Source organism: Bacillus sp. SD127, from assembly GCF_058566445.1.
In genome coordinates, this window is the sequence record NZ_CP191226.1 from 4,100,001 (window position 1) to 4,155,741 (window position 55,741).

The window sequence follows — 55,741 nt, forward strand, 5'->3', positions numbered from 1 at the left end:
CAGGTCATAAGGGGCATGATGATTTGACGTCATCCCCACCTTCCTCCGGTTTGTCACCGGCAGTCACCTTAGAGTGCCCAACTGAATGCTGGCAACTAAGATCAAGGGTTGCGCTCGTTGCGGGACTTAACCCAACATCTCACGACACGAGCTGACGACAACCATGCACCACCTGTCACTCTGCCCCCGAAGGGGACGTCCTATCTCTAGGATTGTCAGAGGATGTCAAGACCTGGTAAGGTTCTTCGCGTTGCTTCGAATTAAACCACATGCTCCACCGCTTGTGCGGGCCCCCGTCAATTCCTTTGAGTTTCAGTCTTGCGACCGTACTCCCCAGGCGGAGTGCTTAATGCGTTAGCTGCAGCACTAAGGGGCGGAAACCCCCTAACACTTAGCACTCATCGTTTACGGCGTGGACTACCAGGGTATCTAATCCTGTTCGCTCCCCACGCTTTCGCTCCTCAGCGTCAGTTACAGACCAGAGAGTCGCCTTCGCCACTGGTGTTCCTCCACATCTCTACGCATTTCACCGCTACACGTGGAATTCCACTCTCCTCTTCTGCACTCAAGTTCCCCAGTTTCCAATGACCCTCCCCGGTTGAGCCGGGGGCTTTCACATCAGACTTAAGGAACCGCCTGCGAGCCCTTTACGCCCAATAATTCCGGACAACGCTTGCCACCTACGTATTACCGCGGCTGCTGGCACGTAGTTAGCCGTGGCTTTCTGGTTAAGTACCGTCAAGGTACCGCCCTATTCGAACGGTACTTGTTCTTCCCTAACAACAGAGCTTTACGATCCGAAAACCTTCATCACTCACGCGGCGTTGCTCCGTCAGACTTTCGTCCATTGCGGAAGATTCCCTACTGCTGCCTCCCGTAGGAGTCTGGGCCGTGTCTCAGTCCCAGTGTGGCCGATCACCCTCTCAGGTCGGCTACGCATCGTTGCCTTGGTGAGCCATTACCTCACCAACTAGCTAATGCGCCGCGGGTCCATCTGTAAGTGGTAGCCGAAGCCACCTTTTATGTTTGAACCATGCGGTTCAAACAAGCATCCGGTATTAGCCCCGGTTTCCCGGAGTTATCCCAGTCTTACAGGCAGGTTACCCACGTGTTACTCACCCGTCCGCCGCTAACATCAGGGAGCAAGCTCCCATCTGTCCGCTCGACTTGCATGTATTAGGCACGCCGCCAGCGTTCGTCCTGAGCCAGGATCAAACTCTCCGATAAAGTAGTTTGACTGACTACGCACATTGCTGTGCGATTTATATTAAAACTTGAATTAACAGGTACGTTTTGTCTTGTTTAGTTTTCAAAGATCATTTTGTTACCGCTTTGTTAAAGCAACTTTATTAGTATACAATGTCGCTTTTTCAAAGTCAACAACATTTTTTAAATCTTTTTTTGGTGGAGCCTAGCGGGATCGAACCGCTGACCTCCTGCGTGCAAAGCAGGCGCTCTCCCAGCTGAGCTAAGGCCCCGTAAAAATGGTCGGGAAGACAGGATTCGAACCTGCGACCCCATGGTCCCAAACCATGTGCTCTACCAAGCTGAGCTACTTCCCGATTTCCCATATTGATAAAATATATGGCGCGCCCGAGAGGAGTCGAACCCCTAACCTTTTGATCCGTAGTCAAACGCTCTATCCAATTGAGCTACGGGCGCATTTTCACTTGTATCAACATCCCGTTGGGATGAAAAAATGGAGCGGAAGACGGGATTCGAACCCGCGACCCCCACCTTGGCAAGGTGGTGTTCTACCACTGAACTACTTCCGCATATCGCAATAAAAAAAGCTTTCTCCTTTTTGAGAAACCTTGGTAAGAGTAATGCATTTAAATAAAGCTTCCAAGCGGGCTCGAACCGCTGACCTCTTCCTTACCATGGAAGTGCTCTACCTGCTGAGCTATGGAAGCAATGGCTCCGCAGGTAGGATTCGAACCTACGACCGATCGGTTAACAGCCGATAGCTCTACCACTGAGCTACTGCGGAATGATATAAGCTTCATAAACAAACATGGTAGAAATAGATAAAACTGCTTGGCGGCGTCCTACTCTCACAGGGGGAAACCCCCGACTACCATCGGCGCTGAAGAGCTTAACTTCCGTGTTCGGCATGGGAACGGGTGTGACCTCTTCGCTATCGCCACCAAACAATTGAGAGTGTTCTCTCAAAACTAGATAACAGGTGTGACATCATTAGAAATTAGGTTAAGTCCTCGATCGATTAGTATCTGTCAGCTCCATGTGTCGCCACACTTCCACCTCAGACCTATCAACCTGATCATCTTTCAGGGATCTTACTTCCTTGCGGAATGGGAAATCTCATCTTGAGGGGGGCTTCATGCTTAGATGCTTTCAGCACTTATCCCGTCCGCACATAGCTACCCAGCGATGCCCTTGGCAGAACAACTGGTACACCAGCGGTGCGTCCATCCCGGTCCTCTCGTACTAAGGACAGCTCCTCTCAAATTTCCTGCGCCCGCGACGGATAGGGACCGAACTGTCTCACGACGTTCTGAACCCAGCTCGCGTACCGCTTTAATGGGCGAACAGCCCAACCCTTGGGACCGACTACAGCCCCAGGATGCGATGAGCCGACATCGAGGTGCCAAACCTCCCCGTCGATGTGGACTCTTGGGGGAGATAAGCCTGTTATCCCCGGGGTAGCTTTTATCCGTTGAGCGATGGCCCTTCCATGCGGAACCACCGGATCACTAAGCCCGACTTTCGTCCCTGCTCGACTTGTAGGTCTCGCAGTCAAGCTCCCTTGTGCCTTTACACTCTGCGAATGATTTCCAACCATTCTGAGGGAACCTTTGGGCGCCTCCGTTACCTTTTAGGAGGCGACCGCCCCAGTCAAACTGCCCACCTGACACTGTCTCCCCGCCCGATAAGGGCGGCGGGTTAGAAGGTCAATACAGCCAGGGTAGTATCCCACCGATGCCTCCACCGAAGCTGGCGCTCCGGTTTCCAAGGCTCCTACCTATCCTGTACAAGCTGTACCAACATTCAATATCAGGCTGCAGTAAAGCTCCACGGGGTCTTTCCGTCCTGTCGCGGGTAACCTGCATCTTCACAGGTACTATAATTTCACCGAGTCTCTCGTTGAGACAGTGCCCAGATCGTTGCGCCTTTCGTGCGGGTCGGAACTTACCCGACAAGGAATTTCGCTACCTTAGGACCGTTATAGTTACGGCCGCCGTTTACTGGGGCTTCAATTCGCACCTTCGCTTACGCTAAGCGCTCCTCTTAACCTTCCAGCACCGGGCAGGCGTCAGCCCCTATACTTCGCCTTACGGCTTCGCAGAGACCTGTGTTTTTGCTAAACAGTCGCCTGGGCCTATTCACTGCGGCTCTCTCGGGCTTGCACCCTAACAGAGCACCCCTTCTCCCGAAGTTACGGGGTCATTTTGCCGAGTTCCTTAACGAGAGTTCTCTCGATCACCTTAGGATTCTCTCCTCGCCTACCTGTGTCGGTTTGCGGTACGGGCACCTCTCACCTCGCTAGAGGCTTTTCTTGGCAGTGTGGAATCAGGAACTTCGCTACTAAATTTCGCTCGCCATCACAGCTCAGCCTTATGGGAAACGGATTTGCCTATTTCCCAGCCTAACTGCTTGGACGCGGATATCCAATACCGCGCTTACCCTATCCTCCTGCGTCCCCCCATTGCTCAAATGGTGAGGAGGTGGTACAGGAATATCAACCTGTTGTCCATCGCCTACGCCTTTCGGCCTCGGCTTAGGTCCCGACTAACCCTGAGCGGACGAGCCTTCCTCAGGAAACCTTAGGCATTCGGTGGAGGGGATTCTCACCCCTCTTTCGCTACTCATACCGGCATTCTCACTTCTAAGCGCTCCACCAGTCCTTCCGGTCTGGCTTCACAGCCCTTAGAACGCTCTCCTACCACTGTTCGAAGAACAGTCCGCAGCTTCGGTGATACGTTTAGCCCCGGTACATTTTCGGCGCAGAGTCACTCGACCAGTGAGCTATTACGCACTCTTTAAATGGTGGCTGCTTCTAAGCCAACATCCTGGTTGTCTAAGCAACTCCACATCCTTTTCCACTTAACGTATACTTTGGGACCTTAGCTGGCGGTCTGGGCTGTTTCCCTTTCGACTACGGATCTTATCACTCGCAGTCTGACTCCCAAGGATAAGTCATTGGCATTCGGAGTTTGACTGAATTCGGTAACCCGGTAGGGGCCCCTAGTCCAATCAGTGCTCTACCTCCAAGACTCTTACCTTGAGGCTAGCCCTAAAGCTATTTCGGAGAGAACCAGCTATCTCCAGGTTCGATTGGCATTTCACCCCTACCCACACCTCATCCCCGCACTTTTCAACGTGCGTGGGTTCGGGCCTCCATTCAGTGTTACCTGAACTTCACCCTGGACATGGGTAGATCACCTGGTTTCGGGTCTACGACCACGTACTCATGCGCCCTATTCAGACTCGCTTTCGCTGCGGCTCCGCATCTTCTGCTTAACCTTGCACGGGATCGTAACTCGCCGGTTCATTCTACAAAAGGCACGCCATCACCCATTAACGGGCTCTGACTACTTGTAGGCACACGGTTTCAGGATCTCTTTCACTCCCCTTCCGGGGTGCTTTTCACCTTTCCCTCACGGTACTGGTTCACTATCGGTCACTAGGGAGTATTTAGCCTTGGGAGATGGTCCTCCCGGATTCCGACGGAATTTCACGTGTTCCGCCGTACTCAGGATCCACTCTGGAGAGAACGAAGTTTTGACTACAGGGCTGTTACCTCCTATGGCGGGCCTTTCCAGACCTCTTCATCTACCTCGTTCCTTTGTAACTCCGTATAGAGTGTCCTACAACCCCAAGAGGCAAGCCTCTTGGTTTGGGCTAATCCCGTTTCGCTCGCCGCTACTCAGGGAATCGCATTTGCTTTCTCTTCCTCCGGGTACTTAGATGTTTCAGTTCCCCGGGTCTGCCTTCTCATATCCTATGAATTCAGATATGGATACCACTCCATTACGAGTGGTGGGTTTCCCCATTCGGAAATCTCCGGATCAAAGCTTGCTTACAGCTCCCCGAAGCATATCGGTGTTCGTCCCGTCCTTCATCGGCTCCTAGTGCCAAGGCATCCACCGTGCGCCCTTTCTAACTTAACCGTTAAAAAGAATCACTATGTGATATCTTGTGTTACTAATTGAATGTGATGTCTACTGTTATCTAGTTTTCAAAGAACACGTTTCGAAGGAATGATCCTTCAAAACTAAACAAGACAGGGAACGTTCTGTTTATAAGACCCAAGGTCTTATATTCCGTAAATATCCTTAGAAAGGAGGTGATCCAGCCGCACCTTCCGATACGGCTACCTTGTTACGACTTCACCCCAATCATCTGTCCCACCTTCGGCGGCTGGCTCCATAAAGGTTACCTCACCGACTTCGGGTGTTACAAACTCTCGTGGTGTGACGGGCGGTGTGTACAAGGCCCGGGAACGTATTCACCGCGGCATGCTGATCCGCGATTACTAGCGATTCCAGCTTCACGCAGTCGAGTTGCAGACTGCGATCCGAACTGAGAACAGATTTGTGGGATTGGCTTAACCTCGCGGTTTCGCTGCCCTTTGTTCTGTCCATTGTAGCACGTGTGTAGCCCAGGTCATAAGGGGCATGATGATTTGACGTCATCCCCACCTTCCTCCGGTTTGTCACCGGCAGTCACCTTAGAGTGCCCAACTGAATGCTGGCAACTAAGATCAAGGGTTGCGCTCGTTGCGGGACTTAACCCAACATCTCACGACACGAGCTGACGACAACCATGCACCACCTGTCACTCTGCCCCCGAAGGGGACGTCCTATCTCTAGGATTGTCAGAGGATGTCAAGACCTGGTAAGGTTCTTCGCGTTGCTTCGAATTAAACCACATGCTCCACCGCTTGTGCGGGCCCCCGTCAATTCCTTTGAGTTTCAGTCTTGCGACCGTACTCCCCAGGCGGAGTGCTTAATGCGTTAGCTGCAGCACTAAGGGGCGGAAACCCCCTAACACTTAGCACTCATCGTTTACGGCGTGGACTACCAGGGTATCTAATCCTGTTCGCTCCCCACGCTTTCGCTCCTCAGCGTCAGTTACAGACCAGAGAGTCGCCTTCGCCACTGGTGTTCCTCCACATCTCTACGCATTTCACCGCTACACGTGGAATTCCACTCTCCTCTTCTGCACTCAAGTTCCCCAGTTTCCAATGACCCTCCCCGGTTGAGCCGGGGGCTTTCACATCAGACTTAAGGAACCGCCTGCGAGCCCTTTACGCCCAATAATTCCGGACAACGCTTGCCACCTACGTATTACCGCGGCTGCTGGCACGTAGTTAGCCGTGGCTTTCTGGTTAGGTACCGTCAAGGTACCGTCCTATTCGAACGGTACTTGTTCTTCCCTAACAACAGAGCTTTACGATCCGAAAACCTTCATCACTCACGCGGCGTTGCTCCGTCAGACTTTCGTCCATTGCGGAAGATTCCCTACTGCTGCCTCCCGTAGGAGTCTGGGCCGTGTCTCAGTCCCAGTGTGGCCGATCACCCTCTCAGGTCGGCTACGCATCGTTGCCTTGGTGAGCCATTACCTCACCAACTAGCTAATGCGCCGCGGGTCCATCTGTAAGTGGTAGCCGAAGCCACCTTTTATGTTTGAACCATGCGGTTCAAACAAGCATCCGGTATTAGCCCCGGTTTCCCGGAGTTATCCCAGTCTTACAGGCAGGTTACCCACGTGTTACTCACCCGTCCGCCGCTAACATCAGGGAGCAAGCTCCCATCTGTCCGCTCGACTTGCATGTATTAGGCACGCCGCCAGCGTTCGTCCTGAGCCAGGATCAAACTCTCCGATAAAGTAGTTTGACTGACTACGCACATCGCTGTGCGATTTATATTAAAACTTGAATTAACAGGTACGTTTTGTCTTGTTTAGTTTTCAAAGATCATTTATGCCGCTTAACGAAGCAGCTTTATTACTATAACATCCAGCTTCTTTTAAGTCAACACCTTTTTAAAAGGTTAATGAAGCTTTTATTTGTTGTCAGCTGTTCATCAGCGACGAATAATAATATAACACGGATATTATCAAATGGTCAATAACTAATTTAATCTGTTTTAAAGAGACTTTTTATCAGTTATATTCGTTTGGCCAGGCACATAAGATGTAACACAAGAAAGATGGACAAGATAAGGAGGCATCATCAGTGAATCACTTCTATGTGTGGCACATAAAACGCGTTAAACAATTTATCATTATACTTATCGCCGCATTTGCTGCAGCCAGCTTTTTTTATATCCAAAGAGCTGTCCCGCTCCCTGTGTTTTCGACTGACAGCGGACCGAAAGCCATTTATAAAGGAGAAACAGATTCAAAAGACATTGCTCTTACCTTTGATATCAGCTGGGGCGATGAGAAAGCCGAGCCTATTCTTAATACCCTGAAAACCAACGGCATCAAAAACGCGACGTTTTTTCTTTCCGCTTCTTGGGCCGAGCGCCACCCGGACACGGTGGCTCGCATTGTAAAGGACGGCCATCAAATAGGAAGTATGGGTTATGCTTATAAAAACTATGCCAATCTAGAGGATAGTGAAATAAAAAAGGACATTAACCGTGCGCGGACTGCCTTTGAAAAATTAGGAATCAAAGACATACGGCTCCTAAGACCTCCTACCGGTCAGTTCAATAAAAATGTCCTATCAATCGCAAAGCAGTATAACTATACAGTCGTTCACTATAGTGTGAACTCCCATGACTGGACGAATCCAGGCGTTGAAAAAATCGTCGATAATGTAAACCGTCAAGTTTCAGGAGGAGACATTATTCTTTTACACGCCTCAGACTCAGCTAAACAAACAGAAGAGGCCCTGCCTGAGATTATCCATCATATGAGAGAAAAAGGTTTAAAAAATGTCAATGTGGGAGATCTCATTGCAAACACAGATGCTAAATCCGCCGAAGTAAAATAAATTATTTCGCTGCAAACTTCGGCAGCATCAGCAATTGAAAAGCATTACACGCCATTAACGGAAAGAGCATTAAGTAAAGCCAGTCCTCATCATTTACTCTGAGCGCAGGAAACCATTCCAATGCAGTGATCACAACCATTAAAAATAAAGATGACACAAACGTTTTCTTTGAGGACTGCTTTTGTTTTATATAAGCGGTAAGCAAACCGAAGATCAATAAAAATAACGGCAGCCAAGCATAGCCAGCCATTGACTCTCCTCTATCTCCGAAAAATAAAAACCGCACGTACATTAAATCAAAAGCGACAAACAGGATGAAAAACAGCTGCAATAAATTCCATAATGATGAAGATCTTAATATTTCGAGTGCAAACCGGTGAACTGTTAAAAACACGAAAAAACCCATTTGACTGATGACACTAAAAATCATGCCGACACCGATAAACCAAAATAAAACAGAGAAAATCTGGCCCGCTTCAAAATTCAGAAACAGCTCCTTATATCCCCCCCATTTTAAAGCAAAACCCACAACACTTGTGACAACCGCTCCGACAGCTAAAATAGAAAAGAAAAAACGAACTAAGCCACGGCTTTTCATTTCTTTATTCAACCCCTCAAAAATCGCAGATCGCGATATTTTGTTATGTATAATTCCAACCGGATGAATCATATTAAAAGTAAGATAAGTATGTGAAAGGAGCTTAAGCATGTCAAAAGCCAAAACGCTATTGATGGGCTGTTTTTTGATATTATCTGTAACAGCTTGCGCTCCAAAAGACCAAGCAGCGGATATGGATTATGATCAGACCAAAAAAATGGTTGTTGATATATTAAAAACAGATGATGGAAAGAAAGCAATTAAGGAATTATTAAACGATGATGCGATGAATGAAGCACTGGTGATTGATCAGGATGCCATTAAAGGAACAATAGAAAAAACACTCACCTCTAAAAAAGGTGCGGATTTTTGGAAAAACATCTTTGAAGACACTGAATTTGCGGAAAGCTTTGCTAAAACCCTTCAAACAGAGCATGAAAAAGTAATTAAAAAGCTGATGAAGGATCCGGATTACCAGAAAATGCTGATGAGTGTTATGCAGGACCCGGGAATGAATAAAAAATACAGCGAACTGGCAAAAAGCCAAGAATTCCGCAGTTATTTAGAACAAGTAATTACCGAGACACTTTCTAGTCCGCTTTACAAAAAACAGTTCGAAGATGAGCTGAAAAAAGCAGCAGCAGAAACCGCTAAAGAAGGTGAGTAAAGGGAAGCCGGGATCAAAAAATCCCGGTTCGCCTTTTTATATTTGCACTTCCATTTTTTCAACGACTTTTTTTGCAATGTCATGATATATTTCACCGATTGAATGGCTTTCGTCATAAACAGACGGAGCAAATTGGTCTTTATCCCAATCAGGCTGTTTTAACGGTATTCTGCCGAGCAAAGGCACTTTAAGCTCCTCAGCAAGTTTATCTCCGCCGCCTTTGCCAAAGACATATTCTCTTTCCCCGGTCTTTGCACTTTCATAATAAGCCATGTTCTCTATGACGCCAACGACCTCATGATCTGTTTTAATAGCCATAGACCCTGCTCTGGCCGCAACAAAGGCTGCAGTCGGGTGCGGCGTTGATACGATAATTTCTTTACTGCTCGGAAGCATCGTATGTACATCAAGTGCGACGTCCCCTGTTCCAGGCGGAAGATCGAGAACGATATAGTCTACTTCTCCCCATTCTACTTCGTGGAAAAAGTTGTTGAGCATCTTGCCCAGCATTGGCCCTCTCCAGACGACAGGAGCATTTTCTTCAACGAAGAAACCCATCGACATGACCTTTACACCGAAGCGTTCAACAGGAAGCAGTTTGTCTCCTTCAATTGTTGGACGCACTGTAATGCCCATCATATCCGGCACACTAAAGCCGTAGATATCCGCGTCAATTAAACCGACCTTTTTCCCAAGCCGAGCCAGAGAAATAGCAAGGTTCACTGACACAGTTGATTTGCCTACTCCGCCTTTTCCGCTCGCTACAGCAAGGAAAACCGGCGGGTTATCCATATTTAACAATGTTTTGTTCTCTGTTGACGGCGCCCGAAATTTCGCAACTGTTTCTTCAGGCAGCTCTTCAAATCGAAGGCCTACCGTCTCAGCGCCTGCCCCTTTTAAGACATTTACGATTTCTTGCTGAACCTGCATTTGTTCTGCTGTTCCGGTTTTTGCAAGAGCCACTTTTACACTGACATGCCGTTTTTCAGGCTTTATTTTTACTTCCTTAACGGCATCCAATTCTCCCAGAGGTCTTTGAAGAAAAGGTTCGCGCATTTCACCGACTAGTTTTCTTACTTCATCTTCTCTTATCATCGAACCTCACCCTTTTGTGTATTCGTTTACAAACATTATTATATCATACATAAACAGCAGGTGTCTTTTGCTTAGAACCATGAGAAAACCCTCCTTTACTCCGGAGGGTCGCCTTTTTCTGTAATGTATCTCAATATTCCTTTATATATGGAAGATGCCACTTTGTCCTGATATTTCGGTTTCCCCAGCATCTTTGCTTCTCCAGGATTGGATAAAAAACCGACTTCCACAAGCGCACCTGGTTTTGTGACGTTTTGCATTAAGTAAATACCATGAATTCTCTTTGCTTTTCGGGTTGTATTCTCCAGGTTTGTTCTCAACTCATCCTGAATGTATTTTGCAATTTTCTCGTTTTCCTCGTATTTTCCGTAATAAAAGCTTTGGGCTCCGCTCCATTTTTGTGACGGGATCGCATTAAGATGAATGCTAAGGTAGAGCTCAGCCTCTGAATTGTTAATTAAGTTCACTCGCTGTCTTAAGTCTTCCGCTTTTCGTTTACTATAGCCTCTTGTCCCTTCAGGAGCTAGATCGGTGTCACTTTCTCTAGTCATAATCACTAAGGCCCCTTGTTCCTGAAGATAATCCCTGACTCTGAAAGCCACTTCCAGAGTTATATCCTTCTCTAACAGCTTGCCGCCCACTGCCCCTCCATCAGGCCCGCCATGACCTGGATCAAGATAAATAATTTTCCCGCTCAAAGGCAGACTCCACGGATTCCAAGAATCGTTATTGCTGAATTGATACTTGAATAGAAACAGTAATACGATGAAGCCTAGCATAAAACTGAGCCATTTAAGCTTTTTCCTCATCCCTTCCCCTCCCGCTTGTCCGTTATTACATAAGTATGGGACAGGGTCGGGAAATATGATTAACGCATGCGAAGCTTACATTGTTTTTCTCTTTGGACAAACCCTTCTGTCCACCAGTCTTTGATGAATTTTCGTGCAGCTTCATAAACTGTGTTTTTATCAAACGTTGCGTATTGCTCATGTGTCCAATGATAAAGGTATTCAAAAAACTCCATACGAAGCTCTTCTTCTTCCCTTGCAGAGCGGGCACTAACACTTTGCATAGATTCTCCATAATACCCGAAAACCCCGAAACGCCCGCCTAACAAATAAGCTTCTATCGCAAAATCAATACAGCCTTCACTAATAACGTCCCTTTCATCCTGCAAAAATGGAAATAATGGAGTAAGACATGCCTTTACAGACTGAATGATTTGTCTAAGTGAGAGTTCTTTGAGCAAGTTTTTTTCTAATTCAAAATCCTTTTGGCGTTTCACATCCATAAAAGACAGTACCTCTGCCATACAAATTCACTCTCCTTTTACCGATTATTTTGAGGTTTGGGAGGTGAAACCATGCCCAAATTCGGTTGGAAATTCGCCCAAATGAAGGTGTCGATAACTTGAACATATTAAAAAGAGTGTAAAAAAAGCAGCTTTCCGCGGGGTGGGGAACGTATGTTTGTTCACAAAAGCAGAGGCAGCACAATAATAAAAGGCAGCTCCCTCTAATAGGTCGCTGCCTTCATACTTTAATGCTTCTTGTTGCAGAATATGTATTAATGTATTGATCCAATACAAAACCGCCTTTATCTTCATAAAAACCAGTGACAATAAAACCGGCATCGAGCTGTCCCTTAATTTGGTCTTCTAAGGAATGCCCGAATTCCAGAGCTTCATTATTTTCAATCAGGTTTTTCACCTTATGTTTTGGAAGATCTTCTGAGTCGGCGTATGGAATAGAGTGCTTTACTTTTAAAACGCCCTGCTCTTCTAATTCAATGTCAAACAGAAAAACAACTGGATTAACAAATCCTGAAATTAAAACGCCATTTCTTTTCAGCACGCGGTGCGCCTCTTTCCAAACCGGCAGGATATCTTCAACAAAAACATTGGCAACTGGATGTACGATGAAATCAAATGATTCATCTTCAAATTGACTGAGATCATCCATACTTCCTTTCACGGTGCGTATGGTCAAGCCGTCGCGATCAGCAACCATTCTGTCCTGTCCCAGCTGCTGTTCTGAGTTATCTAAGACGGTGACATCCGCTCCGGCTGCCGCTAAAACCGGGGCCTGCTGTCCGCCTCCTGAAGCCAAACAAAGCACCTTCAAGCCTTTTACAGGAGGAAACCAATCCTTTGGCACATTTTTAATAGGTGTTAACCTTATATCCCAATTCCCTTTTTTCGCTTGTTCAATGACATGCCGCTCTACAGCAACAGTCCATTCATTGCCTGTCTCTACTTTTTGATCCCAGGCTTTGCTATTATGATCTACTAACGCATTCATGAATCGTTCTCCTTACTTTAATGTTTAGAGTATAACAAATATTTCTAGATTGATACCGCTTTCCCTTTGCATATTCGGAAAAAAATTCATAAAACCGCAATAAATTAACAAAGGAGATATGTGATTTTATTGCTAGTGATTATAATATCACTTTTTCAAATCAAATTAATGACAAAGCACTTGATGCCGGCATTACGCTTTTCATTGCCCTATGGCATTTGAACACTTATGTAAGACTCACTTCAGCACTAGACGTTTCTTTCTGCGATGCGAATTGGTATTTGAACGGTTCCGTGTTTCCAAAAACGAGTTGAAAATCCTTCAATTTGTGATAACAAACCATTTTAGCGAATAAATGCGTATGCCATTTGCAAAGGACGTTTGAATGGAGCACGCAGATGCGCTCTATTTATCTAGATGCAGATACACCAGTCATAGAATAGCATGCGCTTGAATTTACAGGGGCTCAAGATAGATCATTGAAGCATTGAATTGAAAGGTGACATATTTTGTGCTGGAGCGGAGGTTAAACTATTCGAAACCTTGTGAGAAAGACCGGCATTTAAAGACGATCGTTTTATAAAGCAAAAAAAGGATGCCTGTTTAATCGCTTCTGCTTTAATTCTTAAAAGAAAATAAAAAAAGCCCCCAACCCATGGTTGAGAGCTTTGAAACGTAAAATTAACGTTTTGAGAACTGAGGTGCACGACGAGCGCCTTTAAGACCGTATTTTTTACGTTCTTTCATACGAGCGTCACGAGTCAGAAGACCTGCACGTTTAAGTGTTGCACGGTATTCTGGATCTGCTTCAAGCAAAGCACGAGCGATACCATGACGGATTGCTCCAGCTTGACCAGATAAGCCGCCTCCATGTACGTTTACTAAAACATCATAAGTGCCAGCTGTTTCAGTCAAAGTTAATGGTTGTTTGATATCTTCGATTAGAGCTGGAGATGGGATGTGCTCGCTGATTTCACGATTATTAACGACGATACGACCTTCTCCTGGAACTAAGCGCACACGCGCTACAGAGCTTTTACGACGGCCAGTACCGTAATATTGAACCTGTGCCAAATTGGTAACCTCCTTTTTAATTAACCGCGAAGTTCGTAAACTTCAGGTTTTTGTGCTTCATGTGGATGCTCAGAACCACGGTATACGTTCAATTTTTTGAACATTTGACGACCTAGAGAACCTTTTGGAAGCATGCCTTTGATAGCAAGCTCAAGCATTTTCTCAGGGTAGTTTGTACGCATTTCAAGAGCAGTTCTTGATTTTAATCCGCCTGGATGTTGAGTGTGACGGTAGTAGATTTTGTCAGTTAACTTTTTACCAGTTAACTCGATTTTTTCAGCGTTGATGATGATCACATGATCTCCAGTATCAACGTGTGGTGTGTAAGTTGGTTTGTGTTTTCCGCGAAGGATAGCTGCAACTTCTGAAGAAAGACGACCTAAAGTCTTGCCAGCAGCATCAACAACTAACCACTTGCGTTCAATAGTACTTGCGTTAGCCATAGGTGTTGTACGCATTGAATTTCCCTCCTAAATGATCTGTCATTTTCAATAAACTTCGATTACGTTCTATTTCACAACACAATAAGTTCCGGGGCTTATCGTGGGGTTGAAATACATACCATATGATATCTTATAACTTTATGCAGACTCTGTCAAGAAAATATTATACACCTGGTTTAGTTGTCATAGTAAACGTTCCATAAGTACAGTCCGTGTCCCGGTGCTGTGCGCCCTGCTGCTTCGCGGTCCTTCGCTTCCAGCATGGATTTCACATCATCAGGAGAAATTTTTCCAATACCTGCATCCAGCAAAGTACCTGCAATAATTCTGACCATATTATATAGGAAACCGCTGCCTGTGATCCGCATTTGCAGGCCGTCATCAGTCTCAGTCCAATCGAGTTCGTAAATCGTTCTCACTTTGTCCTGCACTTCCGTTTTAGCCGCACAAAAGCTTGTAAAATCATGTGTTCCTACAAGATGCTTTGCCGCTTCTCTCATGTTCTGCACATTGAGGCGATATGAAAAATGGTAAGCGTAATGCCGTTTAAATACGTCCGGGTGTTTCTCCGTGTATACAAAGTAGCGATATTCCTTTTTAACTGCGCTAAATCGTGCATGGAACCCATCATCCGCAATTTCTGCCGTTTTGACTGCAATATCATCCGGAAGCAGTGCATTTAAAGCATATGGCCATCTCTCAGCCGGAATAGAGAGCGGTGTATCAAAATGAATCACCTGTCCGGCTGCATGAACCCCGCTGTCCGTCCTTCCAGAGGAAACGACCGGGATTCTGTCTTTTGACTTATGCAGGACAGCCAGCGCCTTCTCCAGCTCATCCTGAACCGTTCTTTTACCCGGCTGTACTTGATATCCTTTAAACAAATGTCCGTCATAAGAAATCGTGCATTTCAGTCTCATAAAGCACCTCTAAGCCCTTAAGAAAAATAACAGAGCAGCCAATATGAACAAGCTGACGATGACAGAAGTATCCTTTGCCGTCCATACAAGCTTTCTGTATTTAGTGCGTCCCTCTCCGCCTTGATAGCCTCTTGCTTCCATTGCAACCGCAAGCTCTTCAGCACGCTTAAACGCACTGACAAAGAGTGGGACTAGCAGCGGCACAATTGCCTTCACTCTGTCTTTAAGCGGTCCGCTTGTAAAATCAACGCCTCTCGCCATCTGAGCCTTCATAATCTTATCTGTCTCCTCCATCAAGGTTGGGATAAACCGTAAAGAGATCGACATCATAAGAGCCAGCTCATGAACAGGAAGCTTCAATTTTTTAAATGGGTTGAGCAGCTGTTCCATCCCATCGGTAATCTCAATAGGTGTTGTTGTCAGCGTTAATAGAGTTGTCATTAAAATCAGATAGACGAACCTAAGGGAAATGAAGATCCCTTGTACCAAACCGCCCTCATAGATCTTGAAAAAGCCAAGTTCAAAAATGATCGGCCCTTCATGTGTCATGATAATATGAAGCAGGAACGTAAAAAGAACAATCCAAATGATCGGCTTTAGCCCTTTCATCAAAAAGGAAAAAGGAACTCTTGTTAAGGAAACAACGCCTGCTGTAAATAAACCAACCACCGCATATGTCTGCACATTATTGGCCAGGAAAACGATACAGACAAACAAAAAGATCGTAACCAATTTTGTTCTTGGATCAAGCCGGTGCACAAGCGAAGAACCCGGCACATACTTGCCGATAATCATGCTGTCCATCATAAGGTTTTTCCCCCCTGAAAAAGAGCACGGATTTCAGCAGCGGCATCTTCTATTGTGAGCAGAGGTTCTTTAAATTTGATACCAAGTGCGGCTTCCAGCTGTCTTTGGAATTTAATCGTTTCCGGAAGGTCCAGCCCCCAGCCGGCCATTTCTTCCCCTTTTAAGAACAAGTCTCGCGGACTGCCTGATGCCTGGATAGTTCCTTTATGCATCACGATCATTTCATCAGCATAGGCAGCCGCATCCTCCATGCTGTGGGTGACAAGAATTGTCGTCAGGTTTCCCCGTTGGTGGAGCTCATAAAACATGTCCATGATCTCTTTTCGCCCTCTTGGATCCAGCCCTGCTGTCGGCTCATCGAGAACAAGCACTTCAGGATCCATCGCAAGCACCCCGGCAATTGCAACCCTGCGCATTTGTCCTCCGCTTAATTCAAAAGGTGATCTGTCCAGAAGCTCTTCAGATAAACCTACAAGCTTCAGCATCTCTCTCGCTTTTTGTTCAGCGTCTTCCTTTTTCACACCAAAGTTCATCGGTCCAAATGAAATATCTTTAAGAACTGTTTCTTCGAATAATTGATGTTCGGGGAATTGGAAAACGATTCCGACTTTTTTTCGGAGGGATTTAAGCTCTTTATTCTTTTTTCCTGCCTGTATAACAGTACTGCCTAATGAAATATGCCCCTTTGTAGGCTTCAGGAGACCATTCAGGTGCTGAAGAAGAGTGGACTTACCGGAGCCTGTATGCCCTATTACGGCCACATAGCTGCCTTCCTTAATCGATGCATTGATATCATACAGGGCAAGGCGCTCAAACGGCGTCTTTATCTGATAGCGATGCTCTACATCTTTGATTGTAATGTCCATAGCTCGTTCACCAGCCCTTCCTGAGTCAAATGATTTTCTTCCAAAGCCAGTCCATTTTCTCTTAAGAGCTGGCTGAGCTGGAATGAGAAGGGTAAATCAAGCCCGATTCGAACAAGTTCCTTATTCAATTTAAAAATTTCTTCAGGCGTACCCTCGGCATATTTCTTACCGCCATTCATGACAATGATTCTGTCAGCTTTTGCTGCCTCATTCAGATCATGTGTAATCGAGATGACAGTTGCCATGCCTTGCTCTTTTAAATGTCTTACCGTTTCAAGCACTTCTTCTCGCCCGATCGGGTCAAGCATGGATGTTGCTTCATCTAAGATAATAATATCAGGACGTGCGGCAATAATCCCTGCTATCGCAACTCTCTGCTTTTGGCCTCCGGAGAGATGGTGCGGCTCTTGATCAAGAAAATCCTGCATGTTGACCTGTTTGACAGCCCAATCTACTCTCTCAATCATTTCTTCCCGCGGTACACCATTGTTTTCTAAACCAAAAGCCACATCATCGCGAACTGTCGTTCCGACAAATTGGTTATCCGGATTTTGAAAGACCATTCCAATCTTCTTACGCACTTCCCACACTGACTCCTCTGTCAGTTGAATTCCAGCAACCTTTATGTCGCCTGATTCAGGAAGGATTAAACCATTCAATGCCCGGGCCAGTGTTGATTTCCCTGAACCGTTATGACCTACAATTGCAAGCCATTCACCCTCATACACCTGCAGGGAGACGCCATCTAGTGCTCGTCTTTCTGCGTCTTTCCGATATCGAAAAACGATATCCTCTACCGATATCAACTGATTTTGATTCACGGACAACCGGCCTCCTCTCAGCTCATACTCTGCTTGTCTCTCTATTGAAAAAGTTGCAGTATCTAAAAAAAGGGCATAGATCCAGTTAGAAACTGTCCCGCCCTTCTTTAGATACACAAAAATATGTGATTAAACCAATTCGATAATTGCCATTGGTGCTCCGTCACCACGGCGAGGACCAAGCTTCATAATACGTGTGTATCCACCTTGGCGCTCCTCGTAACGAGTTGCAATGTCAGAGAATAATTTTTGAAGTGCATCTTGGTTATTTTCTTCGTTAGCAACCTCGTTGCGGATGTATGCAGCAGCTTGACGGCGAGCGTGAAGATCACCGCGTTTGCCAAGCGTGATCATTTTTTCAACTACAGAGCGAAGTTCTTTCGCACGTGTTTCAGTTGTTTCGATTCTTTCGTTGATGATCAAATCAGTTGTAAGATCACGAAGCATAGCCTTACGCTGTGCACTCGTACGTCCTAGTTTTCTGTATGACATGTGATGTCCCCTCCTTTATTGGAATGCTTTTTCTGAATTATAAACACACGAAAATCCTAGTTCACAAGGGAAACTAGTCAATCGTCTTTGCGAAGTCCGAGTCCAAGTTCTTCTAGTTTCGCTTTCACTTCTTCAAGTGATTTACGTCCTAGATTACGAACTTTCATCATATCTTCTTCCGTCTTGTTCGCAAGCTCTTGAACCGTGTTGATACCCGCACGCTTTAAGCAGTTGTAAGAACGAACAGAAAGATCCAATTCTTCAATCGTCATTTCAAGAACTTTCTCTTTTTGATCTTCTTCTTTTTCAACCATGATTTCAGCATGCTGAGCTTCGTCAGTTAAACCAACGAATATATTAAGGTGTTCAGTTAAAATCTTTGAACCAAGCGCAATCGCTTCTTTAGGTCCAGTGCTTCCATCAGTCCAAACATCAAGTGTAAGTTTGTCATAGTTTGCAACCTGGCCTACACGAGTGTTCTCTACTTGATAAGATACACGAGAAACTGGCGTATAGATTGAATCGATCGGAATCACGCCGATAGGCTGATCGTCTCTTTTGTTTGCGTCAGCAGGCGTATACCCACGTCCTCTTTGAGCAGTAAGGCGAACTCGGAAACTCGCATTCTCACCAAGAGTCGCGATATGGAGATCAGGATTTAAGATCTCTACATCACTATCGTGTGTAATATCAGCTGCTGTTACAGTTCCATCACCCTGTACATCAATTTCTAGCGTCTTCTCTTCATCAGAGTAGATTTTCAATGCAAGCTTTTTAATGTTTAAGATAATCGTTGTAACATCTTCCACAACGCCTTCAATTGTCGAGAATTCGTGCAGTACACCATCTATCTGGATTGATGTTACAGCGGCACCAGGGAGTGAGGATAAGAGGATACGACGTAAGGAGTTACCCAGAGTTGTACCATATCCACGCTCAAGTGGCTCTACGACAAACTTACCAAATTTGGCATCGTCGCTGATTTCAACCGTTTCGATTTTTGGTTTTTCAATCTCGATCATTACTTAAAACCCTCCTTCAAAACGTCGAAACCTCGAATAGAATCATATGAGATTCCATCCGAAATTCCCCATTGTTTAGTCCCGTATGTGCTCAGGCAACGAGTCGGTGCATTCGTTTAATAAATAACTGTATCATAACCCATTATTGACAGGGACACAAAATCTATACAAACAAATTACACGCGGCGACGTTTTGGTGGACGGCATCCGTTATGAGGAACAGGAGTTACGTCTCTGATAGCAGTGACTTCTAATCCAGCAGCTTGAAGCGCACGGATAGCAGCTTCACGACCTGAACCAGGGCCTTTTACAGTAACCTCAAGAGTTTTAAGTCCATGTTCGATTGAACCTTTAGCAGCTGTTTCTGCAGCCATTTGTGCAGCAAAAGGAGTAGATTTACGAGAACCTCTGAATCCTAGAGCTCCGGCACTAGACCAAGAAAGAGCATTACCATGAGTGTCAGTGATCGTAACGATCGTGTTATTGAAAGTTGAACGAATATGAGCAATTCCAGACTCAATATTCTTTTTCACGCGACGTTTACGCGTGTTAGATTTACGAGCAGCAGCCATTGTTTAGGTACCTCCCTTACTTATTTTTTCTTGTTAGCTACAGTACGACGCGGACCTTTACGAGTACGCGCATTGTTTTTAGAGTTTTGTCCGCGAACAGGCAAACCTCTGCGATGACGGATTCCGCGGTAGCTTCCGATTTCGATCAGACGCTTAATGTTAAGAGAAACTTCACGGCGAAGGTCACCTTCTACTTTCAGTTTGTCAATAACATCACGGATTTTACCAAGTTCTTCTTCAGTAAGATCACGCACACGAGTATCTTCTGAAACACCAGCCTCTTTCAAGACTTGCTGAGCCGTTGTGCGGCCAATTCCGAAGACATATGTTAAAGAAATAACAACACGTTTGTCACGTGGGATATCTACACCAGCAATACGAGCCATTCTCTGGGCACCTCCTTATAAATTATCCTTGTTTTTGTTTATGCTTTGGATTTTCACAGATCACCATTACTTTTCCTTTTCTGCGAATAACTTTACATTTTTCGCAGATTGGTTTAACTGATGGTCTCACTTTCATGTGTTTCCAACCTCCTTCAGTTTCCGGAGTGCTTTATTTGTAACGGTACGTAATCCTGCCACGAGTTAAGTCATATGGAGATAATTCTACCGTAACTTTGTCTCCAGGTAAAATGCGAATGAAGTGCATGCGGATTTTACCAGATACGTGAGCCAAAACAGTGTGTCCATTTTCGAGTTCAACTTTGAACATCGCGTTTGGCAATGTTTCGACTATCGTACCTTCCACTTCAATTACATCGTCTTTCGCCATTCAAGTGTTCTCCCTTCTTCAAATCAGTAACTTGCTTTCTGACAAATTTCAAAAGAGAAAATCTCAGTTTTCCGTTTGTCACACGCCCTGTTTCGTTTATACTGTTCTGAACTTCCGGAGATACGCAATCATAAAGGGTTAAATGATTGATATTCTATTTCTTAGGAGAATGAAATGTACGCTTTTCTCCGTCTGCTATTAGTACATGATGATTACAATTCCACCGACAACGGCAAGATGAATTCGTTCCTGCCAATGTTAAACCGAACCTTCTGCCCTATCAAGCCGGAAAAACATCTGCCTTCGGAATGATGTCATCATCTAGACTTTTGTCAGTATATCAAAACCCGTTTCCGTAATCGCAATTGTATGTTCAAAATGAGCACACTTTTTCCCATCTACCGTTACAACCGTCCAGTTATCAGCCAAAGTTTTCACATAGCGGCTGCCAGCGTTCACCATAGGTTCAATAGCGAGAACCATGCCAGGTTTAAGCCGTGGTCCTTTGTTGGGCGGACCGTAATGAGGAATTTGCGGGTCCTCATGCAAGTCTTGACCAACACCATGTCCGACATACTCCCTAACAACTGAAAACTGCTCATTTTCGACATACGTTTGTATTGCGTGGGAAATATTCGACAAACGTTCACCTGGTTTTGCTTCCTGCAAGCCTTTATATAAAGATTCCTCTGTCACTTCCAGAAGTTTTTTATCATCATCACTGATGTTTCCTACCGGATATGTCCATGCAGAGTCACCATGATAACCATTTAATTTAGCACCGATATCAATACTGATGATGTCACCGTCACGCAGCACCCTGCTGCCAGGAATGCCGTGAACGAGCTCTTCATTCACTGATACGCAAATGCTCCCGCGAAACCCATTATAACCCTTAAAAGATGGGATTGCACCCTGCTTCTTAATAAAACGTTCGGCAATTTGATCCAATTCTTTTGTCGAGATTCCTGGTTTAATGTGCTTTTTTAACTCTTCGTGAGTCAAAGCCACGATTCGCCCTGCTTCCCGCATGATACCAAGTTCACGTGGGGTTTTACAGATAATCATTTTTTTAATCCTCCAAGAAGATCCTTCACATCTGCATAAACATCTTGAATGTCCTGCTGGCCATTCACGTTTACAAGATAACCTTTCTCAGAATAGAAATCGAGTAAAGGCTGAGTCTGCTTCATGTTTACCTCAAGCCGTTTAGAGACTGTTTCCTCATTATCATCTGCCCGTTGATAGAGTTCGCCTCCGTCTTTATCACAAACACCCGGCGTTTTCGGCGGATTAAAGACTAAATGATAGGTTGTGCCGCAAACACTGCAAATTCTGCGTCCAGTCAGACGTTCCATTAAAGAATCTTTATCAACTTTAATGTTAATGACATAATCAATCGGCTTGCCGTATTCTTCAAGAATTTCTTCAAGAGCTTCGGCTTGAGCGACTGTTCGCGGAAATCCGTCCAGAAGAAAACCTCTTTCACAATCATCTTTGCCAAGTCTTTCTTTGACAATTCCAATTGTGACTTCATCAGGTACGAGCTCTCCCTTATCAATATAAGATTTTGCTTCGAGTCCGAGTGATGTTTCCTCTTTCATAGCAGCACGGAACATATCTCCTGTTGAGATGTGAGGTATTCCATAATCCTCAACAATTCGTTCGCCCTGTGTACCTTTACCGGCACCAGGAAGCCCCATTAAGACTAAGTTCATTCGGATTTCCCCCGTCCTCTCTTAATTAAGAGGGAATGGATAAATCCATTTCCTCTAGTTTTTCATAAATCCACGGTAGTTTCGTTTCACCAACTGGCTTTCTAGTTGTTTCATTGTCTCCAAGGCTACCCCGACAACAATTAACAAAGATGTTCCGCCAATTTGTGCACTTTGAGGCAATCCAGCGAATTGAATGAAAAAGATAGGAAGAATGGAAATCACGGCTAAGAATAAAGCACCCACAAACGTAAGTCGATACAAAATGCTCGTAATTCTATCTTGAGTCATTTTCCCTGGACGAACCCCCGGGATATAGCCACCCTGTTTTTTAAGGTTATCAGCCATTTGTTCAGGATTAACCTGGACAAAAGCATAAAAGTACGTAAAGGCAATAATTAACGCAACATATATAGTCATCCCCACCGGATGTGTATTGTCAAAGTTGGCTTGAATCCACTTTGTCACATCGTTTGTTCCAAAGAATGACGCGATCGTACGCGGTGTTATTAAAAACGCAACCGCAAAGATTACTGGAATAACACCGGCAGGATTCACTTTCAATGGAAGGTGAGTAGACTGACCTCCGCCAGCAGGTGAACGACCTGTGCCTTTAGCATATTGAATCGCAATTTTCCGTACAGCTTGCTGAATGAAAATAACTCCAACAATAACTGCTAAAATCGCAATCACAAGAAGAGCGACTTTCACAATATGAATAAACAGCTGATCGTTGCTGCCGACAAATTGAGTCTCATATATTTGTCCAACCGTTTTCGGAATACTAGACACAATCCCCGCGAAGATAATGATCGATATTCCGTTGCCTACTCCATGAGATGTGATTTGTTCTCCAAGCCACATTAAAAAGGCAGTTCCGCCAGTGAGTACTAAAGCGATGATCAGATATGTGGATACGCCGGATTTTTCAATCAGCAATCCGTTAGCCAAATTGTTAAATCCGTATGACATACCCAACGCTTGGATAAATCCAAGGACAATCGTAAAGTATCTTGTGAACTGAGCCAATTTACGGCGGCCGACTTCACCCTGCTTAGACCACTCAGTAAACTTCGGCACAACATCCATCTGAAGCAGCTGGATGATGATTGAAGCTGTGATGTAAGGAGTAATCCCCATTGCGAAAATAGAGAATTGGTAAAGCGCACCGCCGCCAAATGTATTAAGAAGATCAAATACTCCCATTTGAGACTGTGCCTGTAACACATCAGCGTTAACATACGGCACAGGAATAAACGCACCTATGCGAAAGACGATAAGCATGAGTAAAGTGAATATGATTTTATTCCGGATATCACTCACACGCATAAAGTTGGAGATTGTTTTAAACAAGTTAGATCACCTCAGCTGTACCGCCAGCAGCTTCAACAGCTTCTTTCGCAGAAGCAGAGAATTTATTGGCTTTTACAGTTAATTTTTTCTCTAATTTACCGTTGCCAAGAATCTTTACTCCTGCATTAAGTTTGCTTATAACACCAGTCTCAAGAAGAAGTTCAGGAGTGACTTCCGTTCCTTCTGCAAAACCGTTCAATTTGTCTAGGTTGACTACAGCGTATTCCTTACGGTTAATGTTAGTAAAACCGCGTTTAGGAAGACGTTGGAATAAAGGCATTTGTCCCCCCTCGAACCCTGGGCGTACACCGCCGCCAGAACGAGCGTTTTGACCTTTGTGACCTTTACCAGCTGTTTTACCGTTGCCAGAACCAATACCACGACCTACGCGATTACGCGTTTTGCGTGAACCTTCTGAAGGTTTTAATTCATGAAGTTTCATTAGGACACCTCCTTATCCGATCAATTATTTTTATTGTTCTTTAACAGAAACTAAATGAGATACTTTATTAATCATACCACGAATCGCAGCGTTGTCTTCATGAACAACAGTTTGGTTTGTTTTCTTTAAACCAAGTGTTCTCACAGTAACGCGTTGATCTTCCGGGCGACCGATTACACTTCGTTTGAGGGTAATTTCTAATTTAGCCATTAATATTCCCTCCTTATCCTAACAGTTCTTCTACAGATTTTCCACGAAGCTTCGCAACCTCTTCAGCACGCTTAAGTTCACTTAAGCCTTGAAGTGTTGCACGAATCATGTTGATCGGTGTGTTAGAACCTAAAGACTTAGAAAGGATGTCAGCTACACCAGCAAGCTCAAGTACCGCACGTACAGGGCCTCCAGCGATAACTCCAGTACCTTCAGAAGCAGGTTTTAACAAGATGTTACCTGCACCGAAACGTCCGATGATTTCATGTGGAATTGTAGTTCCAACCATTGGTACTTCAATTAAATTCTTTTTCGCATCTTCAACAGCTTTGCGGATCGCTTCTGGTACTTCTTGTGCTTTACCAGTACCGAATCCTACGTGTCCGTTTTTGTCACCGACAACGACTAGAGCTGCGAAGCGGAAACGACGACCACCTTTAACAACTTTCGCTACGCGGTTAACCGTAACTAAGCGTTCTTCTAACTCTAATTTGCTTGGGTCAATACGACGCATAATCATGTGTCCCTCCTTCTTTTATTAAAATTTAAGTCCAGCTTCACGAGCGGCATCAGCCAAAGCTTTTACACGTCCATGGTATAAGTATCCGCCACGGTCAAATACTACGTCAGAAACGCCTTTTTCAGCAGCGCGTTTTGCAACTAATTCTCCAACTTTAGCAGCAGCTGAAGTATCTCCAGTGCTTTCAACGTTCAAGTCTTTATCGAGAGTAGATGCACTAGCAAGTGTTACACCATTTACATCATCGATGATTTGAGCGTAAATGTGCTTGTTTGAACGGAAAACGTTAAGACGCGGTCTTTCAGCAGTACCAGAAAGTTTAGCGCGAACACGAGCGTGTCTTTTAAGACGAGCAGCATTTTTGCTAGTTTTCGTAATCATCTAGGTCACTCCTTTCTTCACTTTAAGCGATCTTACTTAGCAGATTTACCTTCTTTACGGCGAACAACTTCACCTTCGTAGCGGATTCCTTTACCTTTGTAAGGCTCTGGAGAACGGACAGCGCGAATGTTAGCAGCAATAGCTCCTACACGTTCTTTGTCTGTACCTTTAACGACTACTTTAGTTTGAGAAGGAACTTCGATATCGATGCCTTCTTCAGGGACGATCTCAACAGGGTGAGAGTATCCAACGTTTAAAACAAGTTTATTTCCGGATTTAGACGCACGATAACCGACACCGACTAATTCCAAACCTCTTTCAAATCCTTTAGATACGCCTTCCACCATGTTGCCAAGCAGACTGCGAGTCGTACCATGCAGGGCACGGTGCTCTTTTTGATCAGAAGGACGAGCGACTGTAAGCACATTGTCCTCTATTTTAATCTCCATATCAGGGTGAAACGTACGAGTTAATTCTCCTTTTGGTCCTTTCACAGCTACAGTATTGTTATCGTTTAACGTTACTGTAACATCAGAAGGAATCTCAAGTAGCTTCTTACCTACACGAGACATACCAAACACCTCCATTCATGTTAAACTTTTTACCAAACGTATGCTAATACTTCTCCACCAGCTTGTTTTGCACGGGCTTCTTTGTCCGTTAAAACGCCATGTGATGTAGAAAGAATTGCGATTCCTAGACCGTTAAGTACACGCGGTACTTCATTAGATTTAGCATAAACACGCAAACCAGGTTTGCTGATTCTTTTAAGACCAGTGATTACGCGCTCGTTATTTTGTCCGTATTTCAAGAAAACGCGGATGATACCTTGTTTACTGTCTTCTACGAACTCAACGTCACGAATGAAACCTTCACGCTTTAAAATTTCAGCAATTTCTCTTTTCAATTTAGAAGCAGGAATTTCAAGCTTCTCATGACGTACCATGTTTGCATTACGAATACGAGTCAGCATATCTGCAATTGGATCTGTCATAACCATTATATAATTACCTCCTTCCCTTTCTTGGGGATTACCAGCTGGCTTTTTTCACGCCAGGAATTTGTCCTTTATATGCAAGCTCACGGAAACAAATACGGCAAAGTTTAAATTTACGAATGACTGAATGCGGACGTCCGCAGCGTTCACAGCGAGTGTACTCTTGTACTTTAAACTTTGGTGTACGTTGTTGTTTCGCAATCATTGACTTCTTAGCCACGATTTCGCCTCCCTTTCATTGATTATTTCTGGAACGGCATACCTACTTGAGTTAATAGCTCACGAGCCTCTTCATCAGAATTAGCAGTCGTTACAATAACGATGTCCATTCCGCGAACCTTTGTTACTTTATCGTAGTCAATTTCAGGGAAGATTAACTGTTCTTTGATACCAAGTGTGTAGTTACCGCGACCGTCGAAAGATTTTTTAGAAACCCCGCGGAAGTCACGTACACGCGGTAAAGATACAGAAATAAGTTTATCAAGGAAATCATACATGCGCTCTCCGCGAAGAGTTACTTTCGCACCGATAGGCATTCCTTCACGAAGACGGAATCCAGCAATTGATTTCTTCGCACGAGTAACGACAGGTTTTTGACCTGCGATAAACGTTAATTCTTCAACAGCACTGTCGATTGCTTTTGCGTTTTGAACAGCGTCACCAACACCCATGTTGATTACGATTTTTTCAATTTTAGGCACTTGCATAACTGAGTCATAGTTGAACTTAGTCATTAAAGCAGGTGCAATTTCTTTATTGTACTTTTCTTTAAGGCGGTTCATGAGATAGACCTCCCTTCCTTTAATACTATTTATCTAGAACTTGCCCAGATTTTTTTGCTACACGAACTTTTTTGCCATCTTCCACTTTGTATCCTACGCGAGTCACTTCACCTGTTTTAGGATCGAGCGGCATAACGTTTGATACATGAATTGGCGCCTCTTGATTAGAAATACCGCCTTGAGGGTTAGCTTGAGTTGGTTTAGAGTGTTTCTTTACCATGTTAACACCTTCAACTAAAACGCGGTCCTTTTTAGGGAAAGCAGCAAGGATTGTTCCTTGTTTGCCTTTATCTTTACCAGAGATAACCATAACTTTATCGCCTTTTTTTACATGCATCCTGATCGCACCTCCTTGAATAAGGCATTTATTTCATTAGATAACTTCTGGAGCTAGAGAAACAATTTTCATAAAGTTGTTTTCACGCAATTCACGAGCAACTGGTCCGAAGATACGAGTTCCACGCGGGCTCTTGTCGTCACGGATGATAACACATGCATTCTCATCGAAGCTGATGTATGAACCGTCACTTCTGCGCGCTCCGCTTTTAGTGCGAACGATAACAGCTTTTACGACTTCACCTTTTTTGACAACGCCTCCTGGTGTTGCTTGTTTAACCGTGCAAACAATTACATCACCAATGTTAGCTGTTTTACGACCAGAACCACCAAGAACTTTAATAGTAAGTACTTCACGTGCGCCAGAGTTGTCAGCTACTTTTAAACGAGTCTCTTGTTGAATCATTATTTGTTACCTCCCTTCGGAAAAAAGAATTCCGAACTTTATTAGATAATAACAGCTTCTTCGACAACTTCAACTAGACGGAAACGCTTAGTTGCAGACAATGGACGAGTTTCCATGATCTTTACGATGTCACCGATTTTCGCTTGATTATTTTCATCATGTGCTTTGAATTTCTTTGAGTATTTTACGCGTTTACCGTAAAGTGAATGTTTCTTGTATGTTTCAACAACAACAGTGATGGTTTTATCCATTTTGTCAGAAACAACACGGCCTTGGTAAACTTTGCGTTGGTTACGTTCGCTCATGCTCACGACCTCCCCTCAGTGATTATTTATTAGCAGCAATTTCTCTTTCACGAATCACAGTTTTCATGCGCGCGATAGCTTTGCGCACTTCACGAATGCGAGCAGTATTTTCAAGTTGTCCTGTCGCTAATTGAAAGCGAAGATTGAAAAGTTCTTCTTTAAGAGACTTTACTTTTTGTTCAATTTCAGCAGTGGTAAGGTCACGAATTTCATTAGCTTTCATTTGATTCACCACCAATTTCTTCACGTTTTACGAACTTCGTTTTAATTGGCAATTTGTGAGATGCAAGACGAAGTGCTTCACGAGCAACCTCTTCAGACACACCAGAAATTTCAAATAAAACTTTGCCCGGTTTTACAACAGCTACCCAACCTTCTGGAGCCCCTTTACCGGATCCCATACGTACCTCAAGTGGTTTAGCAGTGTAAGGTTTAGAAGGGAAAATTTTGATCCAAACTTTACCGCCACGTTTCATGTAACGAGTCATCGCAATACGGGCAGCTTCGATTTGACGGTTAGTGATCCAAGAAGCTTCTAGAGCTTGGATACCGAACTCACCGAAATGTACTTCAGTACCGCCTTTCGCACGGCCACGCATTTTTCCGCGATGCTCTCTGCGATATTTAACGCGTTTAGGTAATAACATATTATTTTCCTCCTTCCTCAGTTTTCTTCTTAGTAGGAAGAACCTCTCCACGATAGATCCAGACTTTTACACCAAGCTTACCGTAAGTAGTGTCAGCTTCAGATGTTGCATAGTCAATGTCCGCACGTAATGTGTGCAATGGAACAGTTCCTTCACTGTAGTATTCAGAACGAGCGATATCTGCACCGCCAAGACGACCAGAAACCATTGTTTTCACACCTTGTGCTCCAGCACGCATTGTGCGTTGGATTTGTTGTTTCTGCGCACGGCGGAAAGATACACGGTTTTCTAATTGACGAGCGATGTTGTCAGCAACTAGCTGTGCATCAAGATCTGCTCTTTTGATTTCAAGAATGTTAATGTGTACACGCTTGCCAGTAAGGCTGTTAAGGGCTTTACGAAGTGCTTCAACTTCAGAACCGCCTTTACCGATAACCATACCAGGCTTAGCTGTGTGGATCGTAATGTTAACACGATTTGCTGCGCGTTCGATTTCAACTTTAGAAACAGAAGCGTCAGAAAGTCGTTTGCTAATGTATTCACGAATTCTTAAATCTTCGTGCAGGAAGTCAGCGTAATCTTTACCAGCGTACCACTTAGATTCCCAATCACGAATGACTCCGATACGAAGACCGACTGGATTTACCTTTTGACCCACTACTTATCCCTCCTTCTTTTCTGATACAACGATTGTAATGTGGCTCGTACGTTTGTTGATTTGGCTCGCACGTCCCATAGCACGTGGGCGGAATCTTTTTAACGTAGGGCCTTCGTCAACGAATGCTTGAGAAATAACCAGGTTGTTAGCGTCCATTTCATAGTTATGCTCAGCATTTGCAATAGCGGATTTTAATACTTTCTCGATAATTGGAGAAGCAGCTCTCGGTGTTAGGTTCAAGATTGACACTGCTTCACCTACTTGCTTGCCTCGAATCAGGTCCATTACTAGACGTGCTTTACGAGGAGCAATACGGACTGTTCTTGCAACAGCTTTAGCTTGCATTTAAAAGCCTCCTCTCTTAGCGTCTTGTTTTTTTGTCATCACTAGCATGACCTTTGTACGTACGAGTTGGAGCGAATTCACCCAACTTATGCCCTACCATATCTTCAGAGATGAATACAGGCACGTGTTTACGTCCGTCATAGACTGCGATTGTGTGACCAATAAACTGTGGGAAAATAGTAGAACGACGAGACCAAGTTTTTACGACTTGTTTCTTGTCTGTTTCATTTAATTTCTCGATTTTTGTCATCAAGTGTCCATCGACAAATGGTCCTTTTTTCAAGCTGCGAGCCATTTTGGAACCTCCCTTCGTGATTGCACTACGGTCCGAAGTGAACCGTAGACAACCCCGTTATTTATTTTTGCGACGACGTACGATAAATTTATCAGATTTGTTCTTTTTCTTACGTGTCTTGAATCCAAGAGTTGGTTTGCCCCATGGAGACATTGGTGATTTACGTCCGATTGGCGCACGTCCTTCACCACCACCGTGTGGGTGATCGTTAGGGTTCATTACAGAACCACGAACTGTTGGACGGATGCCTTTCCAGCGAGAACGTCCAGCTTTACCAATGTTGATAAGTTCGTGCTGTTCGTTACCTACTTGACCGATAGAAGCACGGCAAGCAGAAAGAATCATGCGAACTTCTCCAGAGTTAAGACGTACAAGAACGTATTTACCTTCTTTACCAAGAACCTGAGCAGATGTACCAGCTGAACGTACAAGCTGTCCGCCTTTGCCAGGTTTTAATTCAATGTTATGCACAACTGTACCAACAGGGATGTTGATAAGTGGAAGTGCATTACCTACTTTGATGTCAGCTTCTGGACCTGACATGATTTCAGTACCCACTTGAATTCCTTTTGGAGCAAGAATGTAACGTTTTTCTCCGTCTGCATAGTTGATTAGAGCGATGTTAGCTGAACGGTTTGGATCGTATTCAACTGTAGCAACGCGTCCAGGTATACCATCTTTATCGCGTTTGAAGTCGATAACACGGTATTGGCGTTTATGTCCGCCACCTTGGTGACGTACAGTCAATTTACCTTGGTTGTTACGTCCGCCTTTTTTGTGAAGGGGAGCAAGCAAGGATTTTTCCGGCTTGTCAGTCGTGATTTCAGCAAAATCTGAAGTTGTCATGCCACGACGTCCATTAGAGGTCGGTTTATACTTTTTAATCGCCATTTTGAATTTCCCTCCTTCTTTTTACAGATAATTAAGCTTCAAAAATTTCGATTTCTTTGCTGTCTGCAGTAAGTTTTACGATCGCTTTTCTGCGACGGCTAGTCATACCAGTGTAGCGTCCAACACGTTTTGATTTACCTTTGTAGTTCATAATGTTGACTTTGTCAACTTTCACTCCAAAGATGCTTTCAACCGCGTCTTTCACTTCTGTTTTGTTAGCTCTTACATCAACTTCAAAAGTATATTTCTTTTCAGCCATTAAATCAGCAGAACGTTCAGTAATGACGGGGCGCTTTAGAACATCACGAGGATCTTTCATTATGCAAGCACCTCCTCTACTTTTTCAACCGCTGCTTTTGTAATCAGAAGCTTCTCGTGGTTGACAACGTCTAAAACGTTGATTCCGTTAGCTTCAACTACAGTAACTCCAGGAATGTTGCGAGCAGATAAAGCTACTGCTTCGTTAGCATCTGCAGTTACGATTAAAGCTTTTTTCTCAACAGATAATCCTTTAAGGATAGCTGCCATTTCTTTTGTTTTAGCCGTATCAAGAGTAAGATCTTCAAGTACGATGATGTTGTTGTCGTTTACTTTAGAAGACAATACTGATTTGATTGCCAAGCGGCGAACTTTTTTAGGTAATTTATAAGAATAGCTGCGTGGTGTTGGGCCGAATACGACACCACCTCCGCGCCATTGCGGTGAACGGATAGAACCTTGACGGGCACGTCCAGTACCTTTTTGACGCCATGGTTTACGACCTCCGCCGCGTACTTCAGAACGATTTTTTACTTTGTGAGATCCTTGACGTAAGGAAGCTCTTTGCATAAGAATAGCGTCGAATACAACACTTTCATTTGGCTCAATTCCAAATACAGAAGCGTTTAATTCGATGTCACCAGCAGTAGAACCGTTTTGGTTGTATAATGCTACTTTTGGCATGATCAATTTCCTCCTTTCCTAAGAGAGTTATTTAGATTTAACAGCACTTTTAACAGTGATTAAAGATTTTCTCGCACCAGGTACGTTACCTTTGATCAAAAGAAGATTGCGTTCCGCATCAACTTTTACGACTTCAAGGTTTTGAACAGTGATCTGCTCTCCGCCCATACGTCCAGGTAATAATTTACCTTTGAATACACGGTTAGGATCTACAGGTCCCATTGAACCAGGACGACGGTGGTAGCGTGAACCGTGAGACATAGGTCCGCGAGATTGTCCGTGGCGCTTGATCGCACCTTGGAAACCTTTACCTTTAGATACTCCTGTTACATCTACAATTTCTCCAGCAGAGAAAATTTCAACCTTGACTTCCTGACCAACTTCATACGCATCCATTTCCACTCCGCGTAATTCTTTTACGAAGCGCTTAGGAGCAGTTTCCGCTTTAGCAACGTGTCCTTGTTCAGGTTTGTTAGAAAGCTTTTCGCGCTTGTCGTCAAAACCAAGCTGGATTGCTTCGTAGCCGTCGTTTTCAGCTGTTTTCTTTTGGAGAACAACGTTCGGAGCAGCTTCAATAACAGTTACCGGAATAAGATCACCGTTTTCTGCGAATACTTGCGTCATACCAATTTTTCTTCCTAAGATTCCTTTGGTCATTCGTCACACCTCCTATTAAGATCATTCTATATTTTAGAATTAAAGTTTAATTTCGATATCGACACCAGATGGTAAGTCTAATCGCATGAGCGCATCAACAGTTTGTGGTGTTGGGTTCACAATGTCGATTAAACGTTTATGTGTACGCATTTCAAATTGCTCACGAGAATCTTTGTATTTGTGCACCGCACGAAGGATTGTGTAAACTGATTTTTCAGTTGGCAACGGAATCGGACCAGATACGCTGGCACCAGAACGTTTTGCCGTTTCAACAATCTTCTCTGCAGATTGATCAAGGATTCTATGATCATATGCTTTCAAACGAATACGAATTTTTTGTTTTGCCATTATTTTCCCTCCTTTTCGCCTACTTCACGTTAGACAGTTCTCCGTGAGAAAAACCTGAACACCTTGCCATGGCAAAGCGGCCGGGTGTGTCAGCAACCTCTCACTTCATCGCAGTCAAAGACCAACATACACCATTATACAGAAAATAGACGTATGTTGCAAGACTTATTTAGAATATGCATGATTTGCACACTTTTAGTATTATACAGGTGTTTTTCTTATTTATCAAGAAGCGAGTGAATAAGGGAATTTTCTTCTATCATAAGTGGTACACTGCGTGTTTACTCAGAGTATTGGCAAATAATGAAGGCTCCTCGATATGCGGCGTGTGGGCGGAGTTTTTAAAATAATGCCAGCGCTTTTCGGGAGCATCCACAAACAGATAATACTGTTTCGATGTTTCAGCAGGAACGATCAAATCATGTCTCCCCGAAATAAAAAAGCTCGGTACTTTAATAGAAGAAACTGATTTAAATGCATCAAAACGAAATAAGTCATCAGTTAAATACTTTGCGCTGAAAAGCTGTCCTCTGATGAAACGAGAGATGTTTTTTATTCCATACTCATTTCCAGCAAGCAACTGACACAATACTGTAAGAATGTGCCGGCGATGATGAGTGAATCCTCCCCTGCTCAGTTCAATACAGACTCGAAAGATGAAGTGCTGAATTTTCTTGTTCCAAGGTGGAGGGCCGAGTAAGCCTAAGGCTACTGAAAGAAAGCGATTTGTCTTGCGCAGAGAATCATAGGCCGTTTTTTCTTCCAGCTGAGTATTAGTCACCTGACTGATTCCATAATAAGCGTGAAAAAGATCCGGCCTCTCTTGCAGAACATGAAGAGCCAGCAGCGAACCCCAAGAATGTCCTGCAAGGTACACTTTTGGTTTTGAAAAATAATTTAAGAGCCATTCAGTAACTTGAATAGTGTCTTTAATGATTTGACTGATTGTCATTGAACTCTGCGGAATCTGTTTAGTATAGGAAAGACCTGAACCCCTTTGATCCCAATTTACAACTGTAAAGTGCTGTTCCAGTTCCTTTTGATAGCTCCTGATAAATCCGATTTGGGATGCTCCGGGTCCACCATGTAAAAAAAGCAGCAATGGGTTCGCTATATCATTTCCATTGATCATGAGCATTTGCTTCGTATTTTCGATCCTCAGTTTTTTCATGAAAGAAATTGATGTGTTTTCACTCATAACCCATAGCTCCTCAAATAAGATAAACCTTATTATACAAGCAAACAAAAAAGTACACAAAAAAACGAGACCCAAAGGATCTCGTTTTCAATATACTATTACTCAGTGATTGTAGAAACAACGCCTGAACCAACAGTACGTCCGCCTTCACGAATAGAGAAACGAGTTCCTTCTTCGATAGCGATTGTAGAGATAAGCTCAACGTTCATTTCAGTGTTGTCTCCAGGCATAACCATTTCTACGCCTTCTGGAAGATGGATGATACCAGTTACGTCAGTTGTACGGAAGTAGAACTGAGGACGGTAGTTAGAGAAGAATGGAGTATGACGTCCACCCTCTTCTTTAGAAAGAACGTAAACTTCAGCTTTGAATTTGCTGTGTGGAGTGATTGTACCTGGTTTAGCAAGTACTTGACCACGTTGGATATCTTCACGAGCTACACCGCGAAGAAGGGCTCCAATGTTGTCTCCAGCTTCAGCGTAATCAAGAAGCTTACGGAACATTTCAACACCAGTAACAGTTGTTTTGCTGTTTTCTTCTTGAAGACCGATGATTTCAACTTCGTCACCGACTTTAACTTGTCCACGCTCAACACGTCCAGTAGCAACTGTACCACGACCAGTGATTGAGAATACGTCCTCAACTGGCATCATGAATGGTTTTTCAGTGTCACGTTCTGGAGTTGGGATGTACTCATCAACTGCATCCATAAGTTCGAAGATTTTAGCTTCGTACTCAGCATCTCCTTCAAGAGCTTTAAGAGCAGAACCTTTGATAACTGGTACATCATCACCAGGGAAGTCGTATTCGCTAAGAAGATCGCGAACTTCCATTTCAACTAGTTCAAGAAGCTCTTCGTCGTCTACCATGTCGCATTTGTTTAAGAATACAACGATATATGGTACACCAACGTTTTTAGAAAGAAGGATGTGCTCACGAGTTTGTGGCATTGGGCCATCAGCAGCAGATACTACTAGGATAGCTCCGTCCATTTGCGCAGCACCAGTGATCATGTTTTTAACATAGTCAGCGTGTCCTGGGCAGTCAACGTGTGCATAGTGACGAGTTTCAGTTTCATACTCAACGTGTGCAGTAGAGATTGTGATACCGCGCTCACGTTCTTCTGGTGCACCATCAATTTGATCGTACGCCATAGCTGTACCTTTACCAGATTTCTTATGAAGTACTGTTGTGATAGCAGCAGTTAAAGTTGTTTTACCATGGTCAACGTGTCCAATTGTACCGATATTGGCATGTGATTTGGAACGGTCGAATTTTTCTTTAGCCATTCTAAAATCCTCCTTAAGAGCTTTTAATTAGTAATGTATAGAGTGATAGGAAGTGAAAGAAAGCTTTCACTTCCTCATCTTACAATAGTAGTTATACTTGAGTTAAGAGGCAAAATCAATTATTCGCCTTTATTTTTTTTGATAATTTCTTCAGCAATGCTCTTCGGCACTTCTTCGTAGTGATCCATGTGCATAGTGAACGTACCACGACCTTGCGTGTTAGAACGAAGGGCAGTAGCGTAACCGAACATTTCAGCAAGAGGAACCATCGCACGAACAACTTGCGCGTTACCGCGAGCTTCCATACCTTCTACGCGTCCGCGACGAGAAGTAACATCCCCCATGATATCTCCCATGTATTCTTCAGGAATAACCACTTCTACTTTCATGATTGGTTCAAGAAGAACTGGGTTACATTTGCTGACTGCATTTTTCAATGCCATAGAAGCTGCAACTTTAAATGCCATTTCGTTTGAGTCAACATCATGGTAAGATCCATCAAAAAGTTTTGCTTTAATGTCGATAAGCGGGAATCCAGCTAATACACCATTTTCAAGTGAATCTTCTAGACCTGCTTGAACAGCTGGGATGTATTCACGAGGAACAACCCCACCGACAATCGCATTTTCGAATTCAAAGCCAGCGCCTTCTTCGTTTGGTTCGAATTCAATCCAAACGTGACCGAACTGACCGCGTCCACCAGACTGACGTACGAATTTACCTTCAACTTTTGCACCGGAACGGAATGTTTCACGGTACGCAACTTGAGGAGCACCAACGTTAGCTTCTACTTTGAATTCACGCTTCATACGATCAACAATGATATCAAGGTGAAGCTCACCCATACCAGAGATGATTGTCTGACCAGTTTCCGGGTTTGTTTGAGTACGGAATGTTGGATCCTCTTCAGCAAGTTTTGCTAAAGCGATACCCATTTTATCTTGGTCAGCTTTTGATTTAGGCTCAATTGCAACGTCGATAACTGGTTCTGGGAATTCCATTGATTCAAGGATAACTAGATCCTTTTCATCACATAGAGTATCTCCAGTAGAAGTATCTTTTAGACCTACAGCAGCTGCGATATCTCCTGCATATACAGTAGAGATTTCTTCACGGCTGTTGGCGTGCATTTGAAGGATACGTCCAACACGCTCACGTTTGCCTTTAGTTGAGTTTTTCACGTATGAACCAGAATCAAGTGTTCCAGAGTACACACGGAAGAACGTCAGCTTACCAACGTAAGGGTCAGTCATAACTTTAAATGCTAATGCAGAGAATGGCTCGTCATCAGAAGAATGACGCTCAATCTCTTCATTTGTATCAGGACGTATACCTTTGATTGCAGCAACGTCTGTTGGTGCAGGAAGGTAGTCAAGAACAGCATCAAGCACTAATTGAACACCTTTGTTTTTGAAGGCAGAACCAACAAGAACTGGGTAGAATTCAACATTTAAAGTACCTTTACGGATACCTGCTTTTAACTCGTCAATAGTGATCTCTTCACCCTCAAGGTATTTGTCCATAAGCTCTTCATCAAGCTCACATACAGCTTCAATGAGGCTGTTGCGAAGCTCTTCAGCTTGCTCTTTGTACTCTTCAGGGATTTCCTTCGCATCAGAACGAGTTCCGAGATCATCTTCGTAGAAATACGCAACGTTTTCTACTAGGTCAATGATACCTTCGAAGTTGTCTTCAGCGCCGATCGGCAATTGAATTGCATGAGCGTTAGCTTGAAGACGATCTCTTAAAGTTCCTACAGAGTAAAGGAAGTCTGCACCGATTTTGTCCATTTTGTTGACGAAAACGATACGCGGTACTCCGTAAGTTGTTGCTTGACGCCAAACAGTTTCTGTTTGAGGCTCAACGCCAGACTGTGCGTCAAGTACAGCAACAGCACCATCAAGTACACGAAGAGAACGTTCAACTTCAACTGTGAAGTCTACGTGTCCTGGAGTATCGATGATGTTTACGCGGTATCCTTTCCACTGTGCAGTTGTCGCAGCGGAAGTGATTGTGATACCACGTTCTTGTTCCTGCTCCATCCAGTCCATTTGTGAAGCTCCTTCATGAGTTTCACCAATTTTGTGGATACGACCAGTATAGAACAAGATACGTTCTGTAGTAGTCGTTTTACCGGCATCAATGTGAGCCATGATCCCGATATTACGAGTTTTGTCTAAGGAGAACTCTCTTGCCATTGGGTAATTTCTCCTTCCTTATTGGGAAATTGTGTTTTTTAGTATATAAATCCTACCAACGATAGTGAGCAAATGCTTTGTTTGCTTCAGCCATCTTATGAGTATCTTCACGTTTCTTAACAGCAGCACCAGTGTTGTTAGCTGCGTCAAGGATTTCGTTAGCTAAACGCTCTTCCATCGTTTTTTCTCCGCGAAGACGAGCATAGTTAACTAACCAGCGAAGTCCAAGAGTAGTACGACGTTCAGGACGAACTTCTACAGGAACTTGGTAGTTCGCACCACCTACACGGCGTGCTTTCACTTCAAGTACAGGCATGATGTTTTTCAATGCTTGTTCGAAAACCTCCATTGCATCATTGCCAGTACGTTCTTTAATGATATCGAATGACTTGTATAGGATTGTTTGAGACTTACCTTTTTTACCGTCGATCATCATTTTGTTGATTAGACGAGATACAAGCTTAGAGTTGTAAATCGGATCAGGTAAAACGTCTCTTTTTGCTACAGGACCTTTACGTGGCATCTGAATATCCTCCCTTCATCAATTATACGTTTATACGTTTATTATTTTGCTTTAGGACGTTTAGTACCGTATTTAGAACGGCCTTGCGCACGGTTTTCAACTCCAGCAGTGTCAAGCGCACCACGAACGATGTGGTAACGTACCCCTGGTAAGTCTTTTACACGTCCGCCGCGGATAAGTACAACACTGTGCTCTTGCAGGTTGTGACCGATACCAGGAATGTAAGCAGTAACCTCAATTCCGTTAGTCAAACGAACACGAGCATATTTACGAAGTGCTGAGTTCGGTTTTTTCGGTGTCATTGTACCAACACGAGTACATACCCCGCGTTTTTGTGGAGAAGATACATTAGTGTGCTCTTTTTTAAAGCTGTTGTATCCTTTGTTAAGTGCAGGAGACTTTGAGTTTTCTACTTTACTCACGCGTCCTTTGCGAATTAGCTGATTAATTGTAGGCATGTTTTGTTCCTCCCTTCATTACGTTTTATAACCCACATACCCAGGTGGTTCATCAATAGGCAAAAAACAATGTCTTTACACGAGAATAAATCTCACGCAAAAACAAAAAGTACGTTATAACATAATGGCAACAGCTGCTGCTCCTACTTCAATTCCGCAGGCTTTGCCGAGCTTTTTCATGGATTCAACCATTGAGACAGCAATCCCATTATCTTTCGCAAGTGTTATCACACTTGACGTAAGAATAGGATCAGCGTCTATTGCAACGACTACTTCCTTTACTGAACCTCGTTTTAGAGCTTTCACTGTTTGCTTCGTACCAATAATAATTGATTTGGCCTGTGATACTTTATCATAAGACATAAACATATCCTCCAAAGTAACAGGTTTATTTCGAGCACCTTGGTTATATTATCATTCTAGGAGACGAATGTCAACAAGGTATGACATTTTTTAGTTTCTATCTTCTCATAGAGTGATTTTTTTATTTAAATATGACTGCTGAAAGACTGTTTTGCAGTCTCTCAGCAGCATGATATCAGTTATTCAACCGGAACCATGTCCTCAGTCGGCTGAACATTTGAAACAGGTTTTACTTTTCGGTATTTCATCATTCCAGTACCAGCCGGAACAAGCTTACCGATGATAACATTCTCTTTCAGGCCGAGAAGTTCGTCACGCTTACCTTTGATCGCTGCGTCTGTAAGGACACGTGTTGTTTCCTGGAAGGAAGCAGCAGATAAGAATGAATCAGTTTCAAGAGAAGCTTTGGTAATACCGAGTAAGACAGGACGGCCTGTAGCAGGACGTTTGCCTTCCAGCAATACCTTTTTGTTCGCTTCAGTAAATTGGTGAATATCAAGTAATGAGCCAGGAAGCACATCAGTCTCACCGGCATCAATCACACGTACTTTGCGAAGCATTTGGCGAACCATTACTTCTACGTGTTTATCGCCGATTTCAACACCCTGCATACGGTAAACCTTTTGAACCTCATGAAGAAGATACTCTTGAACAGTAGTCAGGTCAGTCACTTTAAGAAGTTCCTTCGGATCGATTGAACCTTCTGTCAGCACTTGGCCTCGAGTAATTTTATCTCCTTCCGCTACTTTTAAGCGGGAGTTATATGGTGCCGTATAAGAGCGTGTTTCAACTGCGCCTTGAACCACAATTTCCTGCTGTTTGTCGCGAACTTCATTGATTTCAACGACTGTACCGTCGATTTCGGTAATTGTTGCCTGACCTTTTGGATTACGCGCTTCGAAAAGCTCTTGGATACGCGGAAGACCCTGTGTGATATCGTCTCCTGCAACCCCGCCTGTATGGAATGTACGCATTGTTAACTGTGTACCAGGCTCACCGATTGATTGGGCAGCGATGATTCCAACTGCTTCTCCGACTTCTACATCGGTACCAGTCGCAAGGTTTCGGCCATAGCATCGTTTACATACACCATGAGGCGTATTACATGTGAAGGCAGAACGGATCCACACTTCTTCAATGCCGGCTTCAACGATTTCAATCGCTTTATCTTCATCGATCAGTTCGTTTTCGTTTACAAGCACTTCACCTGTTTCAGGGTGTTTCACTTGTTTTCTTGCAAAACGGCCGATTAAGCGTTCTTCTAAGCGCTCAATGATTTCAGTGCCTTCTCTAAGCGGTTGAGCAAGGATGCCACGGTCAGTTCCGCAATCAGTTTCACGGATGATAACATCCTGTGCAACGTCAACAAGACGGCGTGTAAGGTAACCTGAGTCAGCAGTTTTAAGGGCGGTATCGGCAAGACCTTTACGCGCACCGTGAGTGGAGATAAAGTACTCCAATACTGTCAGACCTTCACGGAAACTAGATTTGATCGGTAACTCAATGATACGTCCAGCCGGGTTGGCCATCAGACCGCGCATTCCGGCAAGCTGAGTAAAGTTAGACGCGTTACCACGGGCACCAGAGTCACTCATCATGTAGATCGGGTTGAGCTCATCAAGTGATTTCATCAGTTTGCCTTGGATAACGTCTTTTGCAGAACTCCAGATAGAGATAACTCTCTCATAGCGTTCTTCTTCAGTGATTAGACCGCGGCGGAACTGCTTCATAACGTTATCAACTTTGCCCTGTGCTTCTTCAAGAATTTCTTGTTTATCATCGAGAACGACGATATCAGAAACCCCAACTGTAATACCAGCTTTTGTTGAATATCTGAAACCTAGGTTTTTCATGCGGTCAAGCATTTTAGACGTTTCCGTAATGTGGAATCGTTTAAAGATTTCCGCGATGATTTTACCCAGAATACCTTTTTTAAACGGTGCATTGATTGGCTGCTGTGCGATGGCAGCTTTTACATCGGCACCTTTTTCTAAGAAGAAACGGTCTGGTGTTTTCTCTTCAATGTTGCTCTTCGTTGGTTCATTCATGTAAGGGAATGATTCTGGAAGAATTTCATTGAAGACCAATTTACCGACAGTTGTAATTAACAATTTTGAGCGCTGTTCTTCGGTAAATGTCACGTTCTTAAGGGAGTTCGCTGCAACAGCCACTCTCGTATGAAGGTGAACATATCCGTTTTGATAAGCAAGAAGCGCTTCATCCGTATTCTTGAAGACCATACCTTCACCAACAGCACCAGCACGCTCCAGAGTCAGGTAATAGTTACCCAGTACCATATCCTGAGACGGTGTTACAACTGGTTTACCATCTTTAGGGTTCAAGATGTTTTGAGCGGCAAGCATCAAGATGCGTGCTTCAGCTTGAGCTTCTGCAGATAATGGTACGTGAACCGCCATTTGGTCACCGTCAAAGTCAGCGTTATAAGCTGTACATACGAGCGGGTGAAGACGGATTGCGCGTCCTTCAACAAGTGTCGGTTCAAACGCTTGGATACCTAATCTGTGAAGCGTAGGGGCACGGTTCAGAAGGACCGGGTGCTCCTTGATAACTGATTCTAGTACATCCCATACTTCAGGCTGTACGCGCTCAATTTTACGTTTCGCACTCTTAATGTTGTGAGCAAGACCCTTTTCAACAAGCTCTTTCATAACGAAAGGTTTGAAAAGTTCGAGCGCCATTTCCTTCGGTAATCCGCATTGGTACATTTTCAGATGAGGACCAACGACGATTACAGAACGTCCGGAGTAATCGACACGTTTACCAAGAAGGTTTTGACGGAAACGGCCTTGCTTCCCTTTCAGCATGTGAGAAAGAGATTTTAATGGTCTGTTACCAGGACCTGTTACAGGGCGTCCGCGACGGCCGTTGTCAATTAAAGCATCGACAGCCTCTTGAAGCATACGCTTTTCGTTTTGAACGATAATGCTAGGCGCACCAAGGTCTAAAAGGCGTTTCAAACGATTGTTACGGTTGATGACACGACGATAAAGGTCGTTCAAATCAGAAGTCGCAAAACGTCCGCCATCAAGCTGAACCATCGGTCTGAGCTCAGGAGGAATAACAGGAAGCACATCAAGGATCATCCAAGAAGGCTTGTTTCCTGAGTTACGGAAGGCTTCCAAAACTTCAAGGCGTTTGATCGCACGAGTACGACGCTGTCCTTGAGATGTTTTCAGCTCTTCTTTTAACATATCAACTTCTTTTACAAGATCGATATCTTGAAGAAGTTTATGAATCGCTTCCGCACCCATAGATGCTTGGAACTTATTACCGTACTTATCAAGATACGCACGGTATTCCTTTTCTGATAGAAGCTGTTTCTTTTCAAGCGGTGTGTTTGCCGGATCAGTTACAACGTAAGAAGCAAAGTAAATAACTTCTTCCAGTGCACGAGGCGACATATCTAACACTAGACCCATACGACTTGGGATACCTTTGAAATACCAAATGTGGGAAACTGGGGCAGCCAGTTCAATGTGCCCCATTCTCTCACGACGGACTTTAGCCCGTGTTACTTCAACTCCGCAGCGGTCACAAACTACGCCTTTATAACGAACTCGCTTGTACTTCCCGCAATGACATTCCCAGTCCTTAGTCGGTCCGAAAATGCGTTCGCAGAATAGACCGTCCTTTTCAGGTTTTAACGTACGATAGTTTATCGTTTCAGGCTTTTTCACTTCACCAAAAGACCATGAACGGATTTTATCCGGTGAAGCAAGACCGATGTTCATATACTCAAAATTGTTCACATCTAGCAAGGGGCCTACCTCCCTTTTTATCTTCGGATTAACCGATGTCACTTGCCTTTATAACTAGAGATTATTCTTTTGTTACTACATCGCGTTCAACGTCTGCAGATGCTGTTTCTTCCGGCTCTTCATCACCTGATAACGCCAGGCCGTCAGCTTGTTTTGCATCTTCTTCGTCTTCTAAATCTCTCATTTCTATTTCTTCTTCATCGCTAGAAAGGATTTTCACATCCATACCTAAACTTTGAAGTTCTTTAATTAATACTTTGAATGATTCCGGAACACCAGGTTCAGGAACGTTGTCGCCTTTAACGATGGCTTCGTATGTTTTCACACGTCCAACCACGTCATCAGACTTAACAGTCAGAATCTCTTGAAGAGTGTAAGCTGCACCGTAAGCTTCAAGTGCCCAAACCTCCATCTCACCAAAACGCTGTCCGCCAAATTGAGCTTTACCGCCAAGAGGCTGCTGCGTAACAAGTGAGTAAGGACCTGTAGAGCGTGCATGAAGTTTATCGTCAACCATGTGAGCCAGTTTAATCATGTACATGATACCGACAGATACACGGTTATCAAACGGCTCTCCGGTACGTCCGTCGTAAAGAACGGTTTTAGCGTCACGAGACATTCCGGCTTCTTCAAGTGTTTCCCAAACATCCTCTTCACGCGCTCCGTCAAATACCGGTGACGCAATGTGGATGCCGAGGTAACGAGCGGCCATACCCATGTGAAGCTCTAATACCTGCCCGATGTTCATACGTGATGGTACGCCCAGCGGGTTAAGCATGATATCAATTGGCGTGCCGTCAGGAAGATAAGGCATATCCTCTTCAGGAAGAATCTTAGAAATAACACCTTTGTTACCGTGACGACCGGCCATTTTATCCCCTTCAGAAATTTTACGTTTCTGAACGATATATACGCGTACTAACTGGTTTACACCTGGAGGGAGTTCGTCTCCGTCCTCACGGTTGAAGACTTTAACATCGTGAATAATTCCTCCGCCGCCGTGAGGCACACGAAGAGAAGTATCACGAACCTCGCGGGCTTTTTCACCAAAGATGGCATGAAGAAGGCGTTCTTCTGCAGTAAGTTCTGTTACACCCTTAGGCGTTACTTTACCAACAAGAAGATCTCCGTCTTTTACTTCTGCCCCGATACGGATAATTCCGCGGTCATCAAGATTGCGAAGCGCATCTTCACCGACGTTCGGAATATCGCGGGTGATTTCTTCAGGCCCGAGTTTAGTATCACGTGCTTCTGATTCATATTCTTCAATGTGAATAGATGTATAAACATCATCTTTCACAAGACGTTCACTCATGATGATGGCATCCTCATAGTTGTAGCCATCCCATGTCATGAAGCCGACCATTACGTTACGGCCAAGTGCAAGTTCACCAAGCTCCATAGAAGGACCGTCAGCAAGGATTTCTCCTTTTACCACTTCATCGCCGACACTTACGATCGGACGCTGGTTGTAGCAAGTACCTTGGTTAGAGCGGACAAATTTCAGCAAGCTGTATTTATCCAGGTTTCCTTTTACTTTTTGACCGTCTACTTCTTCATAGCGGCGAACCCAAACGTTTTTCGCTTCTACACGTTCAACGATACCAGGGTGTTTACAAATCACAGCGGCACCAGAGTCTTTACCTGATACGTATTCCATACCAGTTCCTACAAATGGCGCTTCCGGCTGCATCAAAGGCACAGCCTGACGCTGCATGTTCGCTCCCATTAGGGCACGGTTCGAGTCATCGTTTTCTAAGAACGGGATACATGCTGTCGCAGCAGATACTACCTGCTTAGGCGATACATCCATGTAATCAACACGGTTTCTAGGAACAACGGTGTTCTCTCCGCGGAAACGGGCTACAATGCTGTCATCCACAAACGCACCTTCGTCATCGAGTCGTGCATTTGCCTGAGCGACAACGTAGTTATCCTCTTCATCAGCAGTTAAGTAATCGATTCTTGGCGTCACTTTTCCTGTTTCAGGATCAACGCGGCGATATGGCGTTTCAATAAAGCCAAAACGGTTTACTTTTGCATATGATGATAGTGAGTTGATCAAACCGATGTTCGGTCCCTCTGGCGTTTCAATCGGACACATACGGCCATAGTGGGAGTAGTGAACGTCACGCACTTCCATTCCGGCACGCTCACGTGTCAATCCGCCCGGTCCAAGAGCCGACAGACGGCGCTTATGTGTTAATTCAGCAAGCGGGTTCGTCTGGTCCATGAATTGAGAAAGCTGAGAGCTTCCAAAGAACTCTTTAATGGACGCAATAACAGGACGAATATTGATCAGCTGCTGAGGTGTAATTGTATTCGTATCTTGAATTGACATTCTCTCACGAACCACACGCTCCATACGGCTTAAACCGATACGGAATTGGTTCTGGAGAAGTTCACCTACAGAACGTAAACGGCGGTTTCCAAGATGGTCAATATCATCTGTGTCGCCTACTCCGTGCAGCAAGTTGAAGAAGTAGCTGATAGAAGAAATAATATCAGCAGGTGTAATGTTTTTAATCTCTTCTTCAACGTAAGCATTGCCGATGACATTAATAACCTGTTCTCCTTCTTGATCAGTAGGAGCAAAGATCTTAATGGATTGAAGCGTTACTTCGTCCTCAACAACACCGCCGTTCGGATACAGCTTTCTGAAACCGATTCCGTTTTCTAAGTATGGCAGTACTTTATCAAGAGTTCTTCTATCAAGAATCTGACCTTTTTCAGCCAGGATTTCTCCTGTTTCAGGATCAACAAGTGTTTCAGCAAGTCTCTGATTAAAGAGGCGATTTTTAATATGAAGCTTTTTATTAATTTTATAGCGTCCTACATTGGCAAGATCGTATCGTTTCGGATCAAAGAAACGAGAATCAAGCAAGCTTTTCGCATTTTCCACTGTAGGCGGCTCTCCAGGACGGAGGCGCTCGTAGATTTCGAGCAGCGCTTTATCGCTGTTTTCTGTGTTATCTTTATCAAGCGTATTTCGCAGGTATTCGTTTTCTCCTACAAGATCAAGAATCTCTTGATCGGAGCCGAAGCCGAGAGCACGCAAAAGAACCGTAACCGGCAACTTACGTGTGCGATCAATGCGTACATAAACAACATCTTTCGCATCAGTTTCGTATTCTAACCATGCGCCACGGTTTGGAATGACAGTTGCGGTAAAACCTTTTTTACCGTTTTTGTCTACTTTACCACTGAAATATACACTTGGAGACCGAACAAGCTGGGAAACGATAACGCGTTCCGCACCGTTTATGATAAAAGTACCTGTATCTGTCATAATAGGGAAATCACCCATGAAGACATCTTGGTCTTTTACCTCTCCAGTTTCTTTGTTAATTAAACGAACCTTCACTCTTAGCGGAGCTGAGTAAGTCACATCACGTTCTTTTGATTCCTCTACAGGATATTTAGGCTCCCCTAAACTGTAATCAATGAACTCAAGAGAGAGGTTACCAGTGAAATCCTCAATTGGCGATATGTCTTGAAACATCTCTCTAAGACCCTCATCAAGAAACCACTGATAAGAAGAGGTTTGAATTTCAATGAGATTTGGTAATTCTAACACTTCGCTAATGCGAGCATAGCTTCTGCGCTGGCGGTGTCGTCCATACTGAACTAGTTGACCTGTCAACTGATTCACCCCTCAAATCATGCGTATTATATGTGTAATAAGCATTTCTTCCAAAGAAAGAAAGAAAACACTTTTACAAGACAAAAGAAAAAAGGGTTTCTAATTAAGAAAACCACATCCAAAAACAAATACCGATTTTATTAGCATTTCCATACTTGTATAATTTATACATAGATATTGACATTTCATCATATCAATCTAAATATATACATTGGCATTTTATAATATTAACATAGCCAAAATACCGAGTCAAACTTTTTTTGCTTTTATGATATAATAGCCTTTCTTTTTTTGAACGACAGAAACTTCTTCGAACAGTTCCTCAAGCTTTTCAATGGCAGAAGGCGCACCTTGTTTTTTCTGTATGACGATCCACAATTCACCTGAAGCTTTTAAGTGTTCAGCGCTTTTCTCAAAGATAGCATGGACAACTTTTTTTCCGGCTCGGATTGGGGGATTTGTAAGAATAGAAGCAAATGTTTGAGCAGAGTCAACGTTTGAAAACAAATCGCTTTGGTAAATCTCAACGTTTGTTATTCCGTTTTGTTCTGCATTTTCATTTGATAACTCTACGGCTCTTTCATTAACATCAATCATGTGGATGGTCCGGTCTTTAAAGTCGCCGGCCAGCGATAATCCAATCGGGCCATAGCCGCAGCCTACATCTAGAAAGCTGCCCTCAACTTCAGGCTCTTCAAAAGATTCGACCAGCAGGCGCGAGCCAAAATCGACTTCCTTTTTAGAAAAAACACCGCTGTCGCTGGTAAACGTAAACTCCTTGTTTCGAAGCCTAAAAGACCATGTTTGTTTGTTGCTTTTTACTGAAGGTTTTTCTGAATAATAGTGCTCACTCATTATTAGAACCTCCTTTTTTTCATAACTTAAAGAATGGCAAAGAAAAAGCCCGCCTCATAAAAGCGAGCTTCCCCTACAGGCAAGTGAAGATTACTTAACTTCTACAGAAGCGCCAACTTCTTCAAGTTTAGCTTTAAGCTCTTCAGCTTCTTCTTTAGCAATACCTTCTTTAAGTGGTTTTGGAGTGTTGTCAACAAGTTCTTTAGCTTCTTTCAAGCCAAGACCAGTGATTTCACGTACAACTTTGATAACTTTGATTTTTTGAGAACCTGCACCAGCAAGGATAAGGTCGAATTCGCTTTGCTCTTCAGCAGCTCCGCCTGCAGCAGCTCCGCCAGCTACAGCTACAGGAGCAGCAGCAGTTACGCCAAATTCTTCTTCGATTGCTTTTACTAGGTCGTTCAATTCAAGTACAGTTGCTTCTTTAACGGAAGCAATGATTTCTTCGATATTTAAAGCCATTTGTAATTCCTCCATTTGTTTTGATTTTTAAAGACTGATTAGATTAAGCGCCTTGTTCTTCCTTTTGATCTGCCACAGCTTTTGCAGCAAGAGCAAGGTTGCGAACTGGAGCTTGAAGTACGCTAAGCAACATAGAAAGCAAGCCTTCGCGTGATGGAAGTTCAGCAAGAGCTTTCACTTCTTCAACAGTAGAAACTTTACCTTCGATAACGCCAGCTTTGATTTCAAGAGCTTCATGCTGTTTAGCAAACTCATTAAGAACTTTAGCTGGAGCGACAACATCCTCAGTACTGAATGCAATTGCATTCGGTCCAGTTAAGACATCATTCAAACCATCAAGTTCAGCTTGTTCAACCGCACGGCGAGTCATTGTGTTTTTGTAAACTTTGAACTCAACGTTAGCTTCACGAAGCTGTTTACGAAGTTCTGTTACTTCAGAAACGTTAAGTCCGCGGTAATCAACGATGATCGTTGATTTGCTTTCTTTTAATTTAGAAGCAATTTCTTCAACAACAACTTTTTTTGTTTCAATTGCGCTGCTCATGGTTACACCTCCTGTAGATTCTTGTGTAACACTTATACCGTTAGGTGATCACGACTGAGAAACGGATTCCATATAAAAAGCCTCCATGAGACATGGAGGCTGTATATACAAGCATACGTAACGTAATAGCTGTGATAATATACACCTCGGTAGGATATTAAGCTGTTAAGCCCCTACTGTCTACGGTATAAATGATATATTATATTTTACAACATTTTGAATCATATCAGAATGTTGAATTCATGTCAATATTATTTTACGTTGAAAGTTGAAGCATCTACTTTGACACCAGGTCCCATAGTAGAAGTTACAGCAACGTTTTTCACGTAAACACCTTTTGCTGCAGCAGGTTTTGCTTTCAGGATTGTATCATACATTGTTGTGAAGTTCTCAACAAGTTTTTCATCCTCGAAAGAAACTTTACCGATAGGAACATGGATGTTTCCAGCTTTATCAACGCGGTATTCAACTTTACCAGCTTTGATTTCGCCGATTGCTTTTTCAACTTCGAAAGTAACTGTACCAGTTTTAGGGTTTGGCATTAAACCTTTTGGTCCAAGTACACGACCGATTTTACCAACTTCACCCATCATGTCAGGTGTAGCTACGATTACATCGAAATCGAACCAGCCTTGTTGAATTTTGTTGATGTAGTCAGTATCTCCAACGTAATCTGCACCAGCTGCTTCAGCTTCTTTCGCTTTTTCGCCTTTTGCGAAAACGAGAACGCGCTGAGTTTTACCAGTTCCGTTTGGAAGCACAACTGCTCCGCGGATTTGCTGGTCGTTTTTACGAGGGTCAACCCCTAGACGGAATGCAACTTCAACTGTAGCGTCGAATTTAGCTGTGTTTGTTTTTTTAACGAGAGCTACTGCTTCAGAAACATCGTAAGCTTTCGCACGATCTACAAGCTTAGCAGCTTCTGCGTACTTTTTACCTTTTTTAGCCATTTTAAAATTTCCTCCTTATGTGGTTATAGCGGAATAACCTCCCACGAATAAGGGTTGCGAACTTGTGAAAACTCGCAACCCGACAAGAAACAAATTAATCCTCGATTACAATACCCATACTGCGTGCAGTACCTTCAACCATGCGCATTGCCGCTTCAACGTCTGCTGCGTTTAAGTCAGGCATTTTCGTTTCAGCGATTTCGCGTACTTTATCGCGCTTAACGGTTGCCACTTTATTACGGTTTGGTTCACCAGAACCAGACTCAATTCCAGCTGCTTTTTTAAGCAATACTGCAGCAGGTGGAGTTTTTGTAATAAATGTAAATGAACGGTCTTCGTAAACCGAAATTTCAACAGGAATGATTAAACCAGCTTGGTCAGCTGTACGAGCGTTAAACTCCTTACAGAATCCCATGATATTAACACCGGCTTGACCTAGTGCAGGTCCAACTGGCGGCGCTGGGTTAGCTTTTCCAGCAGGAATTTGCAATTTTACAACTTTTACTACTTTTTTAGCCACGAGACACACCTCCTTAAGTCCGTGATGTGGTAATAGGGTAAACCCTCCCACTCAAGGTTTCATTCTTTATATGAATGATGAAATATCAAGCTAGCTGCCTTGGATAAGTCCAAGACGTACCTTTGCTATATTATCATTTATATATAGCAATTTCAAGTTTTTTCACATTACAATTTGTCGATCTGGGTAAATTCCAGCTCAACCGGCGTTTCACGGCCGAACATATTAACGAAAACTTTAACCTTGCTTTTATCGTAGTCAATCTCTTCAATTGATCCCGTAAAGTTGGCAAAAGGTCCGTCTATCACTTTCACTGTCTCTTTTAATTCAAAGTCAATGTCAGTTTTGCGTTCGTCCATACCCATTCTCTTCAGAATGGTTTCTGCTTCGCCAGGAAGAAGCGCCGTCGGTTTTGAACCAGAGCCGGCAGAACCTACGAATCCAGTAACACCAGGTGTGTTGCGGACAACATACCAAGAATCATCCGTCATGACGATTTCAACAAGGACGTAACCAGGGAATACTTTCTTTTTAACGACTTTTTTCTTGCCGTTTTTGATATCTGTCTCTTCTTCTTCAGGTACGACTACACGAAAAATCTTATCCTGCATCCCCATTGATTCAACACGTTTTTCCAGGTTGGCTTTTACTTTGTTCTCATAACCAGAGTACGTGTGAACAACATACCAATTCTTTTCCATTCTCTTCAGGACTGTCCAGTCCTTCCCTCCCCGCATTTGGTTTTAGTGTACTACCATAACGCTTCATGCAAAAAATAGGCGGTAAGCCTATGATAACTTTCATTTTTAACCCACAATAAAAAACCCGCTGAACGGGTTTTGGCAAGTGATATTATGATCTATTATAGCACGTATTGCTGATCATTATTCAACTATTAAACGAATTAATTGAGAAATTCCTGTGTCAAGGAGGGCAAAAAAGATAATAAAAAAGATAACTGTTGAAATAACCGTGATGGTATAGCGAGTTAACTCTTTTCCTTTAGGCCAGCTTACCTTTTTCATTTCTTTCCCAACATCTTTAAAGAATCTCATAATACGCATGTAAAAGACCTCCACAATTTAAAAGCGCAAACACTATTTTGTTTCAAGATGAGCTGTATGTGAATTGCAAGTACTGCAGTATTTCTTTACTTCTAATCGCTCAGCCGCTGATGCAGAGCTCTTCATTGTCGTATAGTTACGGTTTCCGCATGTCTTGCATGCTAACGTAATCTTTTTTCTCATGTCATTACACCTTTTTCTAAATAGACATTAGTTCTTATCTTAAGTAACATATCATAGTCAGAAAAATACTGTCAATATACCATAAATCCCTATTACAAACTGATCTCGCGAATTTCCAGGTACTTCTCCAGCTTGCGTTTGACTCGCTGAAGGGCGTTATCGATCGATTTGACATGGCGGTTCAGCTCATCTGAAATCTCTTGGTAGCTTCTTCCGTCTAGATATAATACAAGTACTTTTCTCTCTAAATCACTTAAAAGTTCTCCCATTTTCATTTCAATATCATCAAATTCTTCCTGATTGATAATCATTTCTTCTGGGTTTAACGTTTTCGCTCCCGAAATGACATCAAGCAGCGTTCGATCTGATTCTTCATCAAAAATCGGTTTATCTAATGAGACGTAGGAATTCAAAGGAATGTGTTTCTGGCGAGTAGCTGTCTTTATTGCGGTAATAATTTGGCGGGTAATACATAATTCTGCGAAAGCTTTGAAAGAGGTAAGCTTGTCCTCTTTGAAGTCACGAATAGACTTATAGAGGCCTATCATTCCTTCCTGAACAATATCTTCTCTGTCCGCACCTATTAAAAAATAGGATCTTGCTTTTGCACGAACAAAGTTTCGGTACTTCGTAATCAAGTAATCTAACGCATCACTGTCCCCAACATGAACCTTTTCAATGACCTGCTCGTCCTCCAACTGGCAAAACTGCTCTTTGTTGAATTTTCCCTTGTTGTTCTGTAGATTCACTCCGATCCCCCCGGCGCACGTAGATAGAAATATTATACATTACTGGACAAAAAAGCGTCAACTTAATCTAAGTCGCCCCTCCGCCATTTTTCAAACGTTTTCAAAATCTCTTCCGATAAAGCAATTTTACCCGCTGGCTTTTCGGAAGTGATCTTTCTTACCCGCCTTTCGATTCGCCTTTCTATCGCTTCTACCTCTCTCAAGAGCTCCCGGGCCGATTTTCGCAATGCCCCTTGTCCGAAAATCGCCCACTGCTCAGTGTAGTCAGAGGTCGCAACATGAATTTGAGTCGCAATGTTATTCAGATCCTGTGCCAGCTTTTCTATCCGCTCATCCGCAGTCTCATTTTCTTTTGTGAAAATCACTTCAACTCTGTGGTTAGTCTGTTTTTTCTCAATTCCCTTCACAAGATGCGCGTCAAATACGACAATAACCCTGTTTCCTGTATACGATTGATATTCCGCCATTTTCTGAATCAGTACGTCTCTCGCCTCTTCAAAACTATTCGCTTTTAAATCCTTCAGCTGCGGCCAGGCTCCAATCATGTTGTATCCGTCTACTAACAGGATATCCATTGATCATTATTCTCCCAGAGGGTTTCGCTTCCGGTAGACTTCATACATCAAAAGCCCCGCCGCTACAGATGCATTGAGTGAAGTAACTTTACCTGCCATCGGGAGTTTAATAAGAAAATCACATTTTTCTTTAATCAGGCGTCCCATTCCTTTTCCTTCACTTCCGATGACGAGAGCCAAAGGCATGCTGCCGTCCATTGTGCGGTAATCCTCCCGCGCGGATGCATCCGTTCCGACAACCCAGATTCCCCGCTCTTTCATTTCCTCTAGCGTTCGCGCCAAATTGGTGACCTTTGCGACTGGAATATGCTCAATTGCGCCTGTTGAAGCCTTTGCCACTGTAGTTGTCAGACCGACAGCTCTGCGTTTTGGAATGACAATGCCATGGGCGCCGACTGCATCAGCTGTTCTCATAATTGAACCGAGATTATGAGGGTCCTCAAGCTCGTCCAGAATGAGAAAGAAAGGCTGTTCATTTCTTTCCTCTGCCGCTTTATATAAGTCGTCCAGTTCCGCGTACTCATACGCTGCGACCTGCGCCACTACACCTTGGTGCTGCCCCGTCACCATTTGGTCGAGTTTTTTTCTAGGGACGTATTGAATGGTAATGCCCTGCTTTTTCGCGAGCTCAATCACCTGCTGTGCTTGTCCCTTTACGGTGTTTTCCGCCATCCACAGCTTATACAGCTTGCGATCTGATTTTAACGTCTCGATCACTGCATTTTTTCCTATGACGTAATCATGTTGCTGACTCATTTGTTTTCCTCCCTGACCGTTCCGAATTGTATAGCTTCAGCAACAAGCTGATTCAGTCTTTCTTCTTTTTTCTCAAGAAAAAGATAGCCCAGCAGTGCTTCAAATGCTGTACTATAGCGGTACGTCTGAACATCTGTATTTTTAGGTATCGTTCCCGACTTGGCATTTCTGCCTCTTTTCAGCACCGCTTCCTCTTCTTCCGTGAAAAAGGATTGATTCCGCAGAAAGAAAAGGATCTCAGCCTGTGACTTTGCCGATACGATCCGGCTTGATTTCTTGTGGAGATCATTTGGTTTGGTAAATCCCTGCTTAAGCAGGTGATGCCTCACATAAACTTCAAAAATGGCATCACCTATATAAGCAAGCGCAAGGCCGTTAAGCTGCTTTGAATCTTTTATCGTTTCAAAATCAAGCATCCGTTATTCTCCCCGTTTCCAGCGAGTGCCTTGAGCCGTATCTTCAAGAATGATATTCATGCTTTTCAGCTGGTCGCGGATCTGATCAGACAGAGCAAAATCACGATTGCGGCGCGCTTCATTTCTTTTTTCAATCAAATCTTCAATCTCTTGATCCAGAAGCTCCTGCTCACCCAGTGAGAAACCGAGGACAGAAACAATTCGGTCAAACATGTCAATAAACGCTGTAATAACGTGATCTGCCGTATGATCTTCCTGAAGATAATAGTTCGCATTCTTCGCCAAATCGAATAAAACAGAAATGGCATTCGCTGTATTAAAATCATCATCCATTGCTTCTTCAAATGCTGTTCGATGTTCTTCAATCTTTGCAAGCCATTTATCATCATCTTCTGTTAAATTCGTGCTGCTGTTTAAACGGTGCTGAAGGTTGCTGTACGCTGTTTTCAACCGGTTAAACGCGCTCTTTGTGTTCTCCAGAAGCTCTTCTGAATAGTTAATTGGGTGACGATAGTGAACAGACAGCATAAAGAATCTGAGCAGCTGCGGATCATGCTGTTTAATAATGTCATGCACAAGCACAAAGTTGCCGAGTGATTTTGACATTTTTTCATTATCGATATTGATATAGCCGTTATGAAGCCAGTATTTCGCAAATGTTTTGCCAGTCAGCGCTTCTGATTGAGCAATTTCATTTTCATGGTGAGGGAATGTTAAATCCTGGCCGCCTGCATGGATATCAATTTGATCACCTAAGTACTTTTTCACCATCGCAGAGCATTCAATGTGCCAGCCCGGACGTCCTTTCCCCCAAGGGCTATCCCAAGAGATTTCTCCTTCTTTAGCCGCTTTCCACAGAGCGAAATCAAGAGCATCTTCTTTTTTCTCGCCAACTCGGATGCGCGCGCCAGATCTCAATTCATCAATCGATTGCTGCGAGAGCTTTCCGTATCCCTCAAATGCTCTTGTTTTGAAATAAACATCTCCTTCAGATTCATAAGCATAGCCCTTTTTCACCAGCTGATCTATGAAATCAATAATCGCGTCCATGTTTTCCATGACGCGCGGATGAAGGTCCGCTTTTCTGCAGCCAAGAGCGCCCACATCTTCAAAGTATGCCTTAATAAAACGCTCAGAAATGGTCGGAACATCTTCACCAAGTTCATTTGCCGCTTTAATTAATTTATCATCTACATCTGTGAAGTTAGAGACATATTGGACATCGTAGCCTTTATACTCCAAATAGTTTCGAACCGTGTCATAAACGATGGCCGGACGGGCATTTCCAATATGAATATAATTGTAAACCGTCGGTCCGCACACGTACATTTTTACTTTTCCCTCTTCAAGAGGAACGAACGTTTCCTTCTGTCTAGTCAATGTATTATAAAGAGTGATTGTCATTTTTGATTAATCCTTTCTTTTCTGTCTTCAAGTTCCGTCTTCAGCTCTAAAATCTGCTGTTCCAAAGACTTAAACCGGTCAGCAACCGGATCGGGTAAATCCTGATGGTTTAAATCCCGTTTGATTTTCTTGCCGTTTTGCACGACAACCCTTCCCGGGATGCCGACAACTGTAGAGTAGTCCGGAACATCGTGCAGCACAACTGAACCAGCCCCTATTTTAGAGCCTTCACCGACAGTTATTGAACCGAGCACTTTAGCACCTGTCGCTATCAATGCGTCATCTTTAATTGTCGGATGCCTTTTTCCCCTTTCTTTCCCCGTTCCTCCGAGGGTAACCCCCTGAAAAACGGTTACGTTATTGCCGATTTCACATGTCTCCCCAATGACAACCCCCATCCCATGGTCTATGAAAAATCTTCTTCCGATCGTAGCCCCTGGGTGGATTTCAATTCCTGTAAAAAATCGGCTCACCTGAGATATAAGGCGTGCAAGGAAATAAAATTTTCGTTTATATAAAGCATGTGCAATCCGATGCGCCCATATAGCATGTAAACCGGAATAAGTTAAAATCACTTCAAAATAACTTCGTGCTGCAGGATCTTGATCGAACACCGTATCAATGTCTTCTTTGAGCATTTTAAAAAACACATGCTTCCCCCCATTCTACCCGCTATCATCTATCTATTTCCTCTAGACCCAATAAAAAAAGCGCCTCTGCATGTAAACATGACAGAGACGCTTTGACCGCGCGGTTCCACTCTGTTTGAAAAGCAGACTCCTGCTCTCCCAACTTCAGCCTGTAACGGCGGCGGCCGCCTTTGAATACTGGTTTCGAAAAACGTTCTTCAAAGGTCTTAAGGGCGCACTTCTAAAACCCGACTCCTGGATCTCTCTCAGCCAATGAAGATCCTTTCTGTATTGGTCTAAAGCTTTATACTCTTCCCTGTCAACAATCATCTATTTAGATATTTTTCAACCGCTGAATTGCAGATTCTTTTCCGATCAGTTCAATTGATTGAGGAAGCTCAGGACCGTGAGTTTGGCCTGTTACAGCAACACGGATCGGCATAAACAGTTTTTTCCCTTTATGACCTGTTTCTTTCTGCACTGCTTTGATAGAAGCTTTGATCTGGTCCGGAGTGAACTCCTCCAGCTCTTCAAGC

Annotated in this window: 65 protein-coding genes, 6 tRNA genes, 4 rRNA genes, 2 pseudogenes and 2 other annotated features (2 of these 79 only partly in view); of the genes and pseudogenes, 2 read left to right on the forward strand and 75 right to left on the reverse strand. The window is 43.7% G+C overall.

The genetic code is table 11. From position 1 onward, the window contains the following. The 10 genes from ACQVGS_RS21175 to ACQVGS_RS21220 all read right to left on the reverse strand — a co-directional run. Positions 1-1,227, reverse strand: a 16S ribosomal RNA gene (locus ACQVGS_RS21175); it reaches 323 nt to the left of the window's first position. Between the two features lie 175 nt (positions 1,228-1,402). Then, positions 1,403-1,478: transfer RNA gene (locus ACQVGS_RS21180), tRNA-Ala, on the reverse strand. A gap of 7 nt (positions 1,479-1,485) precedes the next feature. Further along, positions 1,486-1,562 (reverse strand) — tRNA-Pro (locus tag ACQVGS_RS21185). A gap of 23 nt (positions 1,563-1,585) precedes the next feature. Further along, positions 1,586-1,662, reverse strand: a tRNA-Arg gene (locus ACQVGS_RS21190). 38 nt (positions 1,663-1,700) lie between these two features. After that, a tRNA-Gly gene (locus tag ACQVGS_RS21195) sits at positions 1,701-1,775 on the reverse strand. Between the two features lie 65 nt (positions 1,776-1,840). Then, positions 1,841-1,913: transfer RNA gene (locus tag ACQVGS_RS21200), tRNA-Thr, on the reverse strand. Positions 1,914-1,915: 2 nt separating this feature from the next. Next, positions 1,916-1,990: transfer RNA gene (locus ACQVGS_RS21205), tRNA-Asn, on the reverse strand. Positions 1,991-2,035: 45 nt separating this feature from the next. After that, positions 2,036-2,151: ribosomal RNA gene (rrf, locus tag ACQVGS_RS21210) — 5S ribosomal RNA — on the reverse strand. A gap of 53 nt (positions 2,152-2,204) precedes the next feature. Beyond that, positions 2,205-5,132, reverse strand: a 23S ribosomal RNA gene (locus ACQVGS_RS21215). A gap of 169 nt (positions 5,133-5,301) precedes the next feature. After that, positions 5,302-6,851, reverse strand: a 16S ribosomal RNA gene (locus tag ACQVGS_RS21220). Together the 16S, 23S and 5S rRNA genes with 6 tRNA genes alongside form the textbook arrangement of a ribosomal RNA operon. Before the next feature lie 350 nt (positions 6,852-7,201). On the opposite strand from ACQVGS_RS21220, the gene pdaB reads away from it, so the two are divergent. After that, positions 7,202-7,966, forward strand: coding sequence for a polysaccharide deacetylase family sporulation protein PdaB (gene pdaB, locus ACQVGS_RS21225; protein WP_101861377.1), 765 nt, complete (start codon positions 7,202-7,204; stop codon positions 7,964-7,966). Between the two features lies 1 nt (position 7,967). Here the strand turns inward: pdaB and kbaA are convergent, their stop codons facing one another. Continuing rightward, positions 7,968-8,564, reverse strand: a complete 597-nt coding sequence (gene kbaA / locus ACQVGS_RS21230) for a KinB-signaling pathway activation protein (RefSeq protein WP_044153392.1) — start codon at positions 8,562-8,564, stop codon at positions 7,968-7,970. 109 nt (positions 8,565-8,673) lie between these two features. Here kbaA and gerD point away from each other — a divergent pair, with 109 nt between their 5' ends. Continuing rightward, on the forward strand, positions 8,674-9,231 hold the full coding sequence (gene gerD / locus ACQVGS_RS21235) for a spore germination lipoprotein GerD (protein WP_010332792.1): 558 nt from the start codon (positions 8,674-8,676) through the stop codon (positions 9,229-9,231). Positions 9,232-9,267: 36 nt separating this feature from the next. Here the strand turns inward: gerD and salA are convergent, their stop codons facing one another. The 64 genes and pseudogenes from salA to gltX form a co-directional block, all read right to left on the reverse strand. After that, on the reverse strand, positions 9,268-10,326 hold the full coding sequence (gene salA, locus ACQVGS_RS21240; RefSeq protein WP_127696151.1) for an iron-sulfur carrier protein/transcriptional regulator SalA: 1,059 nt from the start codon (positions 10,324-10,326) through the stop codon (positions 9,268-9,270). Positions 10,327-10,421: 95 nt separating this feature from the next. After that, on the reverse strand, positions 10,422-11,135 hold the full coding sequence (gene cwlD / locus ACQVGS_RS21245; RefSeq protein ID WP_151174697.1) for an N-acetylmuramoyl-L-alanine amidase CwlD: 714 nt from the start codon (positions 11,133-11,135) through the stop codon (positions 10,422-10,424). A gap of 59 nt (positions 11,136-11,194) precedes the next feature. Beyond that, on the reverse strand, positions 11,195-11,638 hold the full coding sequence (locus ACQVGS_RS21250; protein ID WP_044153396.1) for a YbaK family protein: 444 nt from the start codon (positions 11,636-11,638) through the stop codon (positions 11,195-11,197). Between the two features lie 220 nt (positions 11,639-11,858). Beyond that, positions 11,859-12,626, reverse strand: a complete 768-nt coding sequence (locus tag ACQVGS_RS21255) for a class I SAM-dependent methyltransferase (protein WP_101864932.1) — start codon at positions 12,624-12,626, stop codon at positions 11,859-11,861. Positions 12,627-13,307: 681 nt separating this feature from the next. Further along, positions 13,308-13,700, reverse strand: coding sequence for a 30S ribosomal protein S9 (gene rpsI, locus ACQVGS_RS21260; RefSeq protein ID WP_003225846.1), 393 nt, complete (start codon positions 13,698-13,700; stop codon positions 13,308-13,310). Between the two features lie 20 nt (positions 13,701-13,720). After that, positions 13,721-14,158: a 50S ribosomal protein L13 gene (rplM, locus tag ACQVGS_RS21265; RefSeq protein ID WP_003241966.1), complete on the reverse strand. Its 438-nt coding sequence runs from the start codon at positions 14,156-14,158 to the stop codon at positions 13,721-13,723. Positions 14,159-14,319: 161 nt separating this feature from the next. Next, a complete protein-coding gene (truA, locus tag ACQVGS_RS21270) occupies positions 14,320-15,063 on the reverse strand; it encodes a tRNA pseudouridine(38-40) synthase TruA (RefSeq protein WP_095714780.1) in 744 nt (247 codons plus the stop codon). 9 nt (positions 15,064-15,072) lie between these two features. Then, positions 15,073-15,870, reverse strand: coding sequence for an energy-coupling factor transporter transmembrane component T family protein (locus tag ACQVGS_RS21275; protein WP_127696154.1), 798 nt, complete (start codon positions 15,868-15,870; stop codon positions 15,073-15,075). Continuing rightward, the gene (locus tag ACQVGS_RS21280; RefSeq protein ID WP_095714782.1) at positions 15,867-16,736 is read right to left on the reverse strand and encodes an energy-coupling factor ABC transporter ATP-binding protein; all 870 of its coding nucleotides are present in this window, start codon (positions 16,734-16,736) and stop codon (positions 15,867-15,869) included. Before ACQVGS_RS21280 ends, ACQVGS_RS21275 begins: the two co-directional genes overlap by 4 nt. After that, on the reverse strand, positions 16,712-17,557 hold the full coding sequence (locus ACQVGS_RS21285) for an energy-coupling factor ABC transporter ATP-binding protein (RefSeq protein WP_095714783.1): 846 nt from the start codon (positions 17,555-17,557) through the stop codon (positions 16,712-16,714). The genes ACQVGS_RS21280 and ACQVGS_RS21285 overlap by 25 nt, the downstream gene beginning before the upstream one ends. Before the next feature lie 129 nt (positions 17,558-17,686). Continuing rightward, a complete protein-coding gene (rplQ, locus tag ACQVGS_RS21290) occupies positions 17,687-18,049 on the reverse strand; it encodes a 50S ribosomal protein L17 (protein ID WP_003225836.1) in 363 nt (120 codons plus the stop codon). 77 nt (positions 18,050-18,126) lie between these two features. Continuing rightward, positions 18,127-19,071 carry a DNA-directed RNA polymerase subunit alpha gene (locus tag ACQVGS_RS21295; RefSeq protein ID WP_010332783.1) on the reverse strand — a complete coding sequence of 315 codons (945 nt, stop codon included), beginning with the start codon at positions 19,069-19,071 and terminating at the stop codon, positions 18,127-18,129. A gap of 176 nt (positions 19,072-19,247) precedes the next feature. Next, positions 19,248-19,643, reverse strand: coding sequence for a 30S ribosomal protein S11 (gene rpsK, locus ACQVGS_RS21300; protein ID WP_010332782.1), 396 nt, complete (start codon positions 19,641-19,643; stop codon positions 19,248-19,250). A gap of 20 nt (positions 19,644-19,663) precedes the next feature. Further along, positions 19,664-20,029 (reverse strand): 30S ribosomal protein S13, encoded by a 366-nt coding sequence (gene rpsM, locus ACQVGS_RS21305; RefSeq protein WP_003156545.1) that lies wholly within the window; start codon positions 20,027-20,029, stop codon positions 19,664-19,666. 22 nt (positions 20,030-20,051) lie between these two features. Continuing rightward, positions 20,052-20,165 carry a 50S ribosomal protein L36 gene (rpmJ, locus tag ACQVGS_RS21310; protein WP_003156543.1) on the reverse strand — a complete coding sequence of 38 codons (114 nt, stop codon included), beginning with the start codon at positions 20,163-20,165 and terminating at the stop codon, positions 20,052-20,054. Positions 20,166-20,198: 33 nt separating this feature from the next. Further along, positions 20,199-20,417, reverse strand: coding sequence for a translation initiation factor IF-1 (infA, locus tag ACQVGS_RS21315; protein WP_003156508.1), 219 nt, complete (start codon positions 20,415-20,417; stop codon positions 20,199-20,201). Further along, positions 20,395-20,674: pseudogene (locus ACQVGS_RS21320) on the reverse strand (KOW domain-containing RNA-binding protein). The gene infA and the pseudogene ACQVGS_RS21320 overlap by 23 nt, the downstream one beginning before the upstream one ends. Before the next feature lie 64 nt (positions 20,675-20,738). After that, the gene (gene map, locus ACQVGS_RS21325) at positions 20,739-21,485 is read right to left on the reverse strand and encodes a type I methionyl aminopeptidase (protein WP_044153406.1); all 747 of its coding nucleotides are present in this window, start codon (positions 21,483-21,485) and stop codon (positions 20,739-20,741) included. Beyond that, positions 21,482-22,135: an adenylate kinase gene (locus tag ACQVGS_RS21330; protein ID WP_010332780.1), complete on the reverse strand. Its 654-nt coding sequence runs from the start codon at positions 22,133-22,135 to the stop codon at positions 21,482-21,484. Before ACQVGS_RS21330 ends, map begins: the two co-directional genes overlap by 4 nt. Positions 22,136-22,189: 54 nt before the next feature. Then, positions 22,190-23,485 (reverse strand): preprotein translocase subunit SecY, encoded by a 1,296-nt coding sequence (secY, locus tag ACQVGS_RS21335; RefSeq protein WP_044153408.1) that lies wholly within the window; start codon positions 23,483-23,485, stop codon positions 22,190-22,192. A 1-nt stretch (position 23,486) separates the two neighbouring features. Continuing rightward, positions 23,487-23,927, reverse strand: a complete 441-nt coding sequence (gene rplO / locus ACQVGS_RS21340) for a 50S ribosomal protein L15 (protein ID WP_003225819.1) — start codon at positions 23,925-23,927, stop codon at positions 23,487-23,489. Positions 23,928-23,957: 30 nt separating this feature from the next. Beyond that, entirely contained in the window at positions 23,958-24,137 is a 180-nt protein-coding gene (gene rpmD / locus ACQVGS_RS21345; protein ID WP_003156497.1) for a 50S ribosomal protein L30, read from the reverse strand. A gap of 13 nt (positions 24,138-24,150) precedes the next feature. Next, positions 24,151-24,651, reverse strand: a complete 501-nt coding sequence (gene rpsE / locus ACQVGS_RS21350) for a 30S ribosomal protein S5 (protein WP_003156493.1) — start codon at positions 24,649-24,651, stop codon at positions 24,151-24,153. Positions 24,652-24,675: 24 nt separating this feature from the next. Continuing rightward, the gene (gene rplR, locus ACQVGS_RS21355) at positions 24,676-25,038 is read right to left on the reverse strand and encodes a 50S ribosomal protein L18 (protein ID WP_044153410.1); all 363 of its coding nucleotides are present in this window, start codon (positions 25,036-25,038) and stop codon (positions 24,676-24,678) included. A 32-nt stretch (positions 25,039-25,070) separates the two neighbouring features. Next, complete coding sequence (gene rplF / locus ACQVGS_RS21360) at positions 25,071-25,610, reverse strand: 50S ribosomal protein L6 (protein WP_010332777.1); 540 nt, start codon at positions 25,608-25,610, stop codon at positions 25,071-25,073. Between the two features lie 29 nt (positions 25,611-25,639). Beyond that, positions 25,640-26,038: a 30S ribosomal protein S8 gene (rpsH, locus tag ACQVGS_RS21365; protein WP_010332776.1), complete on the reverse strand. Its 399-nt coding sequence runs from the start codon at positions 26,036-26,038 to the stop codon at positions 25,640-25,642. A 31-nt stretch (positions 26,039-26,069) separates the two neighbouring features. Then, complete coding sequence (gene rpsN / locus ACQVGS_RS21370; RefSeq protein WP_003156488.1) at positions 26,070-26,255, reverse strand: 30S ribosomal protein S14; 186 nt, start codon at positions 26,253-26,255, stop codon at positions 26,070-26,072. Positions 26,256-26,277: 22 nt separating this feature from the next. Next, positions 26,278-26,817: a 50S ribosomal protein L5 gene (gene rplE / locus ACQVGS_RS21375; protein ID WP_044153413.1), complete on the reverse strand. Its 540-nt coding sequence runs from the start codon at positions 26,815-26,817 to the stop codon at positions 26,278-26,280. Between the two features lie 25 nt (positions 26,818-26,842). Beyond that, positions 26,843-27,154 (reverse strand): 50S ribosomal protein L24, encoded by a 312-nt coding sequence (gene rplX / locus ACQVGS_RS21380; protein ID WP_003156486.1) that lies wholly within the window; start codon positions 27,152-27,154, stop codon positions 26,843-26,845. 36 nt (positions 27,155-27,190) lie between these two features. Beyond that, on the reverse strand, positions 27,191-27,559 hold the full coding sequence (gene rplN / locus ACQVGS_RS21385; RefSeq protein WP_003225805.1) for a 50S ribosomal protein L14: 369 nt from the start codon (positions 27,557-27,559) through the stop codon (positions 27,191-27,193). Positions 27,560-27,600: 41 nt separating this feature from the next. After that, on the reverse strand, positions 27,601-27,864 hold the full coding sequence (gene rpsQ / locus ACQVGS_RS21390; RefSeq protein WP_003178345.1) for a 30S ribosomal protein S17: 264 nt from the start codon (positions 27,862-27,864) through the stop codon (positions 27,601-27,603). Positions 27,865-27,886: 22 nt separating this feature from the next. Beyond that, a complete protein-coding gene (gene rpmC / locus ACQVGS_RS21395; RefSeq protein WP_003156482.1) occupies positions 27,887-28,087 on the reverse strand; it encodes a 50S ribosomal protein L29 in 201 nt (66 codons plus the stop codon). After that, a complete protein-coding gene (gene rplP / locus ACQVGS_RS21400) occupies positions 28,077-28,511 on the reverse strand; it encodes a 50S ribosomal protein L16 (protein ID WP_003225801.1) in 435 nt (144 codons plus the stop codon). The genes rpmC and rplP overlap by 11 nt, the downstream gene beginning before the upstream one ends. A 1-nt stretch (position 28,512) precedes the next feature. Continuing rightward, positions 28,513-29,169, reverse strand: a complete 657-nt coding sequence (gene rpsC / locus ACQVGS_RS21405) for a 30S ribosomal protein S3 (RefSeq protein ID WP_010332773.1) — start codon at positions 29,167-29,169, stop codon at positions 28,513-28,515. 3 nt (positions 29,170-29,172) lie between these two features. After that, complete coding sequence (gene rplV, locus ACQVGS_RS21410) at positions 29,173-29,514, reverse strand: 50S ribosomal protein L22 (RefSeq protein ID WP_003156475.1); 342 nt, start codon at positions 29,512-29,514, stop codon at positions 29,173-29,175. 16 nt (positions 29,515-29,530) lie between these two features. Further along, positions 29,531-29,809, reverse strand: coding sequence for a 30S ribosomal protein S19 (gene rpsS / locus ACQVGS_RS21415; RefSeq protein WP_003156472.1), 279 nt, complete (start codon positions 29,807-29,809; stop codon positions 29,531-29,533). A 57-nt stretch (positions 29,810-29,866) separates the two neighbouring features. Next, the gene (gene rplB / locus ACQVGS_RS21420) at positions 29,867-30,700 is read right to left on the reverse strand and encodes a 50S ribosomal protein L2 (RefSeq protein WP_003225795.1); all 834 of its coding nucleotides are present in this window, start codon (positions 30,698-30,700) and stop codon (positions 29,867-29,869) included. A 31-nt stretch (positions 30,701-30,731) separates the two neighbouring features. Further along, on the reverse strand, positions 30,732-31,019 hold the full coding sequence (gene rplW / locus ACQVGS_RS21425; RefSeq protein ID WP_003225793.1) for a 50S ribosomal protein L23: 288 nt from the start codon (positions 31,017-31,019) through the stop codon (positions 30,732-30,734). After that, a complete protein-coding gene (gene rplD / locus ACQVGS_RS21430; RefSeq protein WP_003242004.1) occupies positions 31,019-31,642 on the reverse strand; it encodes a 50S ribosomal protein L4 in 624 nt (207 codons plus the stop codon). Before rplD ends, rplW begins: the two co-directional genes overlap by 1 nt. Positions 31,643-31,669: 27 nt before the next feature. Continuing rightward, on the reverse strand, positions 31,670-32,299 hold the full coding sequence (rplC, locus tag ACQVGS_RS21435; protein ID WP_059291697.1) for a 50S ribosomal protein L3: 630 nt from the start codon (positions 32,297-32,299) through the stop codon (positions 31,670-31,672). Positions 32,300-32,338: 39 nt separating this feature from the next. Further along, positions 32,339-32,647, reverse strand: coding sequence for a 30S ribosomal protein S10 (gene rpsJ / locus ACQVGS_RS21440; protein ID WP_003156464.1), 309 nt, complete (start codon positions 32,645-32,647; stop codon positions 32,339-32,341). A gap of 259 nt (positions 32,648-32,906) precedes the next feature. Next, positions 32,907-33,845: an alpha/beta fold hydrolase gene (locus tag ACQVGS_RS21445; protein ID WP_185848350.1), complete on the reverse strand. Its 939-nt coding sequence runs from the start codon at positions 33,843-33,845 to the stop codon at positions 32,907-32,909. Positions 33,846-33,943: 98 nt separating this feature from the next. Continuing rightward, positions 33,944-35,134, reverse strand: a complete 1,191-nt coding sequence (tuf, locus tag ACQVGS_RS21450) for an elongation factor Tu (protein ID WP_010332768.1) — start codon at positions 35,132-35,134, stop codon at positions 33,944-33,946. A 119-nt stretch (positions 35,135-35,253) separates the two neighbouring features. Next, positions 35,254-37,332: an elongation factor G gene (gene fusA, locus ACQVGS_RS21455; RefSeq protein ID WP_095714790.1), complete on the reverse strand. Its 2,079-nt coding sequence runs from the start codon at positions 37,330-37,332 to the stop codon at positions 35,254-35,256. Positions 37,333-37,384: 52 nt separating this feature from the next. Beyond that, positions 37,385-37,855, reverse strand: coding sequence for a 30S ribosomal protein S7 (rpsG, locus tag ACQVGS_RS21460; RefSeq protein ID WP_003225784.1), 471 nt, complete (start codon positions 37,853-37,855; stop codon positions 37,385-37,387). Positions 37,856-37,896: 41 nt separating this feature from the next. Further along, positions 37,897-38,313 carry a 30S ribosomal protein S12 gene (gene rpsL, locus ACQVGS_RS21465; protein WP_003156445.1) on the reverse strand — a complete coding sequence of 139 codons (417 nt, stop codon included), beginning with the start codon at positions 38,311-38,313 and terminating at the stop codon, positions 37,897-37,899. A 114-nt stretch (positions 38,314-38,427) separates the two neighbouring features. Then, positions 38,428-38,676, reverse strand: coding sequence for a 50S ribosomal protein L7ae-like protein (locus ACQVGS_RS21470; protein ID WP_491830585.1), 249 nt, complete (start codon positions 38,674-38,676; stop codon positions 38,428-38,430). Between the two features lie 179 nt (positions 38,677-38,855). Next, positions 38,856-42,455 (reverse strand): DNA-directed RNA polymerase subunit beta', encoded by a 3,600-nt coding sequence (gene rpoC, locus ACQVGS_RS21475; RefSeq protein ID WP_044153421.1) that lies wholly within the window; start codon positions 42,453-42,455, stop codon positions 38,856-38,858. A gap of 61 nt (positions 42,456-42,516) precedes the next feature. Further along, on the reverse strand, positions 42,517-46,098 hold the full coding sequence (gene rpoB, locus ACQVGS_RS21480; protein ID WP_044153423.1) for a DNA-directed RNA polymerase subunit beta: 3,582 nt from the start codon (positions 46,096-46,098) through the stop codon (positions 42,517-42,519). 249 nt (positions 46,099-46,347) lie between these two features. Next, positions 46,348-46,953, reverse strand: a complete 606-nt coding sequence (locus ACQVGS_RS21485; protein ID WP_101861385.1) for a class I SAM-dependent methyltransferase — start codon at positions 46,951-46,953, stop codon at positions 46,348-46,350. A gap of 90 nt (positions 46,954-47,043) precedes the next feature. Beyond that, positions 47,044-47,415 carry a 50S ribosomal protein L7/L12 gene (gene rplL, locus ACQVGS_RS21490; RefSeq protein ID WP_003156436.1) on the reverse strand — a complete coding sequence of 124 codons (372 nt, stop codon included), beginning with the start codon at positions 47,413-47,415 and terminating at the stop codon, positions 47,044-47,046. A gap of 43 nt (positions 47,416-47,458) precedes the next feature. Beyond that, entirely contained in the window at positions 47,459-47,959 is a 501-nt protein-coding gene (rplJ, locus tag ACQVGS_RS21495; RefSeq protein ID WP_044153425.1) for a 50S ribosomal protein L10, read from the reverse strand. A 64-nt stretch (positions 47,960-48,023) separates the two neighbouring features. Further along, positions 48,024-48,163: a sequence feature (ribosomal protein L10 leader region), on the reverse strand. 47 nt (positions 48,164-48,210) lie between these two features. Continuing rightward, positions 48,211-48,909 carry a 50S ribosomal protein L1 gene (gene rplA, locus ACQVGS_RS21500; protein ID WP_003225765.1) on the reverse strand — a complete coding sequence of 233 codons (699 nt, stop codon included), beginning with the start codon at positions 48,907-48,909 and terminating at the stop codon, positions 48,211-48,213. A 94-nt stretch (positions 48,910-49,003) separates the two neighbouring features. Then, complete coding sequence (rplK, locus tag ACQVGS_RS21505) at positions 49,004-49,429, reverse strand: 50S ribosomal protein L11 (protein WP_003156430.1); 426 nt, start codon at positions 49,427-49,429, stop codon at positions 49,004-49,006. Positions 49,430-49,596: 167 nt separating this feature from the next. Then, positions 49,597-50,130, reverse strand: a complete 534-nt coding sequence (nusG, locus tag ACQVGS_RS21510; RefSeq protein WP_010332761.1) for a transcription termination/antitermination protein NusG — start codon at positions 50,128-50,130, stop codon at positions 49,597-49,599. Positions 50,131-50,313: 183 nt separating this feature from the next. Then, complete coding sequence (secE, locus tag ACQVGS_RS21515; RefSeq protein ID WP_010327716.1) at positions 50,314-50,493, reverse strand: preprotein translocase subunit SecE; 180 nt, start codon at positions 50,491-50,493, stop codon at positions 50,314-50,316. Between the two features lie 33 nt (positions 50,494-50,526). Next, positions 50,527-50,676 carry a 50S ribosomal protein L33 gene (rpmG, locus tag ACQVGS_RS21520; protein WP_003156421.1) on the reverse strand — a complete coding sequence of 50 codons (150 nt, stop codon included), beginning with the start codon at positions 50,674-50,676 and terminating at the stop codon, positions 50,527-50,529. 92 nt (positions 50,677-50,768) lie between these two features. Next, entirely contained in the window at positions 50,769-51,425 is a 657-nt protein-coding gene (sigH, locus tag ACQVGS_RS21525) for an RNA polymerase sporulation sigma factor SigH (protein WP_003225758.1), read from the reverse strand. Between the two features lie 62 nt (positions 51,426-51,487). After that, a complete protein-coding gene (rae1, locus tag ACQVGS_RS21530) occupies positions 51,488-52,000 on the reverse strand; it encodes a ribosome-dependent mRNA decay endonuclease Rae1/YacP (protein ID WP_106021665.1) in 513 nt (170 codons plus the stop codon). Positions 52,001-52,006: 6 nt separating this feature from the next. Then, complete coding sequence (gene rlmB, locus ACQVGS_RS21535; RefSeq protein ID WP_059336713.1) at positions 52,007-52,756, reverse strand: 23S rRNA (guanosine(2251)-2'-O)-methyltransferase RlmB; 750 nt, start codon at positions 52,754-52,756, stop codon at positions 52,007-52,009. Further along, a pseudogene (locus ACQVGS_RS21540) lies at positions 52,740-53,172 on the reverse strand (mini-ribonuclease 3). Before ACQVGS_RS21540 ends, rlmB begins: the two are co-directional and overlap by 17 nt. Positions 53,173-53,175: 3 nt before the next feature. Beyond that, positions 53,176-54,576: a cysteine--tRNA ligase gene (gene cysS, locus ACQVGS_RS21545; RefSeq protein ID WP_059352661.1), complete on the reverse strand. Its 1,401-nt coding sequence runs from the start codon at positions 54,574-54,576 to the stop codon at positions 53,176-53,178. Beyond that, positions 54,573-55,226, reverse strand: coding sequence for a serine O-acetyltransferase (cysE, locus tag ACQVGS_RS21550; RefSeq protein ID WP_059336716.1), 654 nt, complete (start codon positions 55,224-55,226; stop codon positions 54,573-54,575). Before cysE ends, cysS begins: the two co-directional genes overlap by 4 nt. An 80-nt stretch (positions 55,227-55,306) precedes the next feature. Then, positions 55,307-55,537: a binding site (T-box leader), on the reverse strand. 2 nt (positions 55,538-55,539) lie between these two features. Further along, positions 55,540-55,741, reverse strand: partial view of a glutamate--tRNA ligase gene (gene gltX, locus ACQVGS_RS21555; protein ID WP_044153440.1) — the 3' end only. 1,250 nt of this gene lie beyond the right edge of the window; only the last 202 of its 1,452 coding nucleotides appear in the window; its start codon lies off the right edge, out of view; it ends in the stop codon at positions 55,540-55,542.

Excerpts from the sequence above, each read along its gene's own strand:
- kbaA (WP_044153392.1), bottom strand. The coding sequence starts at position 8,564 with ATGAAAAGCCGTGGCTTAGTTCGTTTTTTCTTTTCTATTTTAGCTGTC.
- gerD (WP_010332792.1), top strand. The coding sequence starts at position 8,674 with ATGTCAAAAGCCAAAACGCTATTGATGGGCTGTTTTTTGATATTATCT.
- salA (WP_127696151.1), bottom strand. The coding sequence starts at position 10,326 with ATGATAAGAGAAGATGAAGTAAGAAAACTAGTCGGTGAAATGCGCGAA.
- cwlD (WP_151174697.1), bottom strand. The coding sequence starts at position 11,135 with ATGAGGAAAAAGCTTAAATGGCTCAGTTTTATGCTAGGCTTCATCGTA.
- ACQVGS_RS21250 (WP_044153396.1), bottom strand. The coding sequence starts at position 11,638 with ATGGCAGAGGTACTGTCTTTTATGGATGTGAAACGCCAAAAGGATTTT.
- ACQVGS_RS21255 (WP_101864932.1), bottom strand. The coding sequence starts at position 12,626 with ATGAATGCGTTAGTAGATCATAATAGCAAAGCCTGGGATCAAAAAGTA.
- rplM (WP_003241966.1), bottom strand. The coding sequence starts at position 14,158 with ATGCGTACAACACCTATGGCTAACGCAAGTACTATTGAACGCAAGTGG.
- truA (WP_095714780.1), bottom strand. The coding sequence starts at position 15,063 with ATGAGACTGAAATGCACGATTTCTTATGACGGACATTTGTTTAAAGGA.
- ACQVGS_RS21275 (WP_127696154.1), bottom strand. The coding sequence starts at position 15,870 with ATGATGGACAGCATGATTATCGGCAAGTATGTGCCGGGTTCTTCGCTT.
- ACQVGS_RS21280 (WP_095714782.1), bottom strand. The coding sequence starts at position 16,736 with ATGGACATTACAATCAAAGATGTAGAGCATCGCTATCAGATAAAGACG.
- rplQ (WP_003225836.1), bottom strand. The coding sequence starts at position 18,049 with ATGTCATACAGAAAACTAGGACGTACGAGTGCACAGCGTAAGGCTATG.
- ACQVGS_RS21295 (WP_010332783.1), bottom strand. The coding sequence starts at position 19,071 with ATGATCGAGATTGAAAAACCAAAAATCGAAACGGTTGAAATCAGCGAC.
- rpsK (WP_010332782.1), bottom strand. The coding sequence starts at position 19,643 with ATGGCTGCTGCTCGTAAATCTAACACGCGTAAACGTCGCGTGAAAAAG.
- rpsM (WP_003156545.1), bottom strand. The coding sequence starts at position 20,029 with ATGGCTCGTATTGCTGGTGTAGATATCCCACGTGACAAACGTGTTGTT.
- rpmJ (WP_003156543.1), bottom strand. The coding sequence starts at position 20,165 with ATGAAAGTGAGACCATCAGTTAAACCAATCTGCGAAAAATGTAAAGTT.
- infA (WP_003156508.1), bottom strand. The coding sequence starts at position 20,417 with ATGGCGAAAGACGATGTAATTGAAGTGGAAGGTACGATAGTCGAAACA.
- map (WP_044153406.1), bottom strand. The coding sequence starts at position 21,485 with ATGATTATCTGTAAAACCCCACGTGAACTTGGTATCATGCGGGAAGCA.
- ACQVGS_RS21330 (WP_010332780.1), bottom strand. The coding sequence starts at position 22,135 with ATGAACTTAGTCTTAATGGGGCTTCCTGGTGCCGGTAAAGGTACACAG.
- rplO (WP_003225819.1), bottom strand. The coding sequence starts at position 23,927 with ATGAAACTTCATGAATTAAAACCTTCAGAAGGTTCACGCAAAACGCGT.
- rpmD (WP_003156497.1), bottom strand. The coding sequence starts at position 24,137 with ATGGCTAAATTAGAAATTACCCTCAAACGAAGTGTAATCGGTCGCCCG.
- rpsE (WP_003156493.1), bottom strand. The coding sequence starts at position 24,651 with ATGCGTCGTATTGACCCAAGCAAATTAGAGTTAGAAGAACGCTTAGTT.
- rplR (WP_044153410.1), bottom strand. The coding sequence starts at position 25,038 with ATGATTACGAAAACTAGCAAAAATGCTGCTCGTCTTAAAAGACACGCT.
- rplF (WP_010332777.1), bottom strand. The coding sequence starts at position 25,610 with ATGTCTCGTGTAGGTAAGAAGCTACTTGAGATTCCTTCTGATGTTACA.
- rpsH (WP_010332776.1), bottom strand. The coding sequence starts at position 26,038 with ATGGTTATGACAGATCCAATTGCAGATATGCTGACTCGTATTCGTAAT.
- rplE (WP_044153413.1), bottom strand. The coding sequence starts at position 26,817 with ATGAACCGCCTTAAAGAAAAGTACAATAAAGAAATTGCACCTGCTTTA.
- rplX (WP_003156486.1), bottom strand. The coding sequence starts at position 27,154 with ATGCATGTAAAAAAAGGCGATAAAGTTATGGTTATCTCTGGTAAAGAT.
- rplN (WP_003225805.1), bottom strand. The coding sequence starts at position 27,559 with ATGATTCAACAAGAGACTCGTTTAAAAGTAGCTGACAACTCTGGCGCA.
- rpsQ (WP_003178345.1), bottom strand. The coding sequence starts at position 27,864 with ATGAGCGAACGTAACCAACGCAAAGTTTACCAAGGCCGTGTTGTTTCT.
- rpmC (WP_003156482.1), bottom strand. The coding sequence starts at position 28,087 with ATGAAAGCTAATGAAATTCGTGACCTTACCACTGCTGAAATTGAACAA.
- rplP (WP_003225801.1), bottom strand. The coding sequence starts at position 28,511 with ATGTTATTACCTAAACGCGTTAAATATCGCAGAGAGCATCGCGGAAAA.
- rplV (WP_003156475.1), bottom strand. The coding sequence starts at position 29,514 with ATGCAAGCTAAAGCTGTTGCAAGAACAGTCCGTATTGCTCCTCGTAAA.
- rpsS (WP_003156472.1), bottom strand. The coding sequence starts at position 29,809 with ATGGCTCGCAGCTTGAAAAAAGGACCATTTGTCGATGGACACTTGATG.
- rplB (WP_003225795.1), bottom strand. The coding sequence starts at position 30,700 with ATGGCGATTAAAAAGTATAAACCGACCTCTAATGGACGTCGTGGCATG.
- rplW (WP_003225793.1), bottom strand. The coding sequence starts at position 31,019 with ATGAAAGATCCTCGTGATGTTCTAAAGCGCCCCGTCATTACTGAACGT.
- rplD (WP_003242004.1), bottom strand. The coding sequence starts at position 31,642 with ATGCCAAAAGTAGCATTATACAACCAAAACGGTTCTACTGCTGGTGAC.
- rplC (WP_059291697.1), bottom strand. The coding sequence starts at position 32,299 with ATGACCAAAGGAATCTTAGGAAGAAAAATTGGTATGACGCAAGTATTC.
- rpsJ (WP_003156464.1), bottom strand. The coding sequence starts at position 32,647 with ATGGCAAAACAAAAAATTCGTATTCGTTTGAAAGCATATGATCATAGA.
- ACQVGS_RS21445 (WP_185848350.1), bottom strand. The coding sequence starts at position 33,845 with ATGAGTGAAAACACATCAATTTCTTTCATGAAAAAACTGAGGATCGAA.
- tuf (WP_010332768.1), bottom strand. The coding sequence starts at position 35,134 with ATGGCTAAAGAAAAATTCGACCGTTCCAAATCACATGCCAATATCGGT.
- fusA (WP_095714790.1), bottom strand. The coding sequence starts at position 37,332 with ATGGCAAGAGAGTTCTCCTTAGACAAAACTCGTAATATCGGGATCATG.
- rpsG (WP_003225784.1), bottom strand. The coding sequence starts at position 37,855 with ATGCCACGTAAAGGTCCTGTAGCAAAAAGAGACGTTTTACCTGATCCG.
- rpsL (WP_003156445.1), bottom strand. The coding sequence starts at position 38,313 with ATGCCTACAATTAATCAGCTAATTCGCAAAGGACGCGTGAGTAAAGTA.
- ACQVGS_RS21470 (WP_491830585.1), bottom strand. The coding sequence starts at position 38,676 with ATGTCTTATGATAAAGTATCACAGGCCAAATCAATTATTATTGGTACG.
- ACQVGS_RS21485 (WP_101861385.1), bottom strand. The coding sequence starts at position 46,953 with ATGAGTGAGCACTATTATTCAGAAAAACCTTCAGTAAAAAGCAACAAA.
- rplL (WP_003156436.1), bottom strand. The coding sequence starts at position 47,415 with ATGGCTTTAAATATCGAAGAAATCATTGCTTCCGTTAAAGAAGCAACT.
- rplJ (WP_044153425.1), bottom strand. The coding sequence starts at position 47,959 with ATGAGCAGCGCAATTGAAACAAAAAAAGTTGTTGTTGAAGAAATTGCT.
- rplA (WP_003225765.1), bottom strand. The coding sequence starts at position 48,909 with ATGGCTAAAAAAGGTAAAAAGTACGCAGAAGCTGCTAAGCTTGTAGAT.
- nusG (WP_010332761.1), bottom strand. The coding sequence starts at position 50,130 with ATGGAAAAGAATTGGTATGTTGTTCACACGTACTCTGGTTATGAGAAC.
- secE (WP_010327716.1), bottom strand. The coding sequence starts at position 50,493 with ATGCGTATTATGAGATTCTTTAAAGATGTTGGGAAAGAAATGAAAAAG.
- rpmG (WP_003156421.1), bottom strand. The coding sequence starts at position 50,676 with ATGAGAAAAAAGATTACGTTAGCATGCAAGACATGCGGAAACCGTAAC.
- rae1 (WP_106021665.1), bottom strand. The coding sequence starts at position 52,000 with ATGGATATCCTGTTAGTAGACGGATACAACATGATTGGAGCCTGGCCG.
- rlmB (WP_059336713.1), bottom strand. The coding sequence starts at position 52,756 with ATGAGTCAGCAACATGATTACGTCATAGGAAAAAATGCAGTGATCGAG.
- cysS (WP_059352661.1), bottom strand. The coding sequence starts at position 54,576 with ATGACAATCACTCTTTATAATACATTGACTAGACAGAAGGAAACGTTC.